The sequence below is a fragment of the Streptomyces sp. NPDC048331 genome (genome assembly GCF_043201215.1).
Lineage (GTDB): Bacteria > Actinomycetota > Actinomycetes > Streptomycetales > Streptomycetaceae > Streptomyces.
On sequence record NZ_JBICYT010000003.1, the window covers coordinates 54994 to 111460 of the forward strand.

General features: G+C 72.7%; 47 protein-coding genes and 1 pseudogene (2 of these 48 running past the window's edge). 13 read left to right on the forward strand and 35 right to left on the reverse strand.

The genetic code is table 11. From position 1 onward, the window contains the following. Positions 1-1202: the 5' portion of a glycoside hydrolase family 5 protein gene (locus ACGFYY_RS06260; protein ID WP_393707362.1), read on the reverse strand. It extends 721 nt beyond the left edge of the window; the window shows 1202 of its 1923 coding nt (coding positions 1-1202); it begins with the start codon at positions 1200-1202; the stop codon falls past the left edge of the window. Between the two features lie 235 nt (positions 1203-1437). Between ACGFYY_RS06260 and ACGFYY_RS06265 the strand changes: the two genes are divergently transcribed. Together ACGFYY_RS06265 and ACGFYY_RS06270 are read left to right on the forward strand one after the other, a co-directional pair. Beyond that, a complete protein-coding gene (locus ACGFYY_RS06265) occupies positions 1438-1746 on the forward strand; it encodes a hypothetical protein (protein WP_189742644.1) in 309 nt (102 codons plus the stop codon). Positions 1747-1916: 170 nt separating this feature from the next. After that, positions 1917-2378, forward strand: a complete 462-nt coding sequence (locus tag ACGFYY_RS06270; RefSeq protein WP_181382739.1) for a Crp/Fnr family transcriptional regulator — start codon at positions 1917-1919, stop codon at positions 2376-2378. Positions 2379-2414: 36 nt separating this feature from the next. On the opposite strand, the gene ACGFYY_RS06275 is transcribed toward ACGFYY_RS06270, so the two are convergent. Next, entirely contained in the window at positions 2415-4883 is a 2469-nt protein-coding gene (locus ACGFYY_RS06275; protein WP_393707363.1) for an FtsX-like permease family protein, read from the reverse strand. Beyond that, a complete protein-coding gene (locus ACGFYY_RS06280; RefSeq protein WP_393707364.1) occupies positions 4877-5614 on the reverse strand; it encodes an ABC transporter ATP-binding protein in 738 nt (245 codons plus the stop codon). The genes ACGFYY_RS06275 and ACGFYY_RS06280 overlap by 7 nt, the downstream gene beginning before the upstream one ends. Positions 5615-5941: 327 nt before the next feature. Here ACGFYY_RS06280 and ACGFYY_RS06285 point away from each other — a divergent pair, with 327 nt between their 5' ends. Further along, positions 5942-6385: a subtilase-type protease inhibitor gene (locus ACGFYY_RS06285; protein ID WP_393707365.1), complete on the forward strand. Its 444-nt coding sequence runs from the start codon at positions 5942-5944 to the stop codon at positions 6383-6385. A 70-nt stretch (positions 6386-6455) separates the two neighbouring features. Here ACGFYY_RS06285 and ACGFYY_RS06290 read toward each other — a convergent pair whose 3' ends face one another. The 3 genes from ACGFYY_RS06290 to ACGFYY_RS06300 form a co-directional block, all read right to left on the reverse strand. Further along, positions 6456-7298, reverse strand: coding sequence for a GNAT family N-acetyltransferase (locus tag ACGFYY_RS06290; protein WP_393707366.1), 843 nt, complete (start codon positions 7296-7298; stop codon positions 6456-6458). Further along, positions 7295-8245 (reverse strand): ATP-grasp domain-containing protein, encoded by a 951-nt coding sequence (locus ACGFYY_RS06295; RefSeq protein WP_393707367.1) that lies wholly within the window; start codon positions 8243-8245, stop codon positions 7295-7297. Before ACGFYY_RS06295 ends, ACGFYY_RS06290 begins: the two co-directional genes overlap by 4 nt. 63 nt (positions 8246-8308) lie before the next feature. Then, positions 8309-8731, reverse strand: coding sequence for a hypothetical protein (locus tag ACGFYY_RS06300; RefSeq protein ID WP_393707368.1), 423 nt, complete (start codon positions 8729-8731; stop codon positions 8309-8311). A 152-nt stretch (positions 8732-8883) separates the two neighbouring features. On the opposite strand from ACGFYY_RS06300, the gene ACGFYY_RS06305 reads away from it, so the two are divergent. Beyond that, on the forward strand, positions 8884-9612 hold the full coding sequence (locus ACGFYY_RS06305; RefSeq protein WP_393707369.1) for an NAD-dependent deacetylase: 729 nt from the start codon (positions 8884-8886) through the stop codon (positions 9610-9612). Positions 9613-9619: 7 nt separating this feature from the next. Here the strand turns inward: ACGFYY_RS06305 and ACGFYY_RS06310 are convergent, their stop codons facing one another. The 9 genes and pseudogenes from ACGFYY_RS06310 to ACGFYY_RS06350 form a co-directional block, all read right to left on the reverse strand. Then, a complete protein-coding gene (locus ACGFYY_RS06310; protein ID WP_393707370.1) occupies positions 9620-10102 on the reverse strand; it encodes a VOC family protein in 483 nt (160 codons plus the stop codon). Between the two features lie 125 nt (positions 10103-10227). Continuing rightward, on the reverse strand, positions 10228-13806 hold the full coding sequence (locus tag ACGFYY_RS06315) for a CDP-glycerol glycerophosphotransferase family protein (RefSeq protein WP_393707371.1): 3579 nt from the start codon (positions 13804-13806) through the stop codon (positions 10228-10230). A gap of 195 nt (positions 13807-14001) precedes the next feature. Continuing rightward, the gene (locus ACGFYY_RS06320; protein WP_030758398.1) at positions 14002-14376 is read right to left on the reverse strand and encodes a hypothetical protein; all 375 of its coding nucleotides are present in this window, start codon (positions 14374-14376) and stop codon (positions 14002-14004) included. Between the two features lie 127 nt (positions 14377-14503). Next, positions 14504-14923 carry a roadblock/LC7 domain-containing protein gene (locus tag ACGFYY_RS06325; RefSeq protein WP_365272634.1) on the reverse strand — a complete coding sequence of 140 codons (420 nt, stop codon included), beginning with the start codon at positions 14921-14923 and terminating at the stop codon, positions 14504-14506. 71 nt (positions 14924-14994) lie between these two features. Then, positions 14995-15792 carry a transcriptional regulator gene (locus ACGFYY_RS06330; RefSeq protein WP_365272631.1) on the reverse strand — a complete coding sequence of 266 codons (798 nt, stop codon included), beginning with the start codon at positions 15790-15792 and terminating at the stop codon, positions 14995-14997. Next, complete coding sequence (locus ACGFYY_RS06335) at positions 15789-16229, reverse strand: hypothetical protein (protein ID WP_365272628.1); 441 nt, start codon at positions 16227-16229, stop codon at positions 15789-15791. Before ACGFYY_RS06335 ends, ACGFYY_RS06330 begins: the two co-directional genes overlap by 4 nt. Before the next feature lie 188 nt (positions 16230-16417). Further along, positions 16418-16633 (reverse strand): annotated as a pseudogene (locus tag ACGFYY_RS06340) (helix-turn-helix domain-containing protein); the annotation flags it as partial. Positions 16634-16744: 111 nt separating this feature from the next. Further along, entirely contained in the window at positions 16745-17365 is a 621-nt protein-coding gene (locus tag ACGFYY_RS06345) for a DUF6461 domain-containing protein (protein WP_393707372.1), read from the reverse strand. 56 nt (positions 17366-17421) lie between these two features. Beyond that, positions 17422-17985 (reverse strand): TetR/AcrR family transcriptional regulator, encoded by a 564-nt coding sequence (locus ACGFYY_RS06350; RefSeq protein WP_393707373.1) that lies wholly within the window; start codon positions 17983-17985, stop codon positions 17422-17424. Between the two features lie 131 nt (positions 17986-18116). Here ACGFYY_RS06350 and ACGFYY_RS06355 point away from each other — a divergent pair, with 131 nt between their 5' ends. Then, entirely contained in the window at positions 18117-19397 is a 1281-nt protein-coding gene (locus tag ACGFYY_RS06355) for a PucR family transcriptional regulator (protein ID WP_393707374.1), read from the forward strand. Here the strand turns inward: ACGFYY_RS06355 and ACGFYY_RS06360 are convergent. The 4 genes from ACGFYY_RS06360 to ACGFYY_RS06375 all read right to left on the reverse strand — a co-directional run bounded on the left by ACGFYY_RS06360 (position 19315) and on the right by ACGFYY_RS06375 (position 25638). Beyond that, complete coding sequence (locus ACGFYY_RS06360) at positions 19315-21255, reverse strand: APC family permease (protein ID WP_365276806.1); 1941 nt, start codon at positions 21253-21255, stop codon at positions 19315-19317. The two genes, ACGFYY_RS06355 and ACGFYY_RS06360, sit on opposite strands and share 83 nt — an antisense overlap. 51 nt (positions 21256-21306) lie before the next feature. Next, entirely contained in the window at positions 21307-22755 is a 1449-nt protein-coding gene (locus ACGFYY_RS06365; RefSeq protein WP_393707375.1) for a helix-turn-helix domain-containing protein, read from the reverse strand. A gap of 177 nt (positions 22756-22932) precedes the next feature. Beyond that, entirely contained in the window at positions 22933-23388 is a 456-nt protein-coding gene (locus ACGFYY_RS06370; RefSeq protein WP_393707376.1) for a (2Fe-2S)-binding protein, read from the reverse strand. Between the two features lie 21 nt (positions 23389-23409). Beyond that, a complete protein-coding gene (locus ACGFYY_RS06375) occupies positions 23410-25638 on the reverse strand; it encodes a molybdopterin cofactor-binding domain-containing protein (RefSeq protein WP_393707377.1) in 2229 nt (742 codons plus the stop codon). Positions 25639-26128: 490 nt separating this feature from the next. Here ACGFYY_RS06375 and ACGFYY_RS06380 point away from each other — a divergent pair, with 490 nt between their 5' ends. Next, on the forward strand, positions 26129-27550 hold the full coding sequence (locus tag ACGFYY_RS06380) for a PP2C family protein-serine/threonine phosphatase (RefSeq protein WP_393707378.1): 1422 nt from the start codon (positions 26129-26131) through the stop codon (positions 27548-27550). A 92-nt stretch (positions 27551-27642) separates the two neighbouring features. Here the strand turns inward: ACGFYY_RS06380 and ACGFYY_RS06385 are convergent, their stop codons facing one another. Then, on the reverse strand, positions 27643-29130 hold the full coding sequence (locus ACGFYY_RS06385) for a hypothetical protein (RefSeq protein ID WP_365276819.1): 1488 nt from the start codon (positions 29128-29130) through the stop codon (positions 27643-27645). A 231-nt stretch (positions 29131-29361) separates the two neighbouring features. Between ACGFYY_RS06385 and ACGFYY_RS06390 the strand changes: the two genes are divergently transcribed. The 3 genes from ACGFYY_RS06390 to kstD all read left to right on the forward strand — a co-directional run bounded on the left by ACGFYY_RS06390 (position 29362) and on the right by kstD (position 33252). After that, on the forward strand, positions 29362-30486 hold the full coding sequence (locus ACGFYY_RS06390) for an aminoglycoside phosphotransferase family protein (RefSeq protein WP_393707379.1): 1125 nt from the start codon (positions 29362-29364) through the stop codon (positions 30484-30486). A 288-nt stretch (positions 30487-30774) separates the two neighbouring features. Further along, positions 30775-31368 (forward strand): hypothetical protein, encoded by a 594-nt coding sequence (locus tag ACGFYY_RS06395; RefSeq protein WP_393707380.1) that lies wholly within the window; start codon positions 30775-30777, stop codon positions 31366-31368. Between the two features lie 90 nt (positions 31369-31458). Then, positions 31459-33252: a 3-oxosteroid 1-dehydrogenase gene (gene kstD, locus ACGFYY_RS06400; RefSeq protein WP_393707381.1), complete on the forward strand. Its 1794-nt coding sequence runs from the start codon at positions 31459-31461 to the stop codon at positions 33250-33252. A 28-nt stretch (positions 33253-33280) separates the two neighbouring features. Here the strand turns inward: kstD and ACGFYY_RS06405 are convergent, their stop codons facing one another. The 10 genes from ACGFYY_RS06405 to ACGFYY_RS06450 form a co-directional block, all read right to left on the reverse strand. Further along, complete coding sequence (locus ACGFYY_RS06405) at positions 33281-33781, reverse strand: hypothetical protein (RefSeq protein ID WP_365276827.1); 501 nt, start codon at positions 33779-33781, stop codon at positions 33281-33283. 505 nt (positions 33782-34286) lie between these two features. Beyond that, positions 34287-37148, reverse strand: a complete 2862-nt coding sequence (locus ACGFYY_RS06410; RefSeq protein ID WP_393707382.1) for an ATP-binding protein — start codon at positions 37146-37148, stop codon at positions 34287-34289. Between the two features lie 103 nt (positions 37149-37251). Then, positions 37252-37659 (reverse strand): ACT domain-containing protein, encoded by a 408-nt coding sequence (locus ACGFYY_RS06415; protein WP_393707383.1) that lies wholly within the window; start codon positions 37657-37659, stop codon positions 37252-37254. Between the two features lie 93 nt (positions 37660-37752). Beyond that, positions 37753-38463, reverse strand: a complete 711-nt coding sequence (locus ACGFYY_RS06420) for a hypothetical protein (RefSeq protein WP_393707384.1) — start codon at positions 38461-38463, stop codon at positions 37753-37755. Between the two features lie 10 nt (positions 38464-38473). Further along, positions 38474-38932 carry a hypothetical protein gene (locus ACGFYY_RS06425; RefSeq protein WP_393707385.1) on the reverse strand — a complete coding sequence of 153 codons (459 nt, stop codon included), beginning with the start codon at positions 38930-38932 and terminating at the stop codon, positions 38474-38476. A 180-nt stretch (positions 38933-39112) separates the two neighbouring features. Next, positions 39113-39340, reverse strand: coding sequence for a DUF397 domain-containing protein (locus ACGFYY_RS06430; RefSeq protein ID WP_202505543.1), 228 nt, complete (start codon positions 39338-39340; stop codon positions 39113-39115). 188 nt (positions 39341-39528) lie between these two features. Further along, positions 39529-40695: a thiolase domain-containing protein gene (locus tag ACGFYY_RS06435; protein WP_393707386.1), complete on the reverse strand. Its 1167-nt coding sequence runs from the start codon at positions 40693-40695 to the stop codon at positions 39529-39531. After that, positions 40692-41750: a thiolase domain-containing protein gene (locus ACGFYY_RS06440; protein WP_365276844.1), complete on the reverse strand. Its 1059-nt coding sequence runs from the start codon at positions 41748-41750 to the stop codon at positions 40692-40694. The genes ACGFYY_RS06435 and ACGFYY_RS06440 overlap by 4 nt, the downstream gene beginning before the upstream one ends. Then, entirely contained in the window at positions 41750-42709 is a 960-nt protein-coding gene (locus tag ACGFYY_RS06445) for a Zn-ribbon domain-containing OB-fold protein (RefSeq protein ID WP_393707387.1), read from the reverse strand. The genes ACGFYY_RS06440 and ACGFYY_RS06445 overlap by 1 nt, the downstream gene beginning before the upstream one ends. A gap of 179 nt (positions 42710-42888) precedes the next feature. Next, positions 42889-43689, reverse strand: coding sequence for a crotonase/enoyl-CoA hydratase family protein (locus ACGFYY_RS06450; protein ID WP_365279201.1), 801 nt, complete (start codon positions 43687-43689; stop codon positions 42889-42891). A gap of 197 nt (positions 43690-43886) precedes the next feature. On the opposite strand from ACGFYY_RS06450, the gene ACGFYY_RS06455 reads away from it, so the two are divergent. Then, positions 43887-45521 carry an acyl-CoA synthetase gene (locus ACGFYY_RS06455; RefSeq protein ID WP_393707388.1) on the forward strand — a complete coding sequence of 545 codons (1635 nt, stop codon included), beginning with the start codon at positions 43887-43889 and terminating at the stop codon, positions 45519-45521. Positions 45522-45542: 21 nt separating this feature from the next. On the opposite strand, the gene ACGFYY_RS06460 is transcribed toward ACGFYY_RS06455, so the two are convergent. After that, a complete protein-coding gene (locus ACGFYY_RS06460; RefSeq protein ID WP_393707389.1) occupies positions 45543-46070 on the reverse strand; it encodes a hypothetical protein in 528 nt (175 codons plus the stop codon). A gap of 296 nt (positions 46071-46366) precedes the next feature. On the opposite strand from ACGFYY_RS06460, the gene paaK reads away from it, so the two are divergent. Together paaK and ACGFYY_RS06470 are read left to right on the forward strand one after the other, a co-directional pair. Continuing rightward, the gene (paaK, locus tag ACGFYY_RS06465) at positions 46367-47671 is read left to right on the forward strand and encodes a phenylacetate--CoA ligase PaaK (protein WP_393707390.1); all 1305 of its coding nucleotides are present in this window, start codon (positions 46367-46369) and stop codon (positions 47669-47671) included. 71 nt (positions 47672-47742) lie between these two features. Then, positions 47743-48597 (forward strand): YhjD/YihY/BrkB family envelope integrity protein, encoded by an 855-nt coding sequence (locus ACGFYY_RS06470; protein WP_393707391.1) that lies wholly within the window; start codon positions 47743-47745, stop codon positions 48595-48597. Positions 48598-48692: 95 nt separating this feature from the next. Here ACGFYY_RS06470 and ACGFYY_RS06475 read toward each other — a convergent pair whose 3' ends face one another. Then, positions 48693-50243 carry a fatty acyl-CoA synthetase gene (locus ACGFYY_RS06475; RefSeq protein ID WP_393707392.1) on the reverse strand — a complete coding sequence of 517 codons (1551 nt, stop codon included), beginning with the start codon at positions 50241-50243 and terminating at the stop codon, positions 48693-48695. Between the two features lie 157 nt (positions 50244-50400). On the opposite strand from ACGFYY_RS06475, the gene ACGFYY_RS06480 reads away from it, so the two are divergent. Further along, positions 50401-52842, forward strand: a complete 2442-nt coding sequence (locus ACGFYY_RS06480; protein WP_393707393.1) for a penicillin acylase family protein — start codon at positions 50401-50403, stop codon at positions 52840-52842. A gap of 86 nt (positions 52843-52928) precedes the next feature. On the opposite strand, the gene ACGFYY_RS06485 is transcribed toward ACGFYY_RS06480, so the two are convergent. The 3 genes from ACGFYY_RS06485 to ACGFYY_RS06495 form a co-directional block, all read right to left on the reverse strand. Then, on the reverse strand, positions 52929-53663 hold the full coding sequence (locus ACGFYY_RS06485; RefSeq protein ID WP_393707394.1) for a hypothetical protein: 735 nt from the start codon (positions 53661-53663) through the stop codon (positions 52929-52931). Positions 53664-53725: 62 nt separating this feature from the next. Next, positions 53726-54829, reverse strand: coding sequence for a calcium:proton antiporter (locus ACGFYY_RS06490; protein ID WP_393707395.1), 1104 nt, complete (start codon positions 54827-54829; stop codon positions 53726-53728). Between the two features lie 168 nt (positions 54830-54997). Beyond that, positions 54998-56467, reverse strand: the 3' portion of a protein-coding gene (locus ACGFYY_RS06495; protein WP_393707396.1) for an acyl-CoA synthetase. The gene runs 114 nt beyond the window's last position; 1470 of the gene's 1584 nt are visible here — the last part of the coding sequence; its start codon lies beyond the right edge, outside the window; it ends in the stop codon at positions 54998-55000.

Consider the following 56467-nt stretch of genomic DNA (forward strand, 5'->3'; position numbering starts at 1 on the left):
GGCCAGTACGCGAAGTCGGCGTCGGAACGCGTCAGGTAGCCGGTGATGTGGTCGAACCACGTGCGTGGGGCGGCGCCGGTCTCGTCCGCGCCGATTCCGAACTCGCTGATCCAGACGGGGGCGGTGAAGTGGGTGCCGGTCTCCGCGGATACGAAGAAGGCCTGGTCGTAGAGGGTCTGTTCCAGTTCGGCGGCGGTCATGTCCTGGTAGCGGGCGTCGTGCGTCTCGCCCATGCCGGTGGCGCCGCTGTGACGGGGGCCCGTGTACCCGTAGAAGTGGGCCGAGTAGACCAGCTTGTTCGAGGTGACCAGGGTGTGGGAGAGGGTGCGTACCGGGGTCAGGGTGGGCCGGCCGTGCGGGAAGCCGTCCACGGGGAGCCCGAACCAGTTGATGCCCTCGACGACGATCAGCAGCTGCGGATTGGCCTCGGTGAGGATGCGGTCGGCGGCCTCCTGGGCGGCGGCGTGCCAGTCGTGGTTGTCGCCGAGGCCCCAGTTGGGGTCGTCCCAGAAGTCGCGGCGGACCTCGTTGTAGAGGTCGGCGCCGACCACCCGCGGGTTGTCGCGGTAGCGGCGGGCGAGGAAGACCCAGTCGTCGGCCCACTGGGTGGTGGAGCGGCCGCTGTTCCAGCGCTCGTTGCCGTCCAGGCCGCAGCACCACCGGGTGGTGACGGTGTGGTTGTTCAGGATGACGGCGAAGCCGGCGTCGGTGAGGGCGGCGACCACGGCGTCGTAGACCTGGAGGGGGGTGCGGCCGCGCAGGGCCGGGTTGGCGGCGACGGCGGAGTCCGGGACGGGGGTGGTGTCGCGCAGCATCTCGTTGGAGAAGGGCAGCCGGATGCTGTTGAGCCCCAGGGACCGGAAATCGGCGAGCAGGGCGGGCAGGGGCGCCCGGTCCAGGCCGATCGGGATGCCGTGGGCGTTCTGCCCGCTGTGGTGCGTGGCGGGATCGTTCCGGTCGCCCGAGCCGTTCCAGGAGCCCTGGGCTCCGTCCCAGTTCCCGGAGCGCAGTCGGAAGCGGTCGCCCTGCGCGTCGACGATGTACCGGCCGCGGGTGGACAGCGGCGGCGTCCACGCCTCGGCGGTGCCCGGGGCGGCCGCGGCGGGCGCGTCGGCGGCGCGGGCGGGCTGCGCGGGCGGCGCCGCCACGGCGCCGACCACCAGCAGCAGCGCGCACAGGACCGCGCGTAAGAGGCTCTTCATCTCGCTCCTGCCGGAATCGGCCGTCCCGGCGGGCGGCTGCCGCGGGCAGGTTACCGGCGGGTCGCTTCCGGGGGAAGTCGCACGCGGAAGCGGTTTCGGCCAGGGTCGGCATCCGCCGGATCCTGTCGGTTCGGGCCCGGTCACGCACCGTCACCCTGGAGAAACGGTCCCGCTCGGGGCCGCGCCCCTCTACCGTGCCCTGAGACGCACGGCACGGCACCGGAGGGCGGGGCGGATGGACGACGACGAAGACATGCGGCTGGCGGGTATGACGCCGGAGATCTCCCGCCGCACCCTCACCCTGCTCCGCGGTCTGGCGGGCCTCGAACCGCCCGAGCAGGTCCCCGAGGAGGCCATGGTCGTCGCCGACGCGGTCCTGGCCGAGCACGGCACCGACGGGCTCCGGGTCCTGGTGATGACACTGGCGGCCTGGGCGACGGCCCAGATCGAGAACGTCGCCGAGCTGAGCGGGCGCAGCCACGAGGCCGTCCTCGACGCGATGGAACTGGCCTGCCTGGAGGCGAACGCCGAAGACACCCCCTGAGGGCTGTCCCGTGGCCACCCGCTGCGACATCTCAAGGCGCACAAGGCCTCCGGCGGCCCGTTCCCGCATCGGGCGAGGAAGAAACCGGGTCCGGTCCGGCAGCGATTCGGCGGCTGTCGGCGACACTGGGAGAGCAGGAGCGTCGTGGGGGGTCGTGATCGGAGGCCGTCGTGAGCACACCTTCCCCCATCCGGATCGCCGCCGTTCTGTCCACCGAGCACCGTGGACGGCTGATGTCCCAGGCCCGTGAGGTCAATTTCCCGGAGAGCGCGCGCATATTCGACGAGGGCACCCGGGCCGATTCCTTCTGGATCGTGCGTTCCGGCACCGTGACCTTGGAGATCCCCGTCGCCGGCCGCCGGCCCGCGCCCGTGGAGAGCCTCGGCCCCGGTGAGCTGGTGGGCTGGTCGTGGCTGTTCCCGCCGTACGTGTGGCAACTGGGCGCGGAGGCGATGACACCGGTACGGGCCTACGAGTTCGACGCGGCGACCGTCCGGATGCTGATGGACGCCGATCCCACCTTCGGTTCCGCGATCGGGCACTGGGTCGGGCGCGTCCTCGCGATGCGCCTCCAGCAGACGCGCACCCGCCTGCTGGAGCTGTACGCGCCCCGCCTCACCAGCACCGCCTAGGAGGTCGGCCTGATCCACCGGACACCCCCCGGGCGGCTACTGATCACGCACTCCCGCCCCCTCGACCGTCCCGCGCCGCAGGCTCAGCGCGGCCGGGACGACGGCGGCGGCCACCGCCACGGCCGCGCAGGCGGCGAACGTCGCCGTGAGGGCGTCCCACGGGATCACCAGGCCGCTCCGGACGTGCAGGAGGCCGAGCGCCGCCCGGACCCCCAGCAGGTTCAGAGCGGCGACCAGGGTTCCGGCGACGGCGCCGACGAAGACGACCAGCAGGGACTCCCCCGCCACCAGGCGCAGGACCTGCCTGCGGGTGGCGCCGGCCAGGCGCAGGACCGCGAGGTCGCGGGCCCGGTCGGAGGTGGCCATGACCAGGGTGTTGGCGAGCGCGATGCCCGTGTACAGCAGGGCGATCCCGAGGACGAGCAGGAGGCCCGCTCGGGTGGTACGTCGGGTCCCGGGCCGGTTCTCGGACGTCCACCGGTCCGCGGTGAGGACGCGGCCGCCGGCCGGCTTCGCGGCCGCGGCCAGCGCGGCGCCGACCGCCCGGCGATCCGTGGCGGGGGCGACACGTACGTCGATCCGGTCCACGGTCGCGCCGGGGGCGTTGGCGGGGGTGACGTAGGCCCCGTTCCCGCCGGTGCCGATGCTCATCACGGCGGCGATCCGCAAGGCTTTGCGGGTGCCGTCGCCGAGCCACACCTCGACGGTGGATCCGACGGTGTGCCGCTCCCATTCCTCGGTGACGATGACGGAGTCGTCGTCGAGATCGGTGACCGAGCCGGCCGTGAGGGGCAGTCGAGTCGTCCGGGCCAGTGCTCGGGGGTCCGCGGCGCGGGCGTCGGAGCGGATCAGCGCCGTTCCCTCCTCCAGCACGTGGACCGTAGTCGCCGCGGTGGAGGAGATCTCCGTCCCGGGTACGGCCCGGATCCGTTCGATCGTGGCCGGATCGAACCCGCCCGGGCCGGCGGTGATCACGTGGTCGGCCGTGGTCCGCTGCCGGATCTCGGCGGCCTTGGCCTCGTTCAGGGTCGCCGTGGTGCCCAGCAGGGAACCGGCGAGGGCCACGGTGACCAGCACGGGGGCGGCGACGGCCGCCGTACGGCGGATGCCGGCCGCCGCGTACTCCCGGATCAGCATGCCGCCGGCGCCGGGCAGCCGGGCGGGGAGCCAGGCGATCAGCCGGACCAACGGCCTCACCAGCACCGGTGACAGCAGTGCGAAGGCGACGATGAAGAGCATCGGGCGACCGATGTACGTCTTGCGGTGGAGCAGTTCGGACGGATCGGCCAGCAGGGCGTGGGCAAGGGTGCCGAGGCCCACCAGCAGCAGTCCGGCGCCGAGGAGCCCGCGACCCGGGGTCATGATCCGTGTCTCGAACGCGGCTTCGCGCAGCGCCTCCGCGGGGGCGACCCGCCCCGCCCGCCAGGAGGCGGCGACGGCTCCCGCCAGGGCGACGAGCAGGCCGGTCCAGAACGCGAGGTGGAAGGGCCAGGTGGCGTCACCGAGGGTGAACCAGCGGGGCGCGAGGCCCTCGTCCACCAAGGAGGAGACGAACAGGGGTGCCCCGTACGCCCCGAGCAGACAGCCCGCGGCGGAGGCGGCCACGCCGAGCAGCAGTGCCTCGGCGATCACCGTGCGGCGGATCTGGCCCGGGGTGGCGCCGGACGTGCGCAGCAGGGCGAACTCCTTGCGGCGCTGGGCGACGGCGAAGGCGAAGGTGGAGGCGACGACGAACAGGGACACGAAGCCGGTGACGCCGCCCGCGGTGCCGAGTACGGCGTTCACCGAGAGCAGGGCTTCGCTGTCGCGCTCCGGATCCGGGTCGGCGTACCGGCGGTCCCGGCCGGTCAGGACCCGTACCTCGGCGCCCTGACCGCCCGGGAGCGCCCGTACGGCGTCCTGCACGGCGGTCGGGTCGGCGGCGACGACGAGTTGGTCGACAGCGGGCGAGAGGTGGGCGGCACGGGCGTCGGTGAAGAAGACGGCGTCCTCGAAGCCGCGTTCGGTCACGGTGCCGACCACGGTGACGGGGCCGTGGTCGGTGCCGATGCGCGCTCCGGTGGGGGCCCAACCGGTGGTGACGACCTCGTCGTCGGAGTGCGGGGCGCGGCCCGCGTCGAGGGTGTACGGGGCGAAGGCGGCGACCGACCAGGGGTGGCCGACCAGCTGCTCGGGCCCGTCGTCGGGGCGGACGGGGAAGGACCGGTCCTCGGTGGTCGGGCCCAGGTCGGCCAGCCGCCGGGCGAGTTCGGGGGTGACGGGCCCCGGGTGGGCGATCCGGCCGGTGCGCTGCCCGCCCTTGACGGGGACGCGCAGCACGTCGTCGCCCTTGACGACGACGGGGGCCTGGGCGAATCGCTCGGGGAGGCGCCGAGGGGCGTCCAGGGTGGCGGCGAGGCCGAGTCCCATGGTGGTGATGAGGCCGACGCCGAGGGCCAGGGCCAGGAAGCTTCCGACGAAGGTGACCCAGCGGGTGCGTGCGGTGCGGAGGGCGATGGTCAGCACGGCGCCGCCTCCAGGGCGGTCATGCGGGCGGCGATGTCCTGGGCGGGCGCGCCACGGAGTTCACCGTTCGGCCGGCCGTCGGCGAGGAAGACCACGCGGTCCGCGTAGGAGGCGGCCACGGGGTCGTGGGTGACCATGACGACGGTCTGCCGTTCGGTGTCGACCATGGACCGGAGCAGGGTGAGCACCTCGCGCCCGGTCCGCGAGTCCAGGGCGCCGGTGGGTTCGTCGCCGAAGAGCACCTCGGGGCGGGTGATCAGTGCGCGGGCCAGGGCCACGCGCTGCTGCTGCCCGCCGGACAGTTGCGGGGGCCGGTGCCGGGCCCGGTCGCCGAGGCCGACCCGGGCGAGCGCCTCGCGCACCTCGGCCTTGGCGGGGCGGCGGCCGGCCAACCGCAGCGGCAGGGCGACGTTCTGTTCGGCGGTCAGGGCGGGCAGCAGGTTGAAGGCCTGGAAGACGAAGCCGATGCGTTCGCGGCGCAGCAGGGTCAGCCGGGTCTCGCCGAGGCCGCCGAGTTCGGTGCCGCCCACGCGCACGCTGCCGGAGGTGGGCCGGTCCAGTCCGGCCGCGCACTGCAGCAGGGTGGACTTGCCGGAGCCGGAGGGGCCCATGACGGCGGTGAAGGTGCCCCGGGGGAAGTCGAGACAGACCCGGTCGAGGGCGGTGACGGCCCGGTCGCCGGTGCCGAAGACCCGGGTGACGTCCTTGAGTTGGATCGCGTCGTTCTCCATGCCCCCAGCCAACCGTCGCGGGCGGCGCGGCACAGCGGGCCCAGGCCGAGTTCGTGGGGTGGGGCCGGCCCTACCCCGGGAGGGGGTCCGGACCCCGTCCCGGCAGATCACAGCCGTGCCGCGGCAGGTTTCGGGGAGGTGTCCCGGTCGGTGTTCGGCCGATTCGGCGGCTCGCTCGCGCACAGGTCAGCCAGCCGCCACCGCTGCGGTCTGCATTCATTCGTACACGATGGGTGACGAAAAATGGCGGTGCGAACGGGCGTTCACCGCTCGCGTCGGTAAGACTGCGTCCGCTATCCGAAACACCAACCCAAGGGAGTGTTCGAAATGCGGTCCATCGCAAAGGGTCTCGGGCTCGGTTCCGCCGCCATGGCGCTCACCGCGCTCACCGCACTGGCCTGGCCGGGTACGGCCGGAGCCGCACCGACCGGTACGGAGAGCCTGTACGCCCCGTCCGCGTTGGTGCTCAGTGTGACGGCCGGGCCCGATGCCCAGGCGGGCACGGTCATGCGCGCCGTGACCCTCGTCTGTTCTCCGACGCCCGGCGGGACGCACCCCAACCCGGTCGCGGCGTGCGCCGAATTACGTGCGAACGGCTCGCAGCTCGACCCGCTCGCCGCGCCGGCCGCCCACGCCGCCTGTACCAGGGAGTGGAACCCGATGACGGTGTCGGCCGTCGGGGTCTGGCAGGGCCGTCGGCTCAGCTACACGTACACCTTCGCCAACCCGTGCGGCCTGCGGCACACCTCCGGCGCGCTGTTCGGCTTCTGATCCCCTGTGGAGCGCCGGGCCGGGCGGCGCCGTGCGACCGCCGTCCGGCCCGGCCCGCACGGCCGCGTCCTCAGCCCAGTTCGAGACTGGTCACCCCGAACAGTTCCGTCAGGGCGAGGTCGGGTGTCGGGCCGGTGTACATGCGGGCGGTCTCGAAGGCCGGGGCCAGGCCGAGGCGTTCGAAGAGCGCCCCCGCCTCCGGGTTCGCGTCCGGTACGTCCACGGACACCAGGCCGTCGGGGGCGTGCCGGGCCAGCCGCAGCACCAGGGCCGCCGCCACCGCCGGGGTGGCCGCGTAGAGGGGGCCGATCCGGTGGGCGGCGCTGGAGGGGCGGATCACGCCGAGGCCCTCGATCCGGCCGTCCCGGACGGCGGCCAGGGCGGTGCGGCCGGGCAGCCCGGTCCAGGCGGACAGGAAGGCGTCCCGCGACGCGGGAAAGAAGCGTCGGTCGTAGGCGGCGAGCCGACCGAAGGGCAGGGTGCCCGCGTCCACGATCTCGACCGCGCCGTCCTCCTCGCCCTGCGGGACGCCCTCGTAGCGGAAGTTGTTCCAAGCCGAACGGAACCCGGATTTACGGTAGTTGTCCTGCTGGTCGACGACTCCGTCCAGGCCCACGAGCCGCCCGTCGAGCCGTTCCATCCCGGCGTGCCACAGCCGGATGCCGTACCCCTGGCCCCGGACGGCGGGCCGGGCGATGTAGAAGCCGATGAAGCCGAAGCCTCCGCCGTAGCGCACGGCGGAGATGCAGGCCACCGGCTCGCCGTCCAGCCGCCCGACGAGGAAGCCCTCCGGGTCGGCGACCGCGAAGGCGAACCGGTCCGAGTCCCCCGGATTCCAGCCCTCCTCGTCGGCCCAGTCACGGATCAGCTTCATGTCGGCGGCGCTCGCGCCGGCGATCTCGAATCCCGTCATGCCGGTGTTGTACCAGATGGGCCCGGTGTGCGCAGGGGTGTCTGATCAGTCGTCAGGAGGCGGCAGAACGCGGCCCGATCGGCCTCCTTGTGGAGATCGCTGACCTGTCCGTCCCCTACTTCGACGACCCGCCAGACCCCGTCCGCGCGCAGGGCGAGATCGGTGGTCACGAAGGGGCAGCCCAGCGCCTCGACGGCCGCCCGGACCGGTTCGAGGGCCGCCTCGATCCCTTGCGGGACCTCGGCGACCGGGCTGTCGGGATGGGCCGTGACCAGTCGGGGCACCCCGTCCCGCCACCACACCCGTACCTCGGCGGCCGCCCCCTCCGGCGTCACGAACTGCTCGAAGGCCCTCAGTACCACCCCGCCCGTCAGGAACTCGCCCTGCAGCTCCACGAAGCGGGCGACGACGCGGTGCAGGGCTGCCGGAGCGGCGAGGTCGGGCACGTAGCAGGCCTCGTCCCACTCGTGCTTGCGGGACTTCACGTAGTCCTTGACGACGGCGGCCCCCGCCGGCAGGCCGGCGGCGAGGGCTTCGAGCCCCTCCGGATCCGGGACCGCACCCGGCCCCGCCGGCAACCAGCCGCTGACCGGCGTCAGTCCGGCGAAGGTCTCGTACCAGCCGGGAAGTTCGTGCGCGCGGCGGTACGCCTCCGGGGTGACGACGAGCTCGCCACCGCGCCGGCGCAGGGCCGCGTCCAACGCGGCGTAGCGGCTCGCGGGGATCATCCAGCCCCGATACCAGACGACTCCGGCCCCCTCCGGAACACGCGCGACGCCCCGCTCCGCGTCCCCGACCAGCAGCGCGTCGTGGTCGATGAGCAGGACGGTGCCCCCGGCGGCACGCAACTGCCGGGCCTCCGCCGCGAAGTGGGCGTCGACCCGGCGCTCGTTCAACGGGTCGCGGCAGTGGAGGACGGTGGGGGTGGTCGGGGTCGTCGTCGCCATGCGCCCACCCTACGAACTGCCCCGTCGATCACCGAAACGGCCCCGTCGATCACCGTACGGATGTCAGCCCGCGCAGATCACATCGTCGAGCCGGATGGGGTCGGAGTCGAGTCGCACGTACGCGGTGAAGGTGTCCGTGTCGCCGGAGACCCAGTGGGTGGTCACGGTCGCCCAGCCCACCGAGGCGGCCTTGGCGACGGTGACCGGGCCGATGCTGATCTCCTGTGGCTCCTCGTGGGAGCAGAGCAGGACGTCGACCTCCTCGCTGAGCTGCTGTCTCTCCTTGAGGATCTGCGAGATCCGGTTCTCCCGGTCCTGCGCGGAGGGACCGCGGTGACCGTAGAAGTCGCTGAGGAACGCGCTGATCTGAGCAGCGGTGTGCCCCTTTCGGGCGGCGGGCGCAGCGAAGGCGGGAACGGACGGCATGACCGGCAGCACGAGCAGGGTCAGCAGCAGGGCACCGAAACGGTACGGCTTGAGCATCATGTCCGGTCTTGTACCCGCCCGGCCGGTGGATCGGGAGGGCGGGGCCCGGATCTCACTCCTGCGGGGGTCGGGATTCACCGCAGAAACGACCCTCCGGGCGGTACGCACAAATGGGCTCGCGGGTGACCCGTGCCCCTCCGTAGGGTCGATGCATGGGGAAGCCACTTGTCGCAGTGTTCAGCCGGGCCGGAATGTCCACCGACTCCGGAATTCCGGATTACCGAGGGCCCCAGGGCCTGTGGCGGCGGGAACCCGACGCCGAGAAGCTCGTGACCTACGAGTACTACATGGCCGATCCGGAGATCCGGCGCCGCTCCTGGCGGATGCGTGCCGAGCTCGGCGCGCTCGGAGCACGCCCGAACGCCGCGCACCTGGCCGTGGCGGAGCTGGAGCGCGGTGGCACCCCGGTACGGGTGATCACCCAGAACGTGGACGGGCTGCACCAGCTGGCCGGGATGCCCGACCGCAAGGTGTTCGAGCTGCACGGCAGTGCCCGCTCGGTGGTGTGCACGGCCTGCCACGCCCGGTCGGGAATGGACGAGGCGCTGGCCAGGGTGGCCGCCGGGGAGCCGGATCCCGCCTGCCTGGTGTGCGGCGGGATCCTCAAGTCGGCGACCGTGATGTTCGGCCAGCGGCTCGACCCGGAGGTGCTGGGGCAGGCGGTCGCCGTGGCCAAGGGCTGCCAGGTCTTCATCGCCGTCGGGTCGACCCTTCAGGTGCAGCCCGCCGCGTCGCTCGCCGGGATGGCCGCGGAGGCCGGGGCTCGACTGATCATCGTGAACGCGGAGGAGACCCCGTACGACCCGCTCGCCGACGAGATCGTCCGCGAGCCGATCGGCACCGCCCTCCCGGCCCTGCTGGCCCGGTTCGCCGCGTCCTGACCCGGGCCTACCCCGCGTCCGCCGCTCGGCGCATCTCCGCCACGTCCAGCTTCTTCATCCGCATCATGGCGGCGGTGGCCCGGGCGGCGCGCGCGGGGTCCGGGTCGGCGATCAGGTCGATGGCGCCCGGCGGGATGACCTGCCAGGACACACCGAACCTGTCCTTGACCCAGCCGCAGACGCCCTCCTCGCCGCCGCCACCGGTCAGCGCGTCCCAGTAGTAGTCCACCTCCCCCTCGTCGGCGCACCGGATCTGGAAGGAGATCGCCTCGGTGAAGGGGAACTGGGGGCCGCCGTTGAGGCCGATGAACCGCTGGCCGTTGATCTCGAACTCCACGACCATCACCGAGTCGGCCGGGCCGGGGCCCGCCTCCGTGTACCGGCCGATCCGGCCGAGCTTCCCGTCCTTGAAGACGGACAGGTAGTAGTCGGCGGCCGCTTCCGCGTTGCCGTCGAACCACAGACACGTGGTGAATCCGTTGCCGCTCATCTCTGCCTCCGGGCCGGTGATGGGACGGTGAACACCGTCCCTCACCTACAGACCGGCCCCGGACCCGAAACTCATCGGTGGGTCCGGGGCCGGTCCGTGTGCGGCCGGTATTTCGCCCGTTCGGCCTACTTGGCGGGCTCCGCGCCCATCGCGAGCATCCGCTCGACGACGCGCTCGGTGGCGCCGCCGTCGTCCAGGTCGCAGAACTCGGCGCGGAACGCCGCCCGCGCCTCGGCGTACTCCGCCCCGAGCGCGTCCGCGTTGCGCACGGCCTCGATCAGGCTCGCCGAGTCCGCCAGCAGCGGTCCCGGTGCCTTCGCCTCCAGGTCGAAGTTGAAGCCGCGCAGCGTGCCGCGGTAGTGCTCCAGGTCGTACGTGAAGAGCAGGATCGGCCGGTCGGTGTGAGCGAAGTCGAACATCGCGGAGGAGTAGTCCGAGATCAGCACGTCGGCGACCAGCAGCAGGTCGGCCGCGTCGGGCCAGCGGGACACGTCGACGACGAACCCGTCCCGGACGCCGTCGCGGACCTGCTCCGTCACGTGGTGGTGCCCACGGACCAGCAGGACGTGGTCCTCGCCCAGTTCGCGGCGGGCCTGGTCCAGGTCGATGCGCAGGTCGAGCTTGTAGCCGCCCGAGAAGCCCTCGTTGTTCTCACGCCACGTGGGCATGTAGAGGACGACCTTCTTGCCCTCCGGCAGGCCGAGACGGCGCCGGACCTCGGCGATCCGCTGCGCGTCGGGCCGCACCAGCGCGTCCGTACGCGGGCTGCCGGCCTCGATGACCTCACCGTCGTAGCCGAGGGCGCGCTTGAGGAGGGGCGTGGCGTAGGAGCTCGGGGAGGCGAGCAGGGTCCACTGGGCGCTGTCGTGCGCCAGCCCCTCCAGGATCTCCGGGCTCGTGTAGTAGTCGTGCACGAAGTCGTGGCCGATCTGCTTGATCGGCGTACCGTGCCACGTCTGGACGACGACCTGGCCGGTGCGGCGCTGGAAGCGCTGCGGCACGTTGTCGTTGGTCACGAAGTAACGGGCGCGGGCGAGCACCTCCCACGACTCCACGCTGCCGTACTGCACGGCGCGGGCGGTCGCGGGGACCTCGGTGTGGCCGTCGCGGACCAGCCAGATGTGCTCGAGCTTCTCGCCGCGGCGCACCAGTTCCTCGTGGATGGCGCGCGGCGAGTCGCCGGCGGCCTGCCCCTGGAAGGTGTCGTAGACGACGATGTCCTTGACCGGCAGGGCACGCTGCGCCGGGTAGGTCTCGAAGCGGGTCACGCGCTGCGCGTAGTTGGAGCGGTCGTGCGGGCTGAGCAGCGGGTCGCAGACCAGCACCATGCGGTCGTGGAAGCGGGTCTCGACCCGCATCCGGCGGCCCTGCACGGTGAGCGGGTGCGGACCGGCGAACAGCAGGCCGGGGCCCATCTGTACGGGGGCGCCGCGATCGACACCGAGCAGTCCGGCGGTGGTTCCGCCCTGGGCGGTCGGGCGCAGCGTCGGCCACCAGCGGCCCTCGGGGAGCGTGGTGCGACCGGCGTACGCCTCGGGGAGCACGGGCCGGAAGACGGCCTCGAAGGTGGCTCCGTCGCGGGTCACGGGGTAGCTGAACTCCACGCCGTGCGCGTTGTGCAGCACGAGTTCGTACGGCTCGTCGGTCGGCGCGACGAACCGGCCCCGCAGGGTGACGGTGCCGTCCTCGGCGGTGACCTCGTCGACGAGCGGCGGGGAGGGCTGCACGGAGAGGGTCAGGTGGCCGGTGTTGCCGCGCTTGGCGAAGAGGGAGCGGTCCGCGTCCTCGCCGGGCAGGGGCAGGACCAGGCCGTCGAAGCCGCCGCGCTCGTCGTGGACCATGCGGTGCTCGGTGCCGTCGGGGCCGATGACCGAGAGGCTCCAGGGCTCGGGGGTCCACTCGCCGGGCTCGCACGGGGCGTCCGGTACGGCGGCCAGATCGGCCAGCGGCACGCGGGCGGTGAACGAGGCCCGGTCGGCGCCGGACGCGGCGGTCTCCAGCGGGAAGGAGAGGACGGTGCCGGTGGTGACGTGGACGGCCTGCAGGGCCTTGGATCCGATCGCCTCGGCGGAGAGTTCGCCGGTGATCTCGACGGCGTCGTCACCCGCCGCGTGGACGTCCAGGGCGCGGGCGCGGGCGATCTCCACCTGGATGGTGAGGGCACCGGAAACGGCCGGGACGATCCGGACGTCGGGGGCCACCCAGTGCGGGGGCGGGTTCTGGCCGGTGTCGTTCTCCCCGCCCCGCAGGCGGGCGCGGTGCAGCCCGCCGGCTCCGGTGACGGCGATCGACGTGGTCCATATGCCCTGGTTCCACTTGCCGCCCGACTGGAACATCGAGGGGTCGACGACGGCCGTGAAGCCGGCCCAGTCGGCGTGCCGCAGGGCGAGGTGCGGGGCCTTCACCGTGGCCATCGGGGAGGCGACGGTACGGGTGCTGACGACGGAGCGGCGACGCTTGCCCCCCTCGCGGAAGACCAGCACCTTGCGGGTGCCGAGGCGGCTCTCCGCGCCGAGGTGGCCGGGGAGGGCGTAGCCGCGCAGCAGCAGCTTGCCGTCGACCCAGGTGGCCTGCTCCAGACGGCTGACGACGCGGCGCTCGCGCGGGCCGAGGGTGAGGATCTTGGACGGGACCGGCGGACGGCCGTGCAGGAAGGGGTAGTCCGCCTGCGGGCGGGCGAGGCCCTTGACCGGCACGCTGTAGCTGTAGTCGCGCTGGTGGTGCTGGAGCGCGATGAAGTCCTCGACGCGGCCCTCGCCGGCCAGGTACGCCTTGAGCCGGTCGGCGACGGTCAGGTCGGACCAAGGGCCGGTGCCGATCTCGCGGACGAGACCGCCGACCTCCTTGACGAAGGCGGCGCGGAAGTCGGGGCCGCCCTCGCCGACGTACTTGTAGATGAGCGGGAGTTCCTCGCTCAGCACGTTGTGGTCGTAGTCCCGCAGGTAACGGGCGTACTTGGCGCCCTGCTTGGCCTTCAGGGACTCACGGACCAGGCGTACGGACTTCACGCGGTCGATGAGGGAGATCGGGTCGGTGGAGCGCTGGGTGATGGAGCGCTCGCCGGTCTCGCGCACGCGCCAGTGGTAGACGCAGTCGCTGATGATGTCGACGCTGGAGGCGAAGTAGTGCGCGGGGATGCTGACCGGGGCGTCCTCGTAGAGGATGCCCTCGGGGTACTGGAAGCCGTGCCGGTCCCAGAAGCTGCGCCGGTACACCTTGTTCCACGCGGTGCGGTCGGTGACCAGCGCCGGGAACTTCGAGATGTGGGTCTTCAGCTGGGTACGGGCGAAGGCGGCCCGGTGTCCCCAGGACTGCTGCATGCCGACGGAGCGGAATCGCTTCACGTTGCCGCCCGCGAAGTCCGAACCCGTCTCGTCGAGCGCGTCGATGAGCCGCTGGTAGGCGTAGTCGGGCATCGTGTCGTCACTGTCGACGAAGGCCAGGTACTCGCTGTCCTTGTCGGCGTGACGGGCGCCCACGTTACGGGCCGCGCCGAGGCCTGCGTTGTCCTGCATCACGACGCGGAAGCGCTTGTCCTTGGCGGCGAACGCCTTGGCTATGACGGCGCTGGTGTCCGTGGACCCGTCGTCCACGAGGATGGCCTCGAAGTCTTCGAAGGTCTGGGATGCGATCGATTCCAGGCACTCGTCGAGATAGAGCTCTACGTTGTAGACGGGGACGACGATACTCAGGCGCGGCGGCATGGGTGGCGGTTTCTCCAGCGTTTTATGCTTTGTCGATGATCAGCTGCTCACAGCATCCTACTCTGTAACAGAGTCATAAACTCCACACATATGGGGCATACGAAGCCAACCGCCAAGGCGGACGGCAAAGAATTCAGCCGTCCGCCACTTCGGCGATGCGGTGGGAGGCGGCCCGACCGTGCCCGGCGGGCCCGGTCAGACCTCCAGGTCGGCCTCGATCTTCTTCAGTTGATGGCGGGCCATCGCGAGGTTGGCCCGCTTCTTGTCGAGGGCCAGATAGAGGAAGAAGCCCGTGGAACCACGGCTCTTCATCAGTCGGATCAGGTGGTACTGGCCGCCGAGCGTGATGAGGATGTCCTCGATCTCGTCCTTGAGGCCGAGCATCTCCATCGTGCGGACCTTGGCGCGCACCACGTCCGTGTTGCCCGCCGCCGCGACCGCCAGGTCGAGGTCCTTGCCGCCCCCGATGGTGCCGAGGGCCATGCCACTGCCGTAGTCGACGAGCGCGGCACCGATCGCGCCTTCGATGGTGGTGGTGGCTTCCTTGAGCGCGGTCTCCACATTGACCATGAGAGGGTCCTCTTTCTCGTTTCACTGTGACTGGGTTGTGAGGGGAACGTGACTGGCTGTAGCGGGATGTGGCGGTGACGGAACGCGGCGGACGGGTCGGGCTCGGCCGCCGGTCGGAGCGCGCGTCTCACCCGGGTGCGGCTCCGGGACCCCGTCGCCCGAGGGTGTGGTCGATCAGTTCGGCTATCCGGAGACTGGAGCGCCGGGCCTCCAGGTGGAGACGGCCGACGTTGACGCGCGGTTCGGCGGTCAGGGTGAGGACCGCCGCCAGGCCGGCCGCGTAGGTGGCGACGTATCCGTCCTCGCCCCGCACGAGCAGTTCGCGGAACGCGCCCTGGCCGGTGCAGTCGCTGAGCCGCTGGGCCACCCCGAGGGCGGCGGCGGTCAGCGCCGCGACGGACTCGGCCTCGGCGGCCGCACTGTCCTGGGCGAGCACGAAGCCGTCGGCGCTCGCTGCCAGGGCTCCGGTGAGCTGAGGTACCCGGGCCCGCAACCTGCGGAGCTCGGCGAGTATCTCGGCCTCCGCCTCGGGGGGCACCGTACTCATGTCGGCCTTACTCCTTTCGGGCTGCCTACGCTCGGAGCGGTCGGCGCGCAGGGCCGGTCGCAGCGGGAGCCTCACAGACTTGCCTCCAGTGCGTCGCGTAACCGGCGGAGCAGCGCCACGTCCGGGGATTGGGCCTCGGTCATCCAGTCGGGCAGGGGTGCCACGGCCGGCGGCGGGGCCGGGGTGTGCGGGGTCTCGACCAGTCCGGCCGCCGCGAGGCGCCGTACGTCGAGCAGGGTGTGGAAGGCGGGTCGGCCCAGGACCCACGCGAGGTCGGCCGGGGTGCGCAGGCCGTCGGCCCGGCCCAGCAGGGTCCGTTGTCGGGCGGTGATCGTCTGGCCGGGTGCGGCCGCCCGGGGTACGACCGGGGAGGTGTCCAGCAGGGGGTACGGCCAGACCGCGTCGAGCAGGTCCCGGCGGCGCCGGGTCTCCCGTTCGACGGCGGCCGCGGGAACGGAACGGACGGATCCGATCCAGTGGGTGGCTCCGCGGCGGAAGCGGGAGGGCCCGCTGCCCGGGGAGAGTGCGAAGAACGCGGCGTCGAATATGGCGGCGAGGTGGCATATCTCCAGCTCTCCGCCGGCGAGCCCGCCGCTGTCCACGAGGAAGCGCGCGACCTGGCGGCGGGCACCGGCCCGGTCCACGGCCTCGCGCCAGCGTTCGGGGGCGAGGCCGCCACCGGTGGTGAGCAGTACGTCGAGGCCGGGGGTGGCCGGGCTCTCCGCGTGCACGATGCGACCGTCCTCCAGGAAGAGGGTGCCGCGGTCGCGGAGCAGTGCGCCGGTGGCGCGCTCCGCGGCGAGTCGGGTGAGGAGGGGGGAAACCGCGGCGAACGCGTTCGGGGCCGTGGCGGTGGCCGGGAAGGTCATCTCAGTACCAGCCCCTCCGCCAGGGCGCGGAGCCTGTGGCGCGCCAGAGCGAGATTGCCGTCGGCGCGGTCGAGCCACAGGTGCAGGAATACGCTGCTGTCGAAGCTGGTCTCGACGAAGCGCAGTACGTGGTATCCAGTGCGGGTGGTGACGATCAGATCCTCGACGGGCGGGCCGGCCGGTAAGCCGACGGACGGACCGGCGGAGGGAACGGCTCCGCCACCGTGTGCCGGGTCGGTCCCCGCCGGGGCGAAGGACTCGTACTCGGCGGCCGCCCGGGCCAGTTCGGCGGTCTCGGCGGCGGTGGTCTCATGGTCGCCCACGGGCGACTCCCCCGCGGTGCCGAGGGCCAGTCCGCTGCTCCAGTCGACCAGCGCGGCCCCCCGCGCACCAGGCAGGGCCATGGCTTCGAGCAGGCATTCGTCGATCCCGGGCACGCGGGCTCCCCTCCCGGCCGGACGTGCGGGGTGCACGGTTCGTACGGCGCGACAGGAGGGAACTTACTCAAGTTCCACTGTACGAAAGGGCGTTCTGGCATTTTCCGCTGGAACATGCCAGGAAGGGTGCGAGAGCTTGGCCGGAACGCGTCGGAATTTGATCACGAAGCGAGCGGGAGATCGTCCGCGAGCCGGAAGGACCCTCCCTCGCGCAGCACATAACCCTCGTGGCTGAGGGTGCGCAGCAGGTGGTAGACCGTGGGTAGGGGGATCCCGGTGAGTCGGGCGAGCCGTTTCGCCGTCACCCCGCCTTCCGCGGACATCGCCTCCAGGAGGCGCAGCGCGCGCTGCACGGAGCCGATCAGGGTGGGTGTGCTGTCCTTCGAACTGTGGTCGGTGCCCATGTCTGGTCCCCCTGCTCCGGTACGAGGCCTGGCAAACCCATCAAAGTGGCTGACCGGGCGCAAAACCAGCGGACTCGCGTAAACCTGAGCATAAGATCACCGCCGCCCGCCTCAGCGCGTGCAGGTGACGTAGGCCGGGAGCGGGGTGTCCGCGATCAGGTGGCGGGGCAGGGACAGGCCGAAGCGGCGTTCCACGACGGCGAGCGCTTGGCGGTCGCGGTCCGCGTCCGGTTCCCCGGGCGGGCGGGCACACGCGCCGTCCGGGGTGAGGATCCCGGCCGCGATCAGCTCCGGGAGCAGGAAGTCCGGCCGGTGGCCGCCGCGCCAGCACTCCTCGCCGAGGCCGAAGCAACAGATCAGTTCGCCGTCCCGGGCGTACGCGAACTGCTTGGGCGGGTGGTCGGGCTGCGGGTCGAGGTGGACGGCCTCGACGCCGCCCCGGGAGACCTCGGCGAGCCGTTCGGCTCCGGCCGGCTGACCGTGTTCGACGGCGAAGGACCAGCCGCCCCACCTGCCGACCCGGGCCACGCCGTCACCGTCCACGGTCTCGGTGACCATGCTCCAGGCGTCGAGCGCGCCCAGCGGCCCGGGGCGCACGCCCGGCAGCGCGCCGAGCCGTGCGGCGAGTTCGTCGGGGCCTATGCCCCGGGCGAAGGTCAGGCCGGCGAACCACTGGTCCCAGTGGGCCAGCCACCTGATCCCGTCCGCCACGTCCTCTGCGATGTCCGCCATGTCCGCACTCCCCACGGTTTTCCCACCCCGCCGGTGCTTGTTCACCGGCACGATAGTCAGTCCGCGGTCTTCTCCGGGAGGAGGCGCTCGACCATCGTCCGAATGAGCCCCTGCGCCGGGTGCGCTTCCAGCATCGCGGGCGCGGTCAGGTCGTCCACGCTCAGCCCGAGCATCGCCAGGTACATCAGGACCACGCCCTGCCGGTCCCCGGGCAGGCCCGCGTCCAGGTGCCACCTGATGTTGGCCTCCAGCTCCAGGGCCTGGAAAGACGCGAGCTCGGTCCGGAGTTCGGGGCGCCGGGTGCTCTCCAGCCGCAGCTCCAGCATGGCGATGTGCACGCTGCGCTCGCGCCGCATCCGGTCCAGGAGCCGGGTGAGCAGGACCTCGGTGTCCAGCGGGCCGGCCAGGTCCGCCGGGTCCGGGACCAGCCGCTCCCGGGTGCGGTGCAGGATCTGTACGAGCAGCTGGGAGCGGTTGGCGAAGTAGTTCGAGGCGGTGCCCGTGGGCACACCCGCCTCGGCGTCCACCGCGCGAAGGGTCAGGCCGCGCGAGCCCTCGCGCGCCAGGACTTCGATGGCGGCGTCGAGCAGTGCGGCGCGGCGCTGCGGGTTCTGGCGCATGGGCGGGTCCCTGGGGGGGTGGGTGGGGCACATCGGGTGAGCACTGCACGTGCAGTGATTCGCACACGGTAGCGGACGTGCCCGGTCCGGGCCCTCCCCACCGCCCCCTCACCCGTGTCAGGCTGCGCGTCATGGAGCGGATCATCGAGGAGATACGCGAGGACCTGTCCCGCCGGATCGCCGTCGCGGCGGACCGGCTCGCCGACCGGACGCTGGCCGAGGACCCCGCCTACGCCGCCCTGCTGGGCCGGGCCGAGCTGCGGGAGCGGATCCACGACACCCTCCGCCAGGCCGTCGAGGGGCTGCTCCGCAGTTCCCGGGGCCTGCCGGTGGAGCTCGCCGACGCCCGGGCCGTCGGCACGCTCCGTGCCGAGCAGGGCCTGCCGCTCGCCTCCCTGTTACGCACCCACCGCCGTGGCGGCCGGCTGCTCTGGCAGTGCCTCACCGAGGCCGTGACCGCGCACGACCGGACGGCGTTGCCCCGGTTGCTGCCGGCCGCGTCCGTCCTGTGGGACGTGGTGGACCGGATGACGGATGCCATGGCCGAGTCGTACCGCCTGACGGCGGCCGCGGACGGCGACCGGGACCGGGAGCGCCGAGCGGCTCTGCTGGACGTGCTGCTCGACGGCGCGGACGGACCGTCGGCGGCGGCCGAGGCGGCCGCGGCGCAGCTGGGCCTGCCGGAGCGGGGCCGCTTCACGGTGGTGGTGCTGGCCGCCGAGGCGGCCGGCGCCCCGCCCGCCCGGCCCCCCGCGCCGGCCGCGACCGCCGGGTCCGGGGCCGCCTCGGCCCCGCGGGTGCTGTGGCGCTTCCGCGCCGACGGGGAGGTCGGCGTGGTGGAGCTGGGCCACCATCCGCTGGAATCCGTACGGGACCTGCTCGCGCCGCTCGGGGCGCGCGCCGGGGTCGGCCCGGTCGTCGCGGCGCCGGCCGAACTGGCCCGGGCGCACCGGCTGGCCGTCCTGGCGCTGCGCACCGCCCCCGAGTCGGAGGGCCCGCGTACCGCGCTGCTGGACGAACGGCTACCGGCGGCGCTGGTCGCGGCCCAGGTCGAGCTCGCCGGCCGACTGCGCCAGGTGGTGCTGGGTCCGGTGCTCGCGCTGCCCGCGGAGGACCGGCGGACCCTGCTGACCACCCTGGGCACCTGGCTGTCCTGTCAGGGCTCGACCACGGACGCCGCGCAGCGGCTGTACTGCCACCGCAACACGGTCTCCAACCGGCTGCGGCGCGTGGAGCAGCTCACCGGCCGCTCCCTGTCCGACCCCCGGCACGTGGTGGAGCTGGCGCTGGCGCACTCGGCGGTACTGCAACGCGTCGAGGCGGAACCGGTCACCCGTCCCGCCGCGCCGCGTTCGCGGACCTCGCGGACTCCAGGAGGTACGGCACGTCGATCACCGCGACGCCCGGGGTGAAGAGCAGCCGCGCCTTCAGCCGCAGGGCGTTCTGGTTGTGCAGGGGCTGCTCCCACCAGTGGCCCACCACGTACTCGGGGATCACCACCGACAGCATGTCCGTCCCGGGCGCCGCGGCCAGGTCCTCGACGTGGGCCATGATCGGGCCCACCACCTCCCGGTAGGGCGAGTGCAGGATCCTCAGCGGCAGGCCGGTGTCGTGCCTGGCCCAGGCCTCGCGCAGGCGGGTCGCCTCCTCCTCGTCCGCGGCGACGGTGACGGCCGTCAGGGTGTCGGGGCGCAGCCCTTGCGCGTAGCCGATGGCCTTGAGCGTCGGGGCGTGCACGGCGGCGACCAGGACCAGGACGTGGTGGCGTGCGGGTCTGCGGGGGCCGGCGTCGGGGGCGACGGCGACCTGATGGGCGACCTGGTCGTAGTGGCGGCGGACGCCCTTCATGCCGAGGAAGAGCAGGGGCATGGCGATGACGACCAGCCAGGCGCCGTGGGTGAACTTGGTGAGCAGGACGATGACCAGGACCAGGGCGGTCAGGGCGGCACCGACCGCGTTGATGGCGCGCCTGCGATGGATGTGGATCCGCTCCTCGCGCGGGGTGGCGGGTGAGGCGAGCACCTTCTTCCAGTGCCGGACCATGCCCGACTGGGAGAGGGTGAACGAGACGAAGACGCCGATGATGTAGAGCTGGATGAGGCGGGTCAGTTCGGCGTCGAAGGCCACGATGAGGGCGATGGCGGCGAGCGCGAGCAGGACGACGCCGTTGGAGTAGACGAGCCGGTCGCCGCGGTTGAAGAGCTGGCGGGGCGCGTAGCGGTCCTTGGCCAGGATCGAGGCGAGCATCGGGAAGCCGTTGAAGGCGGTGTTCGCGGCGAGGATCAGGACGCCCGCGGTGACCGCCTGGAGCAGGTAGAAGAGGAAGTGCCAGGTGCCGAAGGTGGCGCGGCCGATCTGGGCGAGGGCGGTGGAGGTCGGGGTGCCCGGGGGCAGGCCCAGTTCGGTGGGGTCGGCCGCGACGTGCACCTGGTACGACATGGCCAGGGCGGTGATGCCGACGAACATCGTCACCGAGAGCACGCCCATCGCGGCGAGCGTGGTCGCGGCGTTCTTCGCCTTGGGCTTGCGGAAGGCGGGGACGCCGTTGCTGATGGCCTCGACGCCCGTGAGGGCGGTGCATCCGGAGGCGAAGGCGCGCATGGTGAGGAACACCAGGGCGAGTCCGGTGTAGGTGTCGACCGGGGTGATCGGGAGGTCGGCGGACTCGGCGCGGATGGTGTCGCCGGTCCCGAGCCGTACCGCGGCCACGGCGAACATGAGATAGATGACCAGGACGAAGCCGTAGGTGGGGACGGCGAAGACCCGGCCCGACTCCCGTACGCCGCGCAGGTTCATGAGGGTCAGCAGCACCACGAAGGCGACGGACAGGACCACTGCGTGGTCGCTGAGCGAGGGGACGGCCGAGGTGATGGCGGAGACGCCGGAGACGATGGAGACGGCGACGGTCATCACGTAGTCGACGAGCAGGGCACTGGCGGCGGTGAGCGCGGCGGTCTGCCCGAGGTTCTCGGAGCTGACGACGTAGGCGCCGCCCCCGCCCGGGTAGGCGTGGCAGGTCTGCCGGTACGAGGCGACCACGACGACGAGCAGGAAGACGATGGCGGCGGCCGCGTACCAGGTGAGGTGGAGCAGTGCGACGCCGCCGAGGGCGAGGATCAGCAGGATCTCCTCGGTGGCGTAGGCCACGGAGGAGAGCGGGTCACTGCAGAAGATCGGCAGGGCGAGTCTTTTGGGCAGCAGGGTCTCGCCCAGCCGGGCGGTGTCGAGCGGTTCGCCGACCAGCATGCGTTTCGCATTGATACGCCTCATTCAGGCATAATGGTGTATTTGATTCCCCTATCAGCCCTTCTGGGGCTTGTGTCACCTGGCAAGGTCCTCGGCACGGTCCTCGGCAAGGCCCTCGGCCCGGTGCGCGAGCCACAGGTCGTACCGCGCGCTCGGGGACTGCAGCAGGGAACGCTCCAGGAGCGCCTCGATCCGGGTCAGCCGCTTGCGGGCGCCGGGGACGGAGACGCCCATCGCGGCTGCCGCCGGGCCGAGTTGGGCGTCGTGCGCCAGCCAGACGCGCACCGTGTCGCGGGCTCCCGGCGGGGCGTCGGGACCGGTCAGCCCGTTCAGATGGCCCCGGGCCCATTCGGTCAGGCGCGGGTCGCGCAGCACCTCGTCGAGTCCGGGGGCGTGCTCCGGGCTCGTACCGCTCGCCCGCCCCGCGCCCGGGGTCAGCCGCAGGGCCAGTGAGAGCGCCGCCTGGTCGGGCAGGCGGGCCAGGTCCAGGCCGAGCAGCACCTCGATCAGGCGGAGCCGGGCGGCCAGGGTGTTGCGGTGGATCCTGAGCAGCCGGGTGGCGTGCGAGGCGAAGTTCAGCCAGGCCTCGGCCGTGGCGCGCAACTCCTGCCCACCCGGGTCCTGGGGGCGTCGGGGCTCATGGGTGTGCAGGGGGGCGAGCAGGGCCCCGGCCCAGCCGGCCCCCGCCTCGTGCGCGGCGAGCGCCAGCTCGGGGCCGGGGCCGAACCGGGCGTGGCGTTCCTCCCGGCCCCGGGCGACGGCCAGCGCGTGGAAGGCCTGGGTGTAGGCGACCGGGGCCTCGCTCAGGCGCATCTCCCCGCTGACCCCGACCGTGCAGTCCGGGGCCGCCTCCACCAGTGCCCCGGCCAAGGGGCGGCCCGCGGCGGGGCCGGTCGGGGCGAGCACGATGAGGTGGCGCACGTAGACCGGGCAGCGCACGATCCAGGCCCGGCCGTCCGTCAGTTCCCGGCACAGAGCGCCCACTTCGGCGAGCCGGCCGGCTGGGCACTCGACGACGTACAGGCGCAACGGGTCGGGCAGTGCGGGGCCGAGGGCCCCGGCGATCTGGTGGGCGGTGGGGAGCAGGCCGCTCATCAGCAGGCGCAGGACGGCCTCGCGGGTCCGCAGCTCGGCGCGTCGGACCCGCTCCTCACGTCGTTCGGCCTCCTCGGCGCGCAGGACGAGGGCCAGCGGCACGGCGGCGTCCGCGAGCAGTGCGGGCGCGCCCGGGTCGTGCGGCCGCTCCAGTACGGCGGCGAGTACGGCGGCCGGCGCGCGCGGACCGTCCAGCGCGAACAGCAGCGTCGCGCGGTCGCCGTCGTGCAGGACCGCCGACCGTACCCCGCGGGCGGTCAGCTCGGCGGCGCCGCGTACGGCGGCCTCCGGCACCCGCCCGTGCTCCGCTTCGGCGTCCACCACCCCGACCCATCCGCCGAGGTGGGCGGCGAGCCATTCCAGGAGCGCGGCCGATCCCCCGGCGTGGGCGAGCCGGTGCACCTTGAGGACGTCGTCGGACCTGGACACGGCGGCATTCAACCACCTGTCGCACACTGTGCACAGTGATACCCGTCCCGCCCGGTCACCGGGCGAAGAGAACCCTGCCAACGGCTCGGCCGGCGCCTACATTGGGCGACGAGCGGCAGGGTCCCGGTGGCTTCGATGCGATCGGACACGGGGGAGGTCCCGGGATCCCGCCCTCACTCACATCTTGCGCGCCGCGCTGCGGATGGCCTCCCGGATGCGGAAGTAGGTGCCGCAGCGGCAGATGTTGGCGATGGCGTCGATGTCCTCGTCGGTGGGCTCGCTCGTGCGTTTCAGCAGGGCGACGGCGGCCATGATCTGACCGGGTTGGCAGAAACCGCACTGGGAGACGTCCTGTTCGAGCCAGGCCTCCTGCACGGGGTGCAGGTCGTCGCCGTTCGCCAGGCCCTCGATGGTCGTCACGGACCGGCCGGCGCACGCGGAGACGGGCACCACGCAGGGCCGGATGTCGGCGCCGTCCAGGTGGCTGGTGCACGCCTTGCAGACGTCCACCCCGCAGCCGTACTTGGGGCCGCGGACACCCAGCATGTCGCGGAGCACCCACAGCAGGGGCAGCTCGTCGGGGGCGTCCACGGTGACGCTCCGCCCGTTGACGGTGAAGGTGTGCGAGGGCACTGCGTACTCCTGGATCCGGGGCTAGCGGGGGTAGGGGGTGAAGTCGACGTCGAAGTCGAGCGGGAAGCTGCGCGGTCGGGAACCGGTGGCCCTGGCCCAGGCGTTGGCGATGGCGCCGACGGCCGCGGGCACTCCGAGCTCGCCCGCGCCACCCGGTTCCTCGCCGGTGGCCGGCAGCACGAAGACGCGGACGTCGCGCGGTGTGTCGCGCTGCTGGGCCCAGTGGAACTGGCTGTAACTTCCTTCCAGGGGAAGGCCCTTGTCGAGGTGCAGTCCGGCCCGCAGGGTGGTGGAGATCGCGTCGGTGAGGCCGCCGATCATCTGCGCCTCCAGACCGCGCGGGTTGACCGGCAGGCCCACGTCCACGGCGATGACGGCCTTGGTGACGCGGACGCGGTCACGGTCGCGGGTGTCGATCTCGACGAGGCACGCGGTGCGCGACTTGTACTCCTCGTGGAAGGCGATGCCCTGCGCGCACCCGGCTGCCATCGGCCGTCCCCAGTCGCCCTCCTCGGCCACCTTGTCGAGCACGGCGCGCTGGGCGTCGGTCTTGAGGAAGGTGCGCCGGAACCGGTAGGGGTCCCGACCCGTCCGGGCGGCGAGTTCATCGACCACGATCTCCTCGGCGCCGCGCGTGTTCGCGGAGTAGACCGAGCGCCAGGAGGCGGTGGGGATGCCGGTGGGCACCTCGGTGAGGGCTTGGGTGGTGAGTCCGAAGTGGTACGGGGACTTCACCGTGGTCAGGAAGAGGGTCTGGGCGAGGGTGGCGTTGCCGATGCCGAGCGGCAGACCGGCCGCCGAGGCGGTGATGATCTCGCCGAGGCCGTGCCGGAAGTCGGTCTCGGCGGCGGCCACGCGGTGCTCGAAGCTGAGCACCTCGCCCAGCAGGTGGGTGGCGCGGATCTTGTGATGGGTCGCGGGCCGCATCCGGCCGTGCCGGGTGTCGTCCACGCGCGTCCACATCAGCCGGACCGGGCGACGACAGGCCTTGGAGATCCGGGCGGCCTCCAGGGCCGCGTCGAAGAAGAGCCGGCGGCCGAAGGAGCCCCCGGCCTGGACCACGTGCACCGTGACCTCGGACAGCGGTAGACCCAGCTCGGCGGCGATGGTCTCGCGGGCCACGATCGGGGACTTGAGCCCGGACCAGATCTCGGCCCGGTCCTCGCGTACGTCGGCGATGGCGGAGTTGGTCTCCATCGGGGCATGACTGACGAAGGCGAAGTCGAACTCGGCGTCGACGTACGGGGTCAGCAGGGGCGGGACGAGCAACGGCGGGGTCGCGGCCCTCAACCTGGCCCGGATCTGCTCGTCGGACAGCTGGTCGGCCGGGCCGGGGCCCCAGGTGACCTGGAGGGCGGCCTTGGCGTCGATGGCCTGACCGAAGGTCTCCGCGACGACGGCGACCCCGGTCGGGACGGTCACCACGTTCAGCACACCCGGCATGGCCCGGACGGCGGCGAGGTTGGTGACGCCTCGAACCGTGCCGCCGAGGGTGGGCGGCCTGCGCACGACGCAGGGTTTGGCCCCGGGCACGTCGAGGTCGAGGGTGTACCGCAGGGCGCCGGTGACCATGGCGCGCGCGTCGACGCGGCCGGTGGGCCGCCCTACGAGGGTGTGCCCGGCCCGCTTCTTGGGGGTGGCGCCGAGGACGACCAGGCCGGGATCGGCGGCGGCCGCGGCGAGGTCGCCGTAGTCGGCGGTGCGGCCGTCGGGGGCCCGGACGGTGCCGCCGGAGGTGGTCAGCGCGGCCGGGGCCAGGCTCCAGCGGCGGGCGGCGGCGGCCACGAGGCGGGCCCGGGCGGTGGCGGCACACTGGCGGACGGGCCCGTAGAGGGAGCGGACGGAGTTGGAGGATCCGGTGAGTTGGTTGAAGAGCAGCTCGGGCCGGGCGTCGTCCAGCTCCACACGGACGTCGGACAGCGGAGCGTCGAGTTCCTCCGCCACCAGCATGGCCACGGCGGTGGTGAGCCCTTGACCGACCTCCTCGCGCGGCAACCGGAAGCGGATGGTGCCGTCCGACTCGACGGCGAGCGCCAGCAGGGCGGAGGTGGGGGCGCCGGCCAGGATGAACAGGTCGCCGAGGTCGACCAGGTCGGCGATGGCCGGCAGCGAGGGCACCACGGCCCGGGCGGTTTGCGGGGCGAGCGCGTCGGCTCCGGCCCGGGTGACCAGGGCCAGGGTGGGTGCGGCCACGAGGTAGGTGAGGAAGGAACGGCGGCTCTGCCCCGTGGCGTGGTTCTGCCCGGTCATGTCGTGGTGTGTCCCCAACTCTGCGTGGGCCCGCCCGCGCAGACCTCCCCCGGCTCATTACCGGCACGTAGGGTAGCGACCCCGCAGGGCGTTGGAAAGCCTCGATCACGCCGCGTCACCTCCACCGACATCACTCTTTCGGGGGTATCCGGAGGGCCCGCCTTGATCCGTCCTTTACGCGATTCCGATGGCGGGTCGGGCTCGTACAGCTCGGCCGTACGATCGAGCCACAGCCGCCGGATGGCCTGATTCCAGCCGCCGCTTCCGGGGCGGAACCACCCGGACCGGCCGAGGCCCGTGCACCGAAGCGGAGTTCGCCTGACCGGATTCGTTCGCACGCTCCGAGCGCGCCGGAAGGCCTACGGCATATACCAGAAGCAAGAACGTAGCGGATGTTGCCAAACGCCTTACACACCGTCGCGCCCTGTGCAACAGTCGTTACCGGTCCTTCCTTCAGACTTGGCCGTGCCGCGCCTGTATCGGAGTTCTCATGCCGTCCCACCTGTTCGCGGACCGTCCCGCGCAGCCGCCCGAGCCCGGGTCGGTGGACGCGCTGATCTCGCAGACCCGGCGGCTGCGGGGGGAAGTGGACGCGGTCCGCCGCGACACCGTCGTCGACGACGACGACGCCCAGGGCCGCTGGCAGCGCGCGCTGTGCGACCTCGCCGTCCACCACCTCGACGACCTCGGCGAGCACCTCGGCCAGCTCAAGGAGGGCTTGCCGGCGGTGCCCGAGATCCTCGAACACCCGCAGGCGGCGCCCGAGACCGGGCCCGAGGCCCAGACGCGTGTCGGCAGCGCGGAGTGGAACCTGCTGACCGACGAGGTCAGTTGGTCCGACGAGCTGTTCCAGATCTTCGGCCGCACGCCCGAGTCGGGCGCGCTCCCCCTCGACGAACTCGGCTCGACCCTGTTCTCCGAGGACCAGCCGCTGCTCACCGCGTGGGTCACCGCCTGTCTGGTGGACGGCCGGCCGATCGACGGCGAGTTCCGCATCGTCCGGTCCGACGGCCGGGTCCGGACCTTGCACATGAGGGGCGAGCCGGTACTCGACTCCGACGGCTGTACGGCCTCGATGTGGGCCGTCCTGCGCGACGTGAGCGAACTGCGCCGGAGCCAGCGTGCGGTGCGCGAGTCCCGTGACTCGTTGCAGCGCCAACGGGAGATCGCGCAGACCGAGCGCCGGCTGGCGGTCGAGCTGCAGGAAGCCGTGCTCCCCCCGTGGCGCGGCTCCCTGCGGTTCCCGTACGGCAGCGCGGGCACGCTGGACGTGGCCGCGCACTACCTGCCCTCCGCGACCAGCGCGCTGATCGGCGGCGACTGGTACGACGCGCTCGAACTTCCCGACGGCGGCTCGATGCTGACGGTCGGCGACCTGACCGGGCACGGCGTGACCGCCACGTCCGGGATGGCGATGATGCTGGGCGCCCTGCGTGGCATGGCCATGGCGGGCATCGAACCGGGCCCGCTGATGGGCTGGCTCAACCAGCTCCTGGAGACCTCCGTACAGCCCGCGCTCGGCTCGGCCGTGTGCTGCCGCTACGATCCCGCGCGCCAGGTCCTGTCCTGGGCGCAAGCGGGCCACCCGGCACCCCTGTTGTTCCGCCGCGGGTCGGGGCGTTCCCTGTTGCCGCCGGAGGGCGTCCTGCTGGGCGCGACCTCCGGAGCCTCCTACGGGCAGGCCGAGGAGAGCCTCGAGGTGGGCGACCTGCTGGTGCTGCACACCGACGGGCTGACGCCGCGCAGCATCGAGTTCAGCCGGGCGGACGGGACCGAGCGGCTGCTGGCGCTGGCGCCACGGTTCTCGGCGGCGCGGTCGGCGCAGGACTGCGTACGGATCGTGATCGAGGAGTTCGGCGAGAGCGAGCGCGAGGACGACGCCTGCGTACTCGTGGCCCGGGTCGGCGGGTGAACGAGTCCCGTACGTAGGGGCTTCAGGGCCGCGCCGGAAGGCGCGGCCTTTCTCGTCCCCGTACCAAGGCCTCGCGCAAGGACCTGACCGCCCTACACCCCCGTGCCGCGCGGCGCCGGGGTGTCCGGCAGAGCCAGCTTGATCTCCTGGCGCAGGTCCTCGATGCGCGCGTACCCGGAGTACTGGGCGGTGAGCCGGTACATCTCGCGCAGCCGGTCCCAGGTCCGGTGCGAGGAGGTCTCGTTCATCGAGACCAGGGCGAGGCGCGCGTACCGGTCGGCCTGCTCCGGCTCGTCGGCGATGAAGCAGGCCGAGGCCATGGAGATGTAGTCGAAGATCTGCGAGCGCTGGTAGCCCTCGCCGCGCAGCCGCAGGGCCTCCCGGGCATGGCGCGCGGCGATCGGCGCCGCGGCGGCGTCGTGGTCCGCGAGGGTCCGGTAGGCGAGGGCCTGCATGCCGTGCAGGTCGGCCTCGTCGAAGTGCTGCATCCAACTCGGCGGCGGGACATCGCCCTTGTCGGAGACGAAGAGCTCCTCCGCCTCGCCGAGGGTGCGGCGCATGGCCTGGCCCTTGCCCATGGCGGCCTGCGCCCAGGCCTCGATGGTGTGCAGCATGGCGCGCGTGCGCGGGAGGGTCTGCTCGCCCGAGCCGGACTGGGCCAGCTTCATCAGGTCCAGGGCCTCGTTCGGCTTGCCCAGGTGGACCATCTGGCGGGCGGCGCGGGACAGTGCCTCGCCCGCGCGCGGCCGGTCGCCGCCCTCGCGGGCCGCGTGCGCGGCGATGACGAAGTACTTCTGCGCGGTGGGTTCGAGGCCCACGTCGTGGGACATCCAGCCGGCGAGGACCGCCAGGTTGGCCGCCACCCCCCACAGGCGGCGCTGCAGGTGGTCCGGGTGGTGGTAGGCGAGCATCCCGCCCACCTCGTTGAGCTGGCCGACGACGGCCTTGCGCTGGAGTCCGCCCCCGCGGGAGGCGTCCCAGGCGCGGAACACCTCCACGGAGCGCTCCAGCGCCTCGATCTCCTGGGAGCCGATGGGCGCTGCCTCGTAGCGGTCGTAGCCCGCTGGGTCGGCCTGGAAGGAATCCCCGAAGTTCCGGGCCTCCTTGGCCAGGGCGGGGTCGGTGTGCAGCCAGTCGTACATGGCGTTGCTGAGGGCGGAGCCGGCGGTGAGCACCGCTCCCGCGCCCATCAGACCGCGACGGTTGAGCATGAGGTCCATTCCCGTGAATTCGGTGAGGACCGCGGCTGTGCGTTCGGGCGCCCATGGCATCCCGTCGGGGTTCTCACGAGCCCCCTCCGGCTGCCGTCTGTTGGTGCGCCGCTGCCGTACGAACCCGAGGTCCTCGATGGTCACGACACGACCGAGCCGCTCGGTGAACAGTGCTGCCAGTACCGTGGGCACCGGTTCGCGGGGGGCCTCCCCCATGTCGATCCAGCGCCGCACCCGCGAGGTGTCGGTGGCCAGCTGGGGGTGGCCCATGGCCGCCGCCTGCCTGTTCACCATCCTCGCCAGTTCGCCCTTCGACCAGCCGGCCAGGCCGAACAGGTCGTTCAAGCGGGTGTTCGGACCTTTGCTCACGTCAAGCCCCCAGGTTCTCGGCTGAGTTGACAGTAGCCCGCCGTCAGATGCCCAGCGACTATTCGCCAGGCTTCGCCAGGGCACGCCCGATGGTTCGCCACCTCGCGCCGGGTGTCAGGTAGGAATGCGCCTCCCCGACCCGGTTCACCGGCGGAACTCCCCAGGGTGAAGTACGGGATCCGGCGGGGCGGCGTACGCAACTCGTCGGCGCACGAAGGGATCCGTATCACCATGTACGCAGCAACGTCCTCCGTGTCCGCACCGGTCCGGTCGCACCGCACGCTCCCGGCGGGCGGCGGCCCCTACCTCGAACCCGGCCGCCCGTCCGCTCCGGCGCAGGGCGCCGTCCGGGCGCGGCGGATGCCGGGAACCGGGTCCCTGCCCGTCAGCGGAAGAATCGACCTCTCGGGGCCGCAGGGGGCGCAGCTGCGCACCGCGCTCGCCTCGGTGCAGCGGATCTGTCCGGAGTTCGCCCCGGTGCAGGTACTTCGGCGCAGCGGCCGCTCGGTCCTCCTGGTGGGCACCACCGGACGGATGACCGCCGTCGCGAAGGTATTACTGGATCACTCGCCCGAGTGGCGGGAGCGCTACCGGCACGAAATAGCGGCATACCGGGCCTTCGTCCGGCACCGCCCGCCGGTCCGGGTGCCGCGGCTGATCGCCGCCGACCCCGAGAACTGCACGCTGGTGGTGGAGCGGATGGCGGGCCGGGTCGCGGCACTGCAGCGGCACCCGGTGGAGCCGCCGCCGCGGGTGGACCTCCGGGCGGCGCTGGGCGCGGTGTGCCGGGTCAACCAGTGGCGGCCTCCGGCGGATCTCTTCGGCACCCCGATGAACTACGCGCGGCGGATCGCCCGCGACTACGAGTTGGGCCTGCTGACCGACCGGGACCTCGGTGACCTGCAGAAGCTGCTGCACGGCGTGAAGCTGTCGGGCACGGCGCTGCAGTTCAACCACGGTGACGCCCTGCTGTCGAACCTGCTGCTGTCGCCGGCCGGACCGGTGCTGCTCGACTGGGAGCACGCGGGCTGGTACCTGCCCGGGTACGACCTGGCGACGCTGTGGACGGTCCTGGGCGACGCCCCGGCCGCCCGCGCCCAGATCAGCCGGCTCGCCCAGGCAGCCGGTCCGGCCGCGCGGGACGCCTTCCTGGTGAACCTGATGCTGGTACTGACCCGGGAGATCCGGATGTCCGAGACGGCGGTGCAGCGCTCGATGCTGGCGAACGCCCCGACCCAGCCGCTGCCGGTGGGTGCCCTGTCCTCCGGCGAGGAGCAGCGGCTGCTGCTCCGCCGCCTGCACGACGACGCCGGAATGGCGCGCCGAGCGGTCCGCGCGGCGGTCGGCACGCGCTGACCGTCCCCGATACGCGAAGCCCCGTGGCCCCCACCGCCACGGGGCTTCGCCGTGCCCGGGTGCGACCCCGGGTGCACGGACCCGGGGTGCGGGGCCCGGGGTGCACGGCCCGGGGTGCACGGCCCGGGGTGCGCAATACGGGGTGCGCGGCCCCGTCATCCGCGAGGTGGACGGGTCTCCCCCGCGTGGTGGAGGCGGATCCGTCCGGCGACCGATCCCCACCCGCCCGCACGACTGCGATCTTCGAAGTGGAGCGGGCAAGGGTTGCCCGCGGCTCCGGAGGAGACCGTGTCCTTACCTGTCGACGTCCGCCCGGCGGGCGGTCGCGTCCGCACCGCCTGGAAGGCCGCGCACGCACCGGTGGCGGGGGTTCCGCGCTGGGCGCGGATCTGCGCGTACGCCATCCCGTTCACCGTCCTGCCGTCCGGTCTGTGGCGGCTGGGCCTGCTCTTCGTCGACCACTCCTCGGCGGACAGCGGGCAGTTGCCGGACTGGCTGCCGCTGGAGGTGTACGTCGTCATCCTCTCGGTGGTATCCGAGCTGCTGGCCTTCACCGCGGTCGGGCTGGTGGCCTCCTGGGGCGAGGTGTTCCCCCGGCGGTTGCCGGTGCTGGGTGGCCGGCGGATCCCGGTGGCGGTCGCCGTCGTCCCGGCCGCGCTCGGTGCCGTCGCGCTGACCGGCCTCTGGACCGTGCTGGCGCTGGTGGCCGAGGTGACCGGGACCACCATCCAGGGCGATCCGGTACCCGCCGACTTCCCCAGCGAGGTGGGTGGCTGGAGCGCCCTCTGGTTCTACGTCTGCTACGCCCCGCTGATCCTGTGGGGACCGCTGCTGGGCGTGGTGACCGTGGCGTACTGGAGGCGGCGGCGCCGGATGCCTTGACATCACATGATCCCCCGAACACCTTTTCTGACTCAGCATCAGAAATGCTGGAGGTACTTCCCCTCCTCCCCACTCCGCTGGAGCCTGCCCATGTCAGCAAGCGCTTCACGCACCACCCCCGCCGCCCTCCCGTCCAGACGTACGGTCCTCGCCGGCACCGGAGCCGGGGTCCTCGCCGCCACCGTGCTGCCGTCCGCCACCGCCCGGGCCGACGGCACCCAGGACGGGCCGCCGCTCGGCGAGTACGACGTCGTCGTGGTCGGGTCCGGGGCGGCCGGGATGACCGCCGCGCTCACCGCCGCCGAACGGGGGCTGAGCGTACTCGTGGTGGAGAAGGCCGCGACCTTCGGCGGTTCGGCCGCCCGGTCCGGAGCCGGTATCTGGCTGCCCAACAACTCGGTGATCCTGGGCGCGGGGGTGCCGGACACCCCGCAGAAGGCGGCGACGTACCTGTCCGCCGTCGTCGGGCCCACGGTGCCGGCCGACCGGCAGGCCGCGTTCCTGGCCAACGGGCCGCGGATGCTGGACTTCGTGAAGGCCAACAGCCCGCTGAGGTTCCGCTTCATGGAGGGCTACAGCGACTACTACCCGAATCTGCCGGGCGGATTGCCCAACGGCCGCTCCATCGAGCCGGACCAGATCGACGGGAACGTCCTCGGCTCCGAACTGGCCCGTCTGAACCCGGCGTACATGCCGGTGCCGGCGGGGATGGTGGTCTTCAGCCAGGACTACAAATGGCTGAACCTGGCGGCGGTGAGCGCCAAGGGCCTCGCCGTGTCCACCGAGTGCCTGGCGCGCGGTACGAAGGCGGCGCTGCGCGGCGAGAAGCCGTTGACGATGGGCCAGGCCCTGGCGGCCGGGCTGCGCGCCGGGCTCCAGCGCGCCGGGGTTCCGGTGTGGCTGAACAGCCCGCTGGTGGACCTGGTCCAGGAGGGCGGCGCGGTCACCGGCGTGGTGGTGGAGCAGGGGGGCGTACGGGGCACCGTACGGGCCCGGCGCGGGGTGGTCATCGGCTCGGGCGGTTTCGAGCACAACGCGCAGATGCGGGCGCAGTACCAGCAGCAGCCGATCGGCACCCAGTGGTCGGTGGGCGCGAAGGAGAACACCGGCGACGGGATCCGGGCCGGTCAGCGCGCCGGCGCCGCGCTGGCGCTGATGGAGGACGCGTGGTGGGGCCCGTCGATCCCGCTGCCCGGGGAGCCCTACTTCTGCCTCGCCGAACGGACCCTGCCGGGCGGGCTGATCGTGAACGCGAACGGCGCGCGGTTCGTCAACGAGGCTGCGCCGTACAGCGATGTGGTGCACGTGATGTACGAGAAGGACCGGGGTGCCGTCGGCTCGCACATCCCGGCGTGGCTGATCGTGGATCAGTACTACCGCAACAAGTACCTGTTCAAGGACATCCTGCCGACGCTGCCGTTCCCGGACGCCTGGTATCAGGCGGGCGCCGCGAAGAAGGCGTGGACCTGGGACGCGCTGGCCGGCCAGATCGGGGTTCCGGCGGGCGCGCTGCGAGCGACGCTGAGCCGATTCAACGCGCAGGCGTGGAGCGGCGACGACACCGACTTCGACCGGGGCGACACGGCGTACGACCACTACTACACGGACCCGAACGTGCACCCGAACTCATGCCTGGCACCCGTCCTGATCCCGCCGTTCTACGCGTTCAAGATCGTGCCGGGGGATCTCGGTACGAAGGGCGGCATCGTCACGGACGCCCGGGCCCGGGCGCTGCGCCCGGACGGCTCGGTGATCCCGGGCCTGTACGCGGCCGGCAACGCGAGCGCGGCGGTGATGGGGCACAGCTACGCGGGCGCCGGATCGACGATCGGCCCCGCGATGACGTTCGGCTACGTTGCGGCGAACGCCATCGCGGACGCGTGACGCCCGCACCCCGGGCTACGGAGGACGATCAGCCCTGCTGGAAGAGCTCGGCGGGGAGCGGCTTCAGGAGGGCGTAGAGGTCATCGGTGATCGGGCGGTCCCAGCTGGCGATGGTGACCAGCACGTTGTCGCTGCGGTCGAACTGGACGCAGGAGATGCGGGACTCCGACAGCTTGATCTTGCGGACGATGAGGAGGTTGTCGCCCTGCATGACGGGGCAGTCCTCGACGCCGGTGACCTCGACGTCCTCGTCGTTCTCCAGTGCGTCGAGGAGCTGGGCCACCTCGAAGGGGATCTGGCTCTCGGTGAGGTCCCGGGCCGGGGAGCCCTCCGGGAGGTTCCCGATGATCATCGCGGGGCCGCGTCCGCCGAACAGGTCGTAGCGGAGGAAGACACCCTGGCAGCTGCCGTCGGGCGCGGGCAGCAGCCCGGCCCCGAGATTGCCCGGCCAGTCCCCCGGGTCCATGGCCAGGACGTCGAAGTCCGGGCCGGCGGGAGTGGCGGCGCGGTGGCGGCGGAGGAAGGACATGCCGCCATGGTACGTGGCCGCGCGAGTTTTCCGGTCCGGGGGCCCGCATCCGGGGACCTGCCCGGGCCGGGCCCGCCGGCCCGGGCCCTCGGACCGGTGGGACGGGCGTGAACCGGTGCGGGAGCGGGGCGGCGGCTCCCTCGGCGCGCGGGGCGGCGAGCGGGAGGCGGCGCCGGAGGAACAGGGCGAGGTCGCAGGCGGTGCCCGTGGCCTCGACGTCCGCCGGGGCGGTGGAACCGGGCTCCGGCGGGACCCGGCCCCCCGAGGGGCGGACCGTCCAGGTTTCCGGTCCCCCCGGTACGCCGGAAGCGGTACGTCTCCCCCGCCCCGGCGGTACCGGCCGCCTGCCGCACCGGGCCGGGGCCCTCACCTCGACGGTCCGGATGCGGCGTCCCAGCGGTGCACGGCCGGCTCGATCAGCCGCATCCGCGGGCGGGCCGTCCGAAGGCTCGGGAGGGTGAGGCCGGCCGGGTCGGGCTCCCGGCCCGGATCGTGGCGGATCCGATCACGTCGAGCTACGGGCGAACGCCTCCAGCGCCTCCCTGAGCCCGGGCCGGTCGGTGCCCAGCTTGCGACAGGCCGCCGACAGCGCCCAGTCCGGCGAGGGCAGCACCACGGTCTCCGGCACGGACTCCTTCTCGGCGCGCACCGCGAGGTCCGCCGCCCGCCGCTCCTCCTCCGTGAGCCCGTCCTCCCATGCCAGCCCGCACGGCAGCGCGCCGCCCAGCCCCAGCAGGGTGTCGGTCGTCTCCCGGGCCAATCCGTCCGCACCGCATTCCCGCGCCGTCACCAAGGCCTGCATCAGCAGGTCCTCGTCGCGCAGCTCGGTGCCGAGCTCGGCCAGGGCGCAGGCCAGTTCGTAGCCGGCCGGTGAGGCCGAGAGCAGGGTGACCGCCTCCTGGAGCAGCCCGGCCCGTTCCTCGGGGGCGGCGACCTGGGCCGCGACCCGCAGGGCCTGGCCGATGCCCGAGGCGGCGCCGAAGGCGCGGGCCCGGCGGACGGCGTCGTCGGCCAGGGCGCGGGCCCGCCACGGATCGTCCGCGGCCACCGCGCGGGCCAGGTGCAGCTGCCACGGGCACCAGGACGGGTTCTGGATGCCGCGCGGGGTCAGCCGCCGGTCGACCGCCTCCAGTTCGACGACGGCGGCCCGCGTCTCGCCCCGGGACAGGAGCAGTTCGGCGTACACGGTCTGCGAGTCGGGGAAGACGACGGCGGCCGGGAAGGGTGCGCCGTACTCGTGCTCCCGAGCCAGCTCCCAGGCCTCCTCGGGCCGACCGCGCGCGAGCAGGGTGGTGAGGAGGATGGCTATGGCGTACCAGTGCACGGGGGTACGCCGGCCCACCCGTTCCGCGAGCCGCAGCCCGGCCCGGGCCAGTTCCTCGGCCTCCACGAGCCGCCCGCGCCGGTAGCGGACGTAGGCCCGGAGGCTGTAGGCGAAGGAGAGGTGCGCCCCGCGCCAGCCGTGCCGCTCGAACTCGGCGGTGCCCGCCTCGAACAGCTCCTCGGCGCGTCCGGGCCGGTCGGTGTACATGTGGGCCATCGCGACCAGGACGGGGACCTCGAAACCGCGGTCCTCGTGGGCCCAGCTGAAGGGCCGTTCCAACACCCGTCCGGCGTGGTGCAGCACCACGTCGACGGGCTCGCCCCGCAGGCAGGCGTCCCAGGCGCGCAGCCCGATGATGTACCGCTCGGTGAGGTCGCGCCCGGTGAGTCGGTCGGCGAGGCGGGCGAGCCGCCGGGATCGGGCCGGGGAGTCGGTCTCGGCGGCGTTGAAGGCGTCCCACATGAACTGCTCGGACTGCAGGCGCAGCCGGGCGCGTACGTCCTGGGTGTACGGGATCTCCCGCGCGAGCGATTCCGAGGCGTCGGCGAGGCGGTCGCTGTGGGCGAGGACCTGTGCGAGCCGGATGACGATGCCCTGGCGCAGGGCCGGGTCGTCGGAGGGCTCGGCGAGGGCGGCCCGGAGGTGATTGACGGTGTTGGCGGGCTCGGTGAGCAGGGAGGCGCAGCCCAGTTCGTAGAGGACGGCGGCGCGTTCGTCGAAGTCCGGGGGTTCGAGCAGGGCGCGGGCGAGCTGGCGGCGGGCGGCCTCGGGGGCGCCCGCCCGGAGGTTCTCGCCGGCGGCCTCGCGCAGCGTGCGCACCACCCAGGGGTCGTTCTCGGGGTGGGTCTCCAGCAGGTGGCGGGCGGCCGCGGAGGAGCCGAGTCCGGCGTCGACGACGGCCGCGGCGGCCTTGCCGTGCAGGGCGACGCGGAGCGCGTCGGGAATGGCGCGGTAGATGGCGGTGGCGATCAGCGGGTGGACGAACTCCAGCCCGGCGTCGGTCTCCTCGGCGGTGGCCGCCGAGAGGATGCGGGCGTCACGCAGCCGCCTGGTGGCGTCGACGGCCTCTTCGGCTCCGAGGGCGGCGACCCGGGCGGCGAGGTCCTGCGGGATGGCGGTGCCGAGGACGGCGCAGGCCCAGGCGAAGCGGACGGTGGAGGGGCCGAGGCGCTCCAGACGGGCGACGAGACCGCTGCCGCGTTGGGCGGCGGCGAGGTCGCGCAGTTGCGGGGCGTTCGCCTCGACCGGGGTCAGGCCCTTGCCGCGGACCTTGACGGTGAGCTCGACGGCCTCGAACGGGTTGCCGGTCGTGACGGCCCACGCCTCCTGGCAGAAGGCGTCGTCGGCGTGGGCGCCGACGGCGTCGCGGACCAGGGTGGCGACGGCGGCCGGGGTCAGCGGGGCCAGGGGCAGCGGGCGCTGTCCCGCCCGGCCGGGCAGCGTACGGAAGGCGTCGGCGTGCTCGGGCAGTTCGTCGGGGCGGTAGGCGACGACGAGGAGCAGCGGAAGGTGCTCGGCGCGTGGGGCGAAGGCGGCGAGCCAGCCGAGGGACTCGGGGTCGGCCCAGTGGGCGTCGTCGAGGACGAGGGCGACGGGGGCGCGCTTGACGACGAGGTGGGTGAGGACCCAGTCGAGTCCGTCGCGCAGGCCCTGGGGGTCGGGCGGGACGCCCTGTTCGGGGGCGCAGAGTCCCAGGGCCGGGCCGACGATGGAGTACCAGCCCCCGAGGGCGGCGCGCAGTTCCTGCTCGGAGGTGCCGGCGAGCTGGGGCTGGATGAGCTGGCGGGCGACGTGGAAGGGCTGGCTCTGCTCCTGTTCGCCGCCGCGGGCGGCGAGGACGGTGCAGTTGCGGGCGTGGGCGCGACGGCGCAGTTCGGCGAGCAGGGCGGTCTTGCCGAGGCCCGCGGGGCCGGAGAAGGCGAGCAGCGCGCCACCCGCGTCCGGCCCGGGACCGGTGAGTTGGTCCAGGGCTTCGTCGACGATCGCGAGTTCGGCATCGCGTTCGACCATCGTGCGCCGTGTGCGGGTCCGGCGGTCCGTCATGGCTGGTACCCCCCAGGCCTGTTCGGGGGTTCAGCGTACGCCCGGCGCACAGCGCGAGGGATGCCACTGCGGAAAAGAATCCGATCTTCTTTTCCGGGGGGCTTCAGTCGTGTAGGGAACGGGCTGCGAGGTCCTCCAGGACGGCCACGGCCTCCTGTGCCCGGTCGGCGGCCACGAACAGGTGGTCGTGGTGGTAGCCGGCGATGACGTTGCAGCTCAGACCGTGTGCGCCGAGTTCGGTGGCGAAGGCGGCGGTGAGTCCGACGGCGTCGAGGGCGGAGTGGATCCGCAGGGTGATCCAGCCGGCCGTCCAGTCGTAGGCGAGGCCGGCCGCGTCGGCGTCCTCCTGGCGCAGCACCAGTGTGAGGCCCTCGGGTTCGAGGACGGTGGCGACGGGGCTGGTCCCGGCGGGGACGGTGGTGCTGTTGACGGTGCAGAAGACGTACCGCCCCTCGTTCAGCTCGGGCCGCATGCCGCCCAGAAGTTTCCGCAGATCCCGCTCTCCGCTCATACGGCCGACCCTACCCGTCGCCCCGGCGGTGTCCGGTACGTCGGGAGGCAGGCCACGTGCCGTGTTCGGGGGCGTGCGCGAGGGGTCCGCGGCTCAGGGGAATTCCGCGGAGTAGTGCGCGGAGCGGCCCCATACCTCGGCGAGCTCCTGCCGGTCACCGGACGCGATGCGCGCCGCGAGACGGTCCGCCTCGGCCGCCGGGTCCCCGCCGCCGACCTCCAGGGTCACTCCGAGCTGCAACCAGGGCCGGCCCTCCCGATCCGCTGCCTGGTCGGGGTGGAGGAGCACCAGCTCCACACGGTGCGGCTCGGACCGGTCGGTCCAGATCGCATCCAGCTCGCATTCCCAGCGCTGCGACCAGCCCGGGTCCGCCCGGAGGCGCTCCGCCAGGAGGCCCGCCACTGTCCGGGCGGGCCACTCCCAGGCCCGGTCCTGCTGCGCCCGGCGGACCTCGGCCGCGTACCGGGCCGCGTCGAACCGGAGCTCCGGCAGGTCCGCGTTGCCGCCGGCCGGGTTGCGCCAGCCGTCCCACCCGACCTCGTCGACCTCCCGGCGCACTGTCACGTACAGCGCCCCGCAGCAGACCTCCGTGCAGGGGATCCGCCCCAGCCGCACGTCGCGCGGCCCGTCCTCGGCGACGGCGACGCCGCCCGGGCCCAGCACGACCCACGGGTCCTCTCCCGCCCACGGCGCCCACAGCTCCGCCAGGACGTCGCGCCCGTCGACCACGGGCCGGACCTGCACCCATCCCCTCGCCGGTGCCACGATCCGCAGCTCCAGCACCTGCTGCCGTTCGGCTTCCATCGATCTCCTCTCACTCGTCCCTGTAGAGCCTTCGGTGCCACCGCGGAAGCGGGCTCCCCGACCGGTCCGTGGTCGCGGCGTCCCGATCGAATACCGTCCGCCGGCGGAACTCCGCGTCCAGGGGACGCAGTACGTGACCCAGCGCGCGCCGGGCTCCGGGCGGCAGGGCGCGGTACGCGTCGGCGAGCTCGTCCCGGACCGCGGCGATGTCGTCGAGCGCGCACAGCGGGGCCGGGCAGACGGCGCGGGTCAGCCGTAGGCGCGGGCCGGGGCTCCGTAGGAAGGCGCGGTAACGGTGCAGGAGGTCGCCGAGCGGGTGGACGCGGGCGCCGGCCGTCCAGTGGACCTCCGCGCTCGCGGCGGGTGACAGGCGGTCCAGGGCGGGCAGTTCACGCGCCCAGGCCGGTGACCGCCGGCCGGCGTGGGTTCCTCGTGCGGCGCGCAGCGCGCCGGGCCGTCTACGCGGCATCGCCCTTTCGGCGGGTGAGCGTCATGGGCCCCATCCTGCCGGGCGACCTGAGTCGGCGCAACGGGGGCGCGGCGCTCGGGCCGGCGGCCACCGGGCGGGCGGCCGCGCCCGGTGGTTCGCCGTGTACGTGCCTCGCCCGGTCAGGTCAGGTCAGGTCAGGTCAGGTCAGGTCAGGTCAGGTCAGGTCAGGTCGAACTCACCGCCCCGGGCGTTCAGCACGAACTTGTGCCACTCGTCCGGCGAGAAGATGAGTGAAGGGCTTTCGGGGCGCTCGCTGTTGCGCATCGCGATGAAGCCCTCGACGAAGGCGATCTGGACGTCGCCCACTCCCCGGCTGCTCGACTGCCAGTCCGCCTCGGTGAGATCGAGGTCCGGCTTCCCCCAGCCGGCGAGGGGTTGTGAAGTCATGCTCTCGGCCACGTGCGTGCTCCTCCCGGTACGTCGTCCGGGGGCCAGGTTAGCCACCGCGGCGGGTGCCGGACAGGCCACGGTGAGTCACCCGTGGCCGGTCCGGCTCCCCGGCCGGCCCCTCCGTCGTCGGCCGGGCCTGTGTCCAGAAGGTCGGCTCCTGTGTCCAGGAGGTCGGCTCCCGCTGTTCAGGAGGTCGGCTCCTGCGCTCCCACCAGCCACATCGCGAAGAACTGCGCGCCGCCGCCGTACGCGTGCCCCAGGGCCCGGCGGGCGTCCGGAACCTGGTGTTCCCCGGCCTGGCCGCGGACCTGGAGGGCCGCCTCCGCGAAGCGGATCATGCCGGAGGCGCCGATCGGGTTGGTGGACAGCACGCCGCCCGAGGGGTTGACCGGAAGGTCCCCGTCGAGTTCGGTGACCCCGGCCTCGGTGAGCTTCCAGCCCTCGCCCTCCGCCGCGAAGCCGAGGTTCTCCAGCCACATCGGCTCGTACCAGGAGAACGGCACGTACATCTCGACCGCGTCGATCTCCCGACGCGGGTCGGTGATGCCGGCCTGGCGGTAGACGTCGGCCGCGCAGTCCTTTCCGGCCTGCGGCGACACGAAGTCCTTGCCGGCGAAGAGGGTGGGCTCGCTGCGCATCGCGCCGCCGTGCACCCAGGCGGCCGGTTTCGACGAACGGGCCGCGCCCGCCCGGTCGGTGAGGATCATCGCGCACGCGCCGTCGGAGGAGGGGCAGGTCTCCGAGTAGCGGATCGGGTCCCACAGCATCGGTGAGGCCTGGACCTTCTCCAGCGTGATGTCGTGCTCGTGCAGGTGCGCGTACGGGTTCTTGAGCGCGTTGCGCCGGTCCTTGTACGCCACCAGCGAGCCCACCGTGTCCGGCGCGCCGGTGCGCCGCATGTACGCGCGCACGTGCGGGGCGAAGAAGCCGCCGGCGCCGGCGAGCAGCGGCTGCTGGAAGGGGACGGGGAGGGACAGGCCCCACATGGCGTTGGATTCGGACTGCTTCTCGAAGGCGAGGGTGAGGACGGTCCGGTGGACGCGGGCCGCCACGAGGTTCGAGGCGACCAGGGCGGTGGACCCGCCGACCGAACCGGCCGTGTGCACGCGCAGCATCGGCTTGCCGACCGCGCCGAGGGCGTCCGCCAGGTACAGCTCGGGCATCATCACCCCCTCGAAGAAGTCGGGGGCCTTGCCGATGACGACCGCGTCGATGTCCCCCCAGGTCAATTCGGCGTCGGCGAGGGCGCGGGCGGCCGCCTCACGGACCAGGCCGGCGATGGACACGTCGTGGCGGGCCGCCACGTGCTTGGTCTGGCCGATCCCGACGATGGCCACGGGCTCTTTACTCACCTTGCGTCCCCTTCCAGGACGGCGACCAGGTTCTGCTGGAGGCAGGGGCCGGAGGTGGCGTGGGCCACGGCCCGTCGCGACGCGCCGCGGTGGATCCGGGCGGCCGCCTCGCCGATGCGGATCAGGCCGGCGGCCATCATCGGGTTGGCGGCGAGCGCGCCGCCGGAGGGGTTGACGCTCACGTCGTCGGTGAGGCCGAGGGCCTTGCGGAGCACGACCTCCTGGGAGGAGAACGGCGCGTGCAGTTCGGCCGTGTCCACCGGGGCCTCGAAGACACCCGCGTGTTCGGCGGCGAGCCGGGTCGACGGGGAGTCGGTGAGGTCGCGCAGGCCCAGGCTGTGGGCCTCGATGCGGTGGTCGATCCCGGTGATCCAGGCGGGGCGTTCGCAGAGCCGGCGCGCGACGTCACCGGCGGCCAGCACGACGGCCGCCACGCCGTCGCCCACGGGCGGGCAGTCCCCGGTGCGCAGCGGCCTGACCTGGTAGTCGCCCTGGGGGACGGGGCCGCGGAGTTGGGCGTGCGGGTTGGCGACGGCCGCGTCCCTGCTGCGCGCTCCAACGGCTGCCAGGGCGGCCTCGTCGGTCTCGCCCGCGTCGATCAGCGCCTGGGCCTGGAGGGCGGCCAGGGCGACCGCGTCGGGCCAGAGCGGGGCGACGTAGTACGGATCGAGCTGGCGGGTCAGCACGTCGCGGACCGACCCCGGTGAGGACTTCCCGTACGAGTAGACGAGGGCGGTGTCGGCCTCGCCGGTCTGGATCTTGACCCAGGCTTCGTAGAGGGCCCAGGCCCCGTCCATCTCGACGTGCGATTCGGAGATCGGCGGCCAGGCGCCGACCCCGTCGAGGGTCATGGTGAAGGAGAAGGCCCGGCCGGCCAGGTAGTCGCTGGACCCGGAGCAGGTGAAGCCGATCTCGCCGGCCTTCAGGCCGGTGGCGGCCAGTACCTGGTGGAGGACGGGCATGACCATCTCGACTTCGCTGAGCTCGTCGGTGCGGCGCAGGTGGTCGCTCTGCGCGAAGGCGACCACCGCGACCTCGCGGGCGTATCGGGACATCAGATGAGCTCCTTGTACGCGTCGTAGTCCGCGTCCGGTTCGCCGGTGGGGCGGTAGTGGTCGGGGTAGCGGCCGCCCTCGGTCCATACCGGCTCGACGCGCAGGCCCATGCGGACCTGGTCGTAGGGGATGCCGCCGATCCGGCCGTGGAGGGCGAGGCCGGCGCCGTCGAGGGCGATGTGGGCGTAGACGTAGGGGACCTCGATGTCGAGGTTCTTCGCCTTGATGTTGACGATGCAGAAGGTGGTGACCGTGCCGGCGGGGCCGACCTCTACGCGGTCGGTGGTGGCGACCCCGCAGGTGGGGCAGGCGCCGCGCGGCGGGACGTACACCTTGTGGCAGGAGGGGCAGCGCTCGCCGACGGTCCGCCGCTCGGATAGGGCCGCGATGTACGCGGTCTGGGCACGGCCGGGGCTGTAGACGTAGTCGAGCCGGGCCTCGGCGACGATGCCGGTCACGGCGTCGGCGAAGCTCCCGTCGTGCGGGACGGCTTCCCCGCCGGCGGGGCCCTCGTACGGTTCGAAGCAGGCGATGTCGGTGATGGCGCCGGTGCGCTCGGCGGCCCAGCGGATCCGTACGCGCATGCCGGTGCGGACGGCGTCGGGGCCGGGTGCGTCGAGGGCGTGCAGGAGGGCGGTGTCGGCGCCGTCGAGCTTGACCAGCGCCCAGGCGAAGGGGGTGTCGAGGGGCTGCTGGGGGCGGGGTCGGTCGTTCCAGGCCCAGGTGGTGACGGTACCGGTGGCGCCGACCTCGACGAGCTCGCGGATCTCCTCGGCGCTGACCGGGTCGTACTCGACGGGCGGGACCATCACCGTGCCGTCGGAGGTCTTCACACCGAGCACGGTGCCCTCGCGCAGCCCGGTGAGGAAGGCGCTCTGCACGGGCCCGAGGGACCGGGTGAAGGGGAACTCGACGACGAGGGGCGCGCGGAGCACCTCCGGTGGGGGCGCAGCTGTCATGGTGCTCTCCGATGCAATCGATTCCGGTGATAACAACCCCGCCGGCGTTTGAGGAGCCTTTCAGCCCCGCCGGCGTTTGAGGCGCGGGGGTCCGGGGGTAGCGCCCCCGGCAACGGCGCCGCACTCGGCACGGCACCGGCACGGCACCGGCACCGGCACCGGCACCGGCACGGCGGCAGCTACTCGCGCCGATACACCGCGGGCCGCTTCTCGGCGAAGGCCCGCGCCCCCTCCTTCGCATCGGCGGTGTCGAAGATCGGCCACCCCCGCAGCAGCTCCGACGCCAACCCCTCCCGCTCCGTCATCTCGGCGGTCTCGTAGACCGACGCCTTGACGGCCTCCACCGCCAACGGCCCGCACGCGTTGATCCGTTCCGCGATCTCCAGAGCCGTCGCGAGCGTCGTACCGTCCGGCACGACCCGCCCCACCAGCCCGATCCGCTCCGCCTCGGCGGCGGAGTACGAGCGGCCCGTCAGCAGCATCTCCAGGGCGTGCGTCCGCGGGATCTGACGGGGCAGCCGCACCGTCGAACCGCCGATCGGGAAGAGCCCGCGCTTGACCTCGAACAGCCCGAAGGTGGCGCCCTCGGCCGCCACCCGGATGTCCGTGCCCTGCAGGATCTCGGTCCCGCCGGCCACGCAGTAGCCCTCCACCGCCGCGATCACCGGCTTGCGCGGCCGGTGGTGGCGCAGCATCGCCTTCCAGTGCAGGTCGGGGTCGGCCTTCAGGCGGTCCCGGTACAGGTCGCCCGCCATGCCCTTACCGGCCAGGGCCTTGAGGTCCATTCCGGCGCAGAAGTCCCCGCCCGCGCCGGTGAGGACCACCGAGCGGATCCCGTCGTCGGCGTCCGCCTCCAGCCAGCCGTCGTACAGCCCCACCAGCAGCGGCAGCGAGAGCGCGTTCTTCGCCTCGGGCCTGTTCATGGTGAGCACCAGCGTGGCGCCGTGCCGATCCACGGTCAGGTGTTCCGTCCCACCCATTGCCGTCCTCCCGTCTCAAGACCTAGAACAGGTTGCAGTAGGGGAGGGTGCAGTTCAATAGTTTTCTGACACTCAGTCAGTTTTCTTGGGCGACGCCCTTCCCAGTTGCCTGCTCCGGCGCTCTAATGACCGCCGGAGCAGGCCGGCCATGTGGCCAGTCATCGGAACTTCGGGAACATCCAGGGTCAGGAGGAACGGTGGAGTACAACCTTGCCGACCTGTTCGAGTCGGTCGTGGACGTGGTCCCGGACCGCGAGGCCCTTGTGTACGTGGACCACCCCGGGACCGGCGCCGAGCGCCGCCTGACGTACGCGGAGCTCGACACGGCGGCGAACCGGATCGCCCACCACCTGCTCGACAGCGGCCTGCAGGCAGGCGAGCACCTGGGCCTGCACCTCTACAACGGCGTCGAGTACCTGCAGACCGTGCTGGCCTGCCTGAAGGCCCGACTGGTCCCGGTGAACGTCAACTACCGTTATGTGGAGGAGGAGCTGGTCTACCTCTACAACGACGCCGATCTCGCCGCCCTCGTCTTCGAGGGCGAGTTCACCGAGCGGGTCGCGGCCGCGCTGCCGCAGACGACGAAGCTCCGACACCTGATCCGGGTCGGCGAGGCCCCCGAGGGCGCCCCGGAGCCTTCGGTCACGCCGGTCCCGTACGCGGAGGCCGAGGCGGCCGGCTCGCCCGGGCGCGGATTCCCGCAGCGCAGCCCCGACGACCTCTTCATCATCTACACGGGCGGCACGACCGGCATGCCCAAGGGCGTGATGTGGCGGGCCGAAGACCTCTTCTTCGCCGGGCTCTTCGGCGGCGAGCCGTCGGGCGAGCCGGTGAAGCGGCCGGAGGAACTGGCCGAGCGGGTCACGGCGCGCGGCGCCGGGCTCACCTTCTTCCCGGCCCCGCCGCTGATGCACGGCACGTCGACGCTGACCTCCTTCATCGCGTTCAACTACGGCCAACGGGTGGTCATCCACCGGAAGTACGCGCCGGAGGAAGTGCTCCGTACGATCGAGAAGGAGAAGGTCTCCAGCGTCTCCCTGGTCGGCGACGCGATGCTGCGGCCACTGATCGACGCCCTGAACGGCCCGCTCAAGGGCACGGACCTGTCCTCGCTGTTCAGCGTCTCCTCGTCCGGGGCGATCATGTCGGAGACGGTGCGCGCCGAATTCCAGCGCCTGGTGCCGAACGTGCTGCTCCTGAACAACTTCGGGTCCTCCGAATCCGGGTCCAACGGCCGCGCGACGGACGACTCCGGCCCGGAGAAGGGATTCCGGCTGGAGGTCAACGACCGTACGCAGGTGGTGGACCCGGTGACGCACGAACCGGTGGCGGTGGGCGAGCCGGGGCGCCTCGCCCAGCGCGGGCACGTCCCCCTCGGCTACTACAACGACCCGGGCAAGACGGCCGAGACCTTCTTCCAGAAGGGCACGGAACGCTGGGTGCTGCTCGGCGACATGGCGACCGTCGACGAACAGGGCATCGTCACGGTGCTCGGCCGCGGCTCGCAGTGCATCAACACCGGTGGCGAGAAGGTGTATCCGGAGGAGGTCGAGCAGGCGCTGAAGTCCCACCCGGACGTGTACGACGCCTTGGTGGCCGGAGTCCCGGACCCGACCTGGGGCAACCACGTGGCCGCGGTGGTCCAGGTCCGGGAGGGCGCGCGGGTACCGTCCCTGGACCAGATCCAGAGCCACTGCCGCACCCGGCTGGCGGGTTACAAGATCCCGCGTCAGCTGGTCATCGCACCCGCCATCCAGCGTTCCCCGAGCGGCAAGGCGGACTACCGCTGGGCGAAGGCGGTGGCGACGGAGGCGGATTCGGCGCAGCCGTAGGGTCGTACGTCCCGCGCCCGCTCAGGACGACGCGGGCGCGGGTGTGAGGGCCGAGGCAGAGGGTGAGGGCGCCGTGGGGGTGGTGGCGGCGTCGCCCTCGTCCACGCAGGTCAGCGTCATGAACACCGGTACCGGCAGACCTGACGTCCCCTGACCCATGAGCCGGGAGGTCACCGTCCAGTTGCCCTTCGTCAGGGTCAGCGTCCCCTCGCCCAGGTCGGGGCCGCCCTGCCAGCCGTGGTCGGAACGGGCCCGCGCGAAGGCCGCCGCGACGGCGGCGTCCGCCGTCTCCGGTGCGTGAAGCCCTGAGAGCCGTTCGTAGCACGTGCGCATGCCCTGGGAGGGCTCCCGCTCCACCGTGATGCCCTCCGCCGCCAGTATCGAGGCCATCTCGGACACCACCGTTTCACGGGGCAGCGGCGGACCAGAGTATCGCGGGGGCAGTGGGCCGAGGTCCCGCAGCAGATACGCGCCGACCGCCACCGTCGCCGTCGCCAATGCCGCCAAAGCCAGGGCCGCCACGGCTGTGATCAGCAGTATCCGTCGCACGATGTCGTCGGTCCTCTCGGTTCGCTGTACGGCCGGCCAGTCTGCCACCCCGCCGATCTTGACGAACCATCGGCCGGCGGTGCGGAGTCGCCCGTGCCGCGCCGGTCGAGGAGGATCAGAGGACGCCCCGGTCCGGCGGTCCGGCGGTCCGGCGGTCCGGCGGTCCGGCGGTCCGGCGAGAAGATCGGCATGCGGGCCGTCACAACAGACGATCACTCGTTCGAGTCATTGATTTCACCTGCGGATTCCTGGCAATCTACCGAATGATCGGTCGGTTCTCATGATGAGGTGACGGCATGGCGGTGTACACGGATCTCCACGACGAGGGCGAGCGGCTGGGCCGGGACGAGTTGGCCGCGCTCCAGCTCACCCGGCTGCGCGCGACCCTGCACCGCGCCTACGAGAAGGTCCCCTTCTACCGGCAGGCCTTCGACAAGGCCGGTGTGCATCCCGACGACTGCCGGTCGCTCGCCGACCTCTCCCTGTTCCCCTTGACGACCAAGGCCGATCTGCGCGACCAGTACCCCTTCGGGATGTTCGCCGTGCCGCGCTCGCAGGTGCGCCGCATCCACGCCTCCAGCGGCACCACCGGGCGGCCGACCGTCGTCGGGTACACCGACGGGGACCTCGCGACCTGGGCGGATGTCGTCGCCCGGTCCATACGCGCGGCGGGCGGTCGGCCCGGCCAGATCATCCACATCGCCTACGGGTACGGACTGTTCACCGGCGGCCTGGGCGCGCACTACGGGGCCGAACGCCTGGGCTGTACGGTCGTGCCCGCTTCGGGCGGGATGACGGACCGGCAGGTCCGGCTCATCGAGGACTTCCGGCCGGAGGTCATCATGGTGACCCCTTCCTACATGTTGACCCTGCTGGACGAGATGGAGCACCAGGGGATCGACCCGCGCGCCACCTCGCTGCGGACGGGGATCTTCGGCGCGGAGCCGTGGACCGAGGAGATGCGCCGGGAGATCGAGGACCGGCTCGACATCGACGCGGTGGATATATACGGACTGTCCGAGGTCATCGGACCGGGCGTGGCTCAAGAGTTCGCGGAGACCAAGGACGGCCTCCACATCTGGGAGGACCACTTCTATCCCGAGGTGGTCGACCCGCTGACCGGCGCCGTGCTGCCGGAGGGCGAACCGGGCGAGCTGGTGTTCACCTCCCTCACCAAGGAGGCCATGCCCATCATTCGCTACCGCACCCGGGACCTGACGCGGCTCCTGCCCGGAACGGCCCGCCCGGCCTTCCGCCGGATGGAGAAGATCACGGGCCGTAGCGACGACATGATCATCCTGCGCGGGGTGAACGTGTACCCGACCCAGATCGAGGAGGTCCTGCTGCGGACGCCGGGGCTGGCTCCCCACTTCCAGTTGCGGCTGACCCGGGAGGGCCGGATGGACGCTCTGACGGTACGGGTGGAGGCCCGCCGGGAGACGGACGCCGAGCGGCGGCAGGACGCGGCCGCCGCCGTGGTTCGGGCCGTCAAGGAGGGGGTCGGCGTCTCCGTACGGGTCGAGGTGGTCGACCCGGAGACGCTGGAGCGTTCGGTGGGGAAGATCAAGAGACTGGTCGACCTTCGCGGAGCCGGCGGCTGAAACCACCCCTTCGGGCCCATTTGGGGGCGGCCCCCGAGAGCGAGCCGGCGCTCGGGGGTAGTGCATGAGGTGTGATCTCCACCCTCCGGCAGCTCTACGACCGACTCCAGGGCTCCCAGATCGGGCTGGCCTGGAGCCGCGGCCGGGAGATGGAGCTGATGCACCGGGCGATGGGCTTCGCGGCCCTCGGCTTCCTGACCCTGGTGCCGCTGCTGGTGGTCGTGGCGGCCGCCGCGCCCGGGAGCGGCTCGGGCTTCGGCCGCTGGCTGGGGCAGGCCCTCGGGGTGACGGAGGCCTCGCGGGTCCGGGTCGAGATGCTCTTCGGTGCTGCCGACCTGGCGCTGGAGCGGACCACGGCGTTCGGTCTGGCCGCCCTCGCGGTGTTCGGACTGACCTTCGGGTCGGCCGTGCAGACGGGCTACGAGAAGGTCTGGGACCTGCCGACCGCACGCTGGCACACCATGTGGCTGCACGTCGTCTGGCTCGCCCTGCTGGTCTGCTACCTGGGCCTGCTCGTGGGGATCCCCTCCCCGTCGAACAACGCCATCGGAACGGTCCTCGGCGCACTGGGCGACCTCGTCGGCACCTGCCTGTTCTTCATCGCCTCGCAGCGCCTGCTGCTCGGCGGCCGGGTCCGCTGGCGCGCCCTGGTTCCGGGAGCGGTGGCGACCAGCCTCGGGCTGCTGGGGCTACGGATCTTCTCGCAGTTGGTGTTCTCCCCGCTCATCGCCTCCAACGCGGTGACCTACGGCCCCTTCGGCACTCTGCTCGTCGTCCAGTCCTGGCTGGTCGGCGTCGGCTTCGTGGTCTACGGCGGCGCGCTCGTCGGCCGTCTCGTGCACGAGCACCTCACGCTGCGGCGGCTACGGCGCGGCGGGCTCTTCCCGCCCGAGGGCCCCGCCGCACGCCCCCCGCACCCCGACTGACCGGGCTCCCCCGCGTCGATCGCCGGCGTCAGCGGACGGGCATCAGCGGACGGGCGTCAGCGGACGGGCGTCAGCGGCGGGAGCTGCGGCCGGGGTCAGTGGCCGGGCTCCGCGAAGCGGTCGCGCAGTTCCCGCTTGAGGATCTTGCCGCTGGCGTTGCGCGGGAGGGCGTCCACGAGGAGCACCCGCTTCGGGGCCTTGAAATGGGCGAGCTTCTCCCGGGCATAGGCCATCAGCTCCGCCTCCGTCACCTCCCCCGCCTCCCCGCGCGGTACCACCACCGCCGTGACCGCCTCGATCCAGCGCTCGTCGGGCAGCCCGATCACCGCTGCCTCGGCCACGCCCGGGTGGGCGTAGAGAACGTCCTCCACCTGCCGTGAGGCGACGAGTACCCCGCCCGAGTTGATGACGTCCTTCACCCGGTCCACGACCGTGAAGTACCCCTGCGCGTCGCGCACCGCGAGGTCGCCCGAGCGGAACCAGCCGTCCCGGAAGGCCTTCTCCGTGGCCACCGGGTCGTTCCAGTAGCCCAGGCAGAGCTGCGGCGAGCGGTAGACCACCTCGCCCGCCGTTCCGTCCGGCACGTCCTTGCCGTCCTCGTCCACCACCTTCGCCTCCACGTGGCGCACCGGCCGCCCGCAGGAGTCCATCCGCCCCTCGTGCTCCGCCGGTCCGAGCACCGTGGCCAGCGGGCCGATCTCGCTCTGGCCGAAGCAGTTGTAGAAGCCGAGGTCGGGCAGCCGCTCGCGCAGGCGTTCCAGGACCGGCACCGGCATGATCGAGGCCCCGTAGTACGCCTTCCGGAGAGCGCCCAGCTCGCGCGCCGCGAACTCCGGGTGTCCGGCCAGGCCGATCCATACCGTCGGCGGGGCGAAGAGGCTGTCCGCCTCCCCCGCTTCGACCAGGCCGAAGATCTGCTCCGCGACCGGCGCGTCCACGATCGTGTTCCGCGCCCCCACCGCCAGGTATGGCAGCAGGAAGACGTGCATCTGCGCCGAGTGGTAGAGCGGCAGCGAGTGGACGGGCCGGTCGTCCTCGGCCAGGTCCAGGGCCTCGATGGCACTCTCGTACTCGTGCGCGAGGGCCCGGTGGGTCATCATCGCGCCCTTGGGCAGGGCGGTGGTCCCCGAGGTGTAGAGGAGCTGCACCAGGGCGCCCGGGTCGCGGTCGCCCTCGAAGGGCAGCGGCTCGTCCAGCTCCGACAGGAAGGAGTCGGGGGCGTCGCGCAGCGCCCGTACCCGGTACCCGTCGGGGATCCTCCCGGCCAGGTCGGGATCGGCGAGGACCACGGCGCTCGCGGAGTCGTCCAGGATGTACGCGAGGTCCTCGCCGGTGAGGTTCTGGTTGATCGGGACATGGGTGAGCCCGGCCCGGGCGCAGGCGAGGTAGGCGAGCAGGTAGGCGTCGGAGTTGTGGGCGAAGGTGGCGACCCGGTCTCCGGCGGCCAGTTCGTACCGCTCCCGCAGCACGGCGGCGCCGGTGGTGACGGCCGTGTCGAGTTCCGCGTACGTCCAGCTCCGCTCGCGGTAGCGCACCGCCGGGCGGTCGGGGACCCGCAGGGCGCTGGCATGCACCAGTCCGTCGACCGTGTCGTCGCGCATCGCTCGCCCTGTCCGCACCGCCCGCACCGCCCGCTCCGCAGTCATGCCGCGATCCTCGTCCTCCCGTACGCCCAAGGTCAATAACCGGATACCAGACGGGATGTTGACAGATCATCACATGGGCTGAATGAGTGTGGGGGCACGGACGTACCGCCTGTTCGACGGGTAACCACGCCCACCCGCAGGCCACTTGGGAGGACTGTTGCATCTCAGCACTCGTCCGATACTCCGCCGCGTCGCCCTCACCGGTGCCGCTCTGCTCGCCGCGACGGCCGCCGTACCCCAGACGGCGGCAGCGGCTCCCGACGACCGGACGGTCACCGGAGGCGGCCTGTCCGCCGTCGTCCGGTACACCGAGAACGGCATCCCGCACATCCTCGCCCGCGACTACGCGCGGCTCGGCTTCGGCACCGGCTGGGCCCAGGCCGCCGACCAGGTCTGTGTCCTCGCCGACGGGTTCGTGACCGTCTCCGGTGAGCGTTCCCGCTGGTTCGGCGCCGACGCGGCGCCCGACTTCTCGCTCTCCTCGGCCACGAAGAACCTCTCCAGCGACCTCTACTTCAAGGGGGTGCGGGAGTCCGGCACGATGGAGAAGCTGCTGGCGACACCCGCCCCGGCCGGTCCCACCGAGGACCTCGAGGAACTGATGCGCGGCTGGGCCGCCGGGTACAACGCCTGGCTGGCCCAGAACAGGATCACCGACCCGGGGTGCAAGGACGCCGGCTGGGTCCGCCCGGTCACCACGGCCGACGTGGCCGCCCGCGGCTTCGCGGTCTCGGTCCTCGGCGGCCAGGGCCGCGGCATCGACGGCATCACGGCCGCGCGGCCGCCGGGCGCCGCGGGCTCGCCGACCGGCCCCACGGCGTCCCCCCAGGAGACCGATCCGGCTGCCGCGGCCGAGGCCGCGCGGGAGTTCTTCGACACCGGACGCTACGACATGGGCTCCAACGCCGTGGCCTTCGCCGGCTCCACCACGGCGAGCGGCCGCGGTCTGCTCCTGGGGAACCCGCACTACCCGTGGCAGGGCGGGCGCCGCTTCTGGCAGTTCCAGCAGACCATCCCGGGCGAGCTGAACGTCTCGGGCGCCTCCCTGCTCGGCACCGCCGTGGTCAACATCGGCTTCAACGAGAAGGTGGCCTGGAGCCACACGGTGGCCACCGGCACCCCGGTCAACCTCCATCAGCTCGCCCTGGACCCGGCCGATCCGACCGCCTACCTGGTCGACGGCAGGCCCGAGCCGATGACCCGGCGGACCGTCACCGTCCCGGTGGCGGGCGGCACCCCCGTCACCCGTACCCAGTGGTGGACCCGCTACGGGCCCGTGGTCTCGGATCTCGGGCCGAGCCTGCCGCTGCCCTGGACCGCGCAGACGGCGTACGCGCTGAACGACCCGAACGCGGCGAACCTGCGCGGCTCGGACACCGCCCTCGCGATGGGCAAAGCCCGCTCGGTGGCCGGGATCCAGGACGCGCTGAAGCGCACGCAGGGCCTGCCCTGGGTCAACACCGTGGCCGCCGACTCCACGGGCGGCACCCTCTTCACCCAGACCCAGGTCCTCCCCCGGATCACCGACGAGCTGGCGGCCCGCTGTTCCACCCCGCTGGGCCGCGCCACGTACCCGGCCTCGGGCCTGGCGGTGCTGGACGGTTCGCGCGGCGACTGCGCGATCGGCTCGGATCCGGACGCGGTGCAGCCGGGCGTCTTCGGCCCGGGGAAGGCGCCGACGCTGCGGGACGCCCCGTACGCGGAGAACTCCAACGACAGTGCCTGGCTGGCCAACGCCGACCGGCCGCTGACGGGCTACGAGCGGATCTGGGGCAGTGTCGCCACCCCGCGCTCGCCGCGCACGCGCGGGGCGGTCGAGGACGTGGCGGCGATGGCCACGAAGGGCCGGCTGACCGTGGCCGACCTGCAGAGGCAGCAGTTCGCGAACCGGGTGCCGGCCGGTGATCTGGCGGCTGCGGACGCGGCGAAGGCGTGCTCGGCCCTGCCGGGCGGCACGGCGACGGGGAGCGACGGCCGTGCGGTGGACGTCTCGGCGGCCTGCGGAGTGCTGGCGGGCTGGGACCGTACGACCGACAGCGGCAGTCGCGGGGCACTGCTCTTCGACCGGTTCTGGCGCAGGCTGACGGCTTCGACACCGGCCAAGGATCTGTGGCTGGTGCCGTTCTCGGCGGCCGATCCCGTACGCACCCCTCGTACGCTCGACCGGGCGGCCCCCGGCATCGGGCGGGCGCTCGCGGACGCGGTGGCGGAGCTGAAGGCGGCCGGGATCGCGCTGGACGCACCGCTGGGTGAGCACCAGTTCGTCGTCCGCGGCGGGCGCAAGCTGCCGGTGGGTGGCGGTACGGAGGCACTCGGCGTCTGGAACAAGATCGAAGCCCCGTGGAACGCGGCGGCCGGCGGCTACCCGGAGGTCGTGCACGGCTCCAGCCATATCCAGGCGGTCGGTTGGGACGGGAGCCGCTGTCCCGTGGCGCGCACCCTGCTGACGTACAGCCAGTCCTCGAACCCGCTCTCGCCGTACTACGCCGACCAGACCCGGATGTACTCCGAGGAGCGCTGGGTCACGGCACGTTTCTGCGAGCGGGACATCCTCACCTCGCCGAAGCTGAAGGTGGTCCTGATCCGCGAACGGCGGTGACCCGCAGGACCGGGCCGGCCTCTGCCCGGACCCGCCGCCGGCCCCGCCTCTTCCCGACCGTACGGGGGGAGGCGGGGCCGCGGCGGTCATCCGGCCCGCGTCCCGCCGAGGGCGGTGGCCAGGGCCCGAGCCTGATCCGGGGTGATGCCCAGGGCGAGCGGAACCCGGCGGGGGCTGTACGGGGAGGAACACACCGCGATCGGGGCGCTCTCCGTGACCGTCCACCGGGGTCCGCTGTCCGGATCCGGCTCCCCCAGCAGGGTCGCGGCCAGCTCGCCGGCGGCGTCCGCGCGTATGCCGCAGTGCGCGAGCGCACGGGCCACGACGTCGCGCGCCTCGGCGGGCAGGGCGGCGTCCCCGAGCATCGGGAGCAGGAGCAGCAGGCGCTCGGACGGATCGGTCAGCCCTTCACCGCCGTCCTGCGTGCGGGTGGCGAGCGTGCGGAGCTCCGTCCAGGACAAGCCGGGGCGGGCGTCGTCGGCGCCGCACTGGCCGAGATGGCCCAGGCGCCCCCATCGGGGGTGCCGGACGAAGAACTCGACGTTGTTCTCGTCCTCCTCGTTGGCGTAGACGGCATAGGCCGTGTGCCCGCCGTCGAAGCGGATCCGCACCACGGGCCAAGGCAGCTCGGGGTCGCTGAGGCGGTCCACCATGGCGTCGTAGGCGGCCGCGTCCACGCCGTAGGGCTCGGTGGGCTCGCCCGGATCGCCGATGGTCAGGAGGAGATGGGCGAGCCAGAAGACGGGGTCGCGGGCGAGGTCCTCGCTCGCGACCAGCTCGCGGTCCTGCAGGTACTCCGGGATGTGTAGGCCCATGGTCATGGGAGGAGCGTAGGGAGGACCCGGGATCCGGCCCCGCGCGGGGTCGCGCGGGGCGCACGGCACTAGGGGCTGACGGCGAGGAAGAGGTACGCGGCCAGCAGCACGATGTGTACGCCGCCCTGCAGCAGCGTGGCGCGCCCCGGGACGATGGTGAGGGCGCTGACCACGACGGTCAGGGCGAGCAGCACCATGTGGATCGGGCCGAGGCCGAGCAGGAGCGGGCCGGAGAGCCAGATCGAGGCGAGCGCGATCGCCGGGATGGTCAGGCCGATGCTGGCGATGGCGGATCCGTAGGCGAGGTTGAGGCTGGTCTGCACGCGGTCGCGGCGGGCGGCGCGGACGGCTGCGAGGGTCTCGGGCAGCAGGACGAGCAGGGCGATGATCACACCGACGACCGCCTGGGGCAGCCCGGCGGCCGCGACGGCCCGCTCGATGGTCGGGGACACGGCCTTGGCGTCGCCGACCACGGCCACGAGCGCCACCAGCAGCAGGCCGAGGCTGACGAGGGCGGCGCGGGCGGTGGGCGGCTCCGCGTGGTCCTCGTCGGCACCGGGGCCCTGTCCGGTGTCCACGGGGAGGAAGTAGCTGCGGTGACGGACCGTCTGGACGGCGACGAAGAGCCCGTACAGGGCGAGCGAGGCGACGGCGGCGAACGTGAGCTGCGCGGTGGAGAACTCCGGGCCGGGCTTGCTGGTGGTGAACGTCGGCAGGACCAGGCTGAGGGTGGCCAGGGTCGCGACGGTGGCGAGGGCTGCCCCGGAGCCCTCGGGGTTGAACACGGCGATCCGGTTGCGCAGGGCGCCGACGAGCAGGGAGATGCCGACGATGCCGTTGCAGGTGATCATGACGGCGGCGAAGACGGTGTCCCGGGCCAGGGAGGCGGTCTTGTCACCGCCGTCGGCCATCAGGGTGACGATGAGCGCCACCTCGATGACGGTGACCGCCACGGCGAGGACGAGGGAGCCGAAGGGTTCGCCGACGCGGTGGGCGACGACTTCGGCGTGGTGGACGGCCGCGAGCACCGCGCCGGCGAGACAGAGCGCGACGAGCGCCACCGCGAAGCCGGGTAGGTCCCGCCCCCAGCTGAAGACGAGGGCGACCAGCGCCACCACGGGGACCACGAGGGTCCAGTCGATCAGGGGGGATCTGCGGGTAGCCGTACTCATATCGGCAAAGTTGCCAGAATTGTCCCCTCGGTGCGGCGCAAGGCGCGCCTCCGGGGCAAGCACGTGGCGTTTCTCACGGCGGCGGACCCGCCGCCGCTCCGGAGCGACGGCGGCAGGTCGGCCCCGCGCCGTGGGACGGGACCGACCTGGGCACAGCGGCGTTTCGCGTCACATCGCGCGCTCGTGGCCCTCCCAGTAAGGGTCGCGCAACCGCCGCTTGTAGAGCTTGCCGTTCGGGTCGCGTGGCATCGTCTCGATGAAGTCGACCGTCTTGGGGCGCTTGTAGCCCGCCAGCTGCCGCTCGCAGTGGTGCAGGATCTCCGCGGCCAGGGCGTCGCCCGCCACGAAGCCCTCGGCCGGTTCGACGACCGCCTTGACCTGCTCGCCCCAGTCCGCGTGCGGGATGCCGAAGGCGGCGGCGTCCGCGACGGCCGGGTGGGTGAGCAGGGCCGACTCGATCTCGGCGGGGTAGATGTTGACCCCGCCCGAGATGATCATGTCGATCTTGCGGTCGCGGAGGAAGAGGTAGCCCTCCTCGTCCATCAGCCCCAGGTCGCCGACGGTGAAGAAGTCGCCGATACGGTTCTTCCTCGTCTTGCCCTCGTCCTTGTGGTAGCTGAAGCCGCCCGTGTTCATCTTGAGGTAGACGGTGCCCAGTTCCCCGGCGGGCAGCCGGTTGCCGTCGTCGTCGAAGATGGCGAGTTCGCTGATCGGCCAGGCCTTGCCGACCGTTCCCGGCTTCTTCAGCCAGTCCTCGGCGGTCGCGAAGGCGCCGCCGCCCTCGCTGGCCGCGTAGTACTCCTCCACGCACCGGCCCCACCAGTCGATCATCGCCCGTTTGACGTGGTCGGGACAGGGTGCGGCGCCGTGGATGGCGTGCCGCATGGAGGAGACGTCGTACGCGTCCTTCGTCTCCTGCGGGAGGGCGAGGAGGCGATGGAACTGGGTCGGCACCATGTGGGTGTGCGTGCACGCGTGGCCGTCGATCAGGCGGAGCATCTCCTGCGGGGTCCACTTGTCCATCAGGACCAGCGGATGCCCGATGTGCAGGGCGGCTCCCGCGAATTGGAGCACGGCCGTGTGGTAGAGCGGCGAGCAGACCAGGTGGACGTTGCCGTCGAAGGGCCGGATGCCGAAGATGCCGAGGAAGCCGCCCAGGTACGTCTCCTCCGGGAGCTTGCCGGGCAGCGGGCGGCGGATGCCGCGCGGGCGGCCGGTGGTACCGGAGGTGTAATTCATGACCCAGCCCAGGGTGCGACCCTCGGGGGCGGTCGCGGGCTGCCCGTCGAGAAGCTGCGCGTACGGGCGGAAGCCGGAGACCGCTCCGACGGCGTACCGGTGGCTCGCGGGCAGGGCGGCCTCGTCGGCGGCGGCGGTGGCGGCGTCGGCGAAGCGCTCATGGGCGATGAGGACCTTGGCCCCGGAGTCGGAGACGATCCAGGCGATCTCGGGGCCCACGAGGTGGTGGTTGACGGGGACGAGGTAGAAGCCCGCCTGGGAGGCGGCCAGGTACGCGGTCAGGAACTCGACGCCGTTGGGGAGGACGACCGCGAAGACGTCGCCCTTCTCCAGCCCGGCGACGCGCAGGCCGTGGACGAGGCGGTTGACGTCGGCGTGCAGCCGGCCGGCGCTCCATTC

Excerpts from the sequence above, each read along its gene's own strand:
- ACGFYY_RS06265 (WP_189742644.1), top strand. The coding sequence starts at position 1,438 with ATGGACGACGACGAAGACATGCGGCTGGCGGGTATGACGCCGGAGATC.
- ACGFYY_RS06280 (WP_393707364.1), bottom strand. The coding sequence starts at position 5,614 with ATGGAGAACGACGCGATCCAACTCAAGGACGTCACCCGGGTCTTCGGC.
- ACGFYY_RS06285 (WP_393707365.1), top strand. The coding sequence starts at position 5,942 with ATGCGGTCCATCGCAAAGGGTCTCGGGCTCGGTTCCGCCGCCATGGCG.
- ACGFYY_RS06290 (WP_393707366.1), bottom strand. The coding sequence starts at position 7,298 with ATGACGGGATTCGAGATCGCCGGCGCGAGCGCCGCCGACATGAAGCTG.
- ACGFYY_RS06295 (WP_393707367.1), bottom strand. The coding sequence starts at position 8,245 with ATGGCGACGACGACCCCGACCACCCCCACCGTCCTCCACTGCCGCGAC.
- ACGFYY_RS06300 (WP_393707368.1), bottom strand. The coding sequence starts at position 8,731 with ATGATGCTCAAGCCGTACCGTTTCGGTGCCCTGCTGCTGACCCTGCTC.
- ACGFYY_RS06305 (WP_393707369.1), top strand. The coding sequence starts at position 8,884 with ATGGGGAAGCCACTTGTCGCAGTGTTCAGCCGGGCCGGAATGTCCACC.
- ACGFYY_RS06310 (WP_393707370.1), bottom strand. The coding sequence starts at position 10,102 with ATGAGCGGCAACGGATTCACCACGTGTCTGTGGTTCGACGGCAACGCG.
- ACGFYY_RS06315 (WP_393707371.1), bottom strand. The coding sequence starts at position 13,806 with ATGCCGCCGCGCCTGAGTATCGTCGTCCCCGTCTACAACGTAGAGCTC.
- ACGFYY_RS06320 (WP_030758398.1), bottom strand. The coding sequence starts at position 14,376 with ATGGTCAATGTGGAGACCGCGCTCAAGGAAGCCACCACCACCATCGAA.
- ACGFYY_RS06325 (WP_365272634.1), bottom strand. The coding sequence starts at position 14,923 with ATGAGTACGGTGCCCCCCGAGGCGGAGGCCGAGATACTCGCCGAGCTC.
- ACGFYY_RS06330 (WP_365272631.1), bottom strand. The coding sequence starts at position 15,792 with ATGACCTTCCCGGCCACCGCCACGGCCCCGAACGCGTTCGCCGCGGTT.
- ACGFYY_RS06345 (WP_393707372.1), bottom strand. The coding sequence starts at position 17,365 with ATGGCGGACATCGCAGAGGACGTGGCGGACGGGATCAGGTGGCTGGCC.
- ACGFYY_RS06350 (WP_393707373.1), bottom strand. The coding sequence starts at position 17,985 with ATGCGCCAGAACCCGCAGCGCCGCGCCGCACTGCTCGACGCCGCCATC.
- ACGFYY_RS06355 (WP_393707374.1), top strand. The coding sequence starts at position 18,117 with ATGGAGCGGATCATCGAGGAGATACGCGAGGACCTGTCCCGCCGGATC.
- ACGFYY_RS06360 (WP_365276806.1), bottom strand. The coding sequence starts at position 21,255 with ATGAGGCGTATCAATGCGAAACGCATGCTGGTCGGCGAACCGCTCGAC.
- ACGFYY_RS06375 (WP_393707377.1), bottom strand. The coding sequence starts at position 25,638 with ATGACCGGGCAGAACCACGCCACGGGGCAGAGCCGCCGTTCCTTCCTC.
- ACGFYY_RS06380 (WP_393707378.1), top strand. The coding sequence starts at position 26,129 with ATGCCGTCCCACCTGTTCGCGGACCGTCCCGCGCAGCCGCCCGAGCCC.
- ACGFYY_RS06390 (WP_393707379.1), top strand. The coding sequence starts at position 29,362 with ATGTACGCAGCAACGTCCTCCGTGTCCGCACCGGTCCGGTCGCACCGC.
- kstD (WP_393707381.1), top strand. The coding sequence starts at position 31,459 with ATGTCAGCAAGCGCTTCACGCACCACCCCCGCCGCCCTCCCGTCCAGA.
- ACGFYY_RS06405 (WP_365276827.1), bottom strand. The coding sequence starts at position 33,781 with ATGTCCTTCCTCCGCCGCCACCGCGCCGCCACTCCCGCCGGCCCGGAC.
- ACGFYY_RS06410 (WP_393707382.1), bottom strand. The coding sequence starts at position 37,148 with ATGACGGACCGCCGGACCCGCACACGGCGCACGATGGTCGAACGCGAT.
- ACGFYY_RS06415 (WP_393707383.1), bottom strand. The coding sequence starts at position 37,659 with ATGAGCGGAGAGCGGGATCTGCGGAAACTTCTGGGCGGCATGCGGCCC.
- ACGFYY_RS06420 (WP_393707384.1), bottom strand. The coding sequence starts at position 38,463 with ATGGAAGCCGAACGGCAGCAGGTGCTGGAGCTGCGGATCGTGGCACCG.
- ACGFYY_RS06425 (WP_393707385.1), bottom strand. The coding sequence starts at position 38,932 with ATGCCGCGTAGACGGCCCGGCGCGCTGCGCGCCGCACGAGGAACCCAC.
- ACGFYY_RS06430 (WP_202505543.1), bottom strand. The coding sequence starts at position 39,340 with ATGACTTCACAACCCCTCGCCGGCTGGGGGAAGCCGGACCTCGATCTC.
- ACGFYY_RS06440 (WP_365276844.1), bottom strand. The coding sequence starts at position 41,750 with ATGTCCCGATACGCCCGCGAGGTCGCGGTGGTCGCCTTCGCGCAGAGC.
- ACGFYY_RS06445 (WP_393707387.1), bottom strand. The coding sequence starts at position 42,709 with ATGACAGCTGCGCCCCCACCGGAGGTGCTCCGCGCGCCCCTCGTCGTC.
- ACGFYY_RS06450 (WP_365279201.1), bottom strand. The coding sequence starts at position 43,689 with ATGGGTGGGACGGAACACCTGACCGTGGATCGGCACGGCGCCACGCTG.
- paaK (WP_393707390.1), top strand. The coding sequence starts at position 46,367 with ATGGCGGTGTACACGGATCTCCACGACGAGGGCGAGCGGCTGGGCCGG.
- ACGFYY_RS06475 (WP_393707392.1), bottom strand. The coding sequence starts at position 50,243 with ATGACTGCGGAGCGGGCGGTGCGGGCGGTGCGGACAGGGCGAGCGATG.
- ACGFYY_RS06485 (WP_393707394.1), bottom strand. The coding sequence starts at position 53,663 with ATGACCATGGGCCTACACATCCCGGAGTACCTGCAGGACCGCGAGCTG.
- ACGFYY_RS06490 (WP_393707395.1), bottom strand. The coding sequence starts at position 54,829 with ATGAGTACGGCTACCCGCAGATCCCCCCTGATCGACTGGACCCTCGTG.